Below are 56449 nucleotides of genomic sequence, written 5' to 3' on the forward strand. Positions count from 1 at the left end.
TTTTTTTTTATACCCCTGGTTTCTGCCCTCCCCCCCGGTCGTCCGGTGGTCTGCACAACACCCGTGCGGGGTCCCCCCCGCACATCCGTGGGCCGCGCCCCGCTTCCGGTTGTTCGCGAGCAGGTCGCGCCGCGGAACGACCGAGGCGGCACGGCGCCCTCGCCCACCGCCCCGCCTCAGATCTTGCGGAGCAGCACCGAGTTGACCTTGTGGTTCGCGCCCTTCTTGAGCACGAGCGTCGCCCGGGAGCGCGTGGGCAGCACGTTCTCGAGCAGGTTCGGCTCGTTGATCGCCCGCCAGACCTCGGTCGCGGTCCGGACCGCGTCCTCGCGCGACAGCGAGGCGAAGCGGTGGAAGAACGAGTCCGGGCTCGAGAACGCCTCCTCCTGCAGGGCGAGGAACCGGTCGACGTACCAGGACTCGATGTCCTTGGTCTTCGCGTCGACGTAGATCGTGAAGTCGAACAGGTCGGACAGCGCGAGCCGCCCGTGCACCGGCGGCGCGAGCACGTTGAGGCCCTCGACGATGAGGACGTCCGGCTGCCGCACGACGATCTCGGCGTCGGGGACGATGTCGTAGACGAGGTGCGAGTAGAACGGCGCACGCACCTCGGCCGCCCCGCTCTTCACCTGGCTGACGAACCGCAGCAGCGCACGACGGTCGTACGACTCCGGGAAGCCCTTGCGGTCCATGATCCCGCGGCGCTCGAGCTCGGCGTTCGGGTACAGGAAGCCGTCGGTCGTCACGAGTTCGACCCGCGGGGTGTCCGGCCAGCGCTTCGTGAGCTCGCGGAGCAGGCGCGCGACGGTCGACTTGCCGACCGCCACCGATCCGGCGACACCGATCACGAAGGGCGTCCGGCCGGCCCGCTCACCGAGGAAGCGGCTCGTCTCGGCGTGCAGGTCCCTGGCGCCGGCCGCGTACAGCGTCAGCAGGCGGGAGAGCGGCAGGTAGACCTCCTGGACCTCCTGCATGTCGAGCCGGTCGCCGAGGCCGCGCAGCTGCACGATCTCGGTCTCGGTGAGCGACAGGTGCTCCTTCGGTGCGAGCTGGGACCACTCGTCGCGCGGGATCTCCACGAACGGGGTCGGGTGCGCGACGGTGGCTTCCGTGATCGGCATGGGCACGAGCGTACAGACGGGAGGCGCGGCGGACGTGCGTGGACCGGCTGCGGTGATCCGCGCCTCCCGTCCGGTGCCCGGTGCGTGTCCGCAGGACGCGACCCGTCGTGCGGACGGTGACCGTCAGGCCGGCAGGGCCGCCTCGATGGCGGCGACGACCTCGGGGGCGTCCGGCTTCGTGGTCGGACGGAAGCGCGTGACGGAGCCGTCAGGGGCGACGAGGAACTTCTCGAAGTTCCAGCTCACCCGGCCGGCCTTGCCGGAGGCGTCGGGCGTCTCCTTGAGCGCCTGGTAGAGCGGGTGGGCGCCCCTGCCGTTCACCTTCACCTTCTCGGACATCGGGAAGGTCACGCCCCAGGTGGTGGAGCAGTACTCGTCGATCGCCTCCGACGAGCCGAGTTCCTGCAGGAACTGGTTGCTCGGGAAACCGAGGACCGTGAAGCCGCGGTCGCCGTACGTCTGCTGCAGGGCCTCGAGCTGCTCGTACTGCGGCGCGAGTCCGCAGCGCGAGGCGACGTTCACGACGAGGACGGCCCGGTCCGAGAACTGCGCGAAGGTGGTGTGCTCCCCGTGCAGCGTGGTGATCTCGATGTCGTCGAAGCGTCCCATGTCCCGAACGGTATCCCCACTCCTGCGGACTTGCAGGGTTGATCTCCAGCCAGACCGTAGGATCGTGCGCATGTGTGGAATCGTGGGCTACGTCGGCAGCAAGAGCAGCCAGGAGGTCCTCCTCGGTGGTCTCCGTCGTCTCGAGTACCGCGGCTACGACTCGGCGGGCATCGCCGTCGTCGACCGGCCGGGTGACCTCGTCTCGGCGAAGAAGGCCGGCAAGCTGCAGGCCCTGGTCGAGGAGCTCGAGTCGCACCCGATCGCCGACGGTGCCACCGGCATCGGACACACCCGCTGGGCGACCCACGGCGGCCCGACCGACGGCAACGCCCACCCGCACCTGGCGGACGGCGGCAAGCTCGCGCTCATCCACAACGGCATCATCGAGAACTTCTCCGAGCTGAAGCAGGAGCTCGTCGCCGAGGGCGTCGAGTTCACCAGCGAGACCGACTCCGAGGTCGCCGCGCACCTCGTCGGTCGTGCGTTCCGCGAGACCGGGGACCTGACCGCCGCCATGCAGCAGGTCGTGCGGCGGCTCGAGGGTGCCTTCACGCTCCTCGTCGTGCACGCCGACCAGCCGGGCGTCGTCGTCGGTGCGCGCCGCAACTCGCCGCTCGTCGTGGGCCTCGGTGACGGCGAGAACTTCATGGGCTCCGACGTCGCGGCCTTCGTCGCCTACACGCAGCGCGCCCTCGCGATCGGCCAGGACGAGATCGCGACGATCCGTCCCGACGGCGTCGAGGTCGTGCACTTCGACGGCTCGCCGGCGACCCCCGAGGAGTTCGAGGTCAGCTGGGACGCCTCCGCCGCGGACAAGGGCGGCTGGAGCTCCTTCATGGCCAAGGAGATCAGCGAGGAGCCCGAGGCCGTCGCCAAGACGATCCTCGGTCGCGTGCACGACGGTGCCGTGACGCTGACCGACCTCGACCCGATCGCCGATCGGCTGCAGCAGGTCGACCGTGTCATCGTGATCGCGTGCGGCACGGCGGCGTACGCCGGCATCCTCGGCAAGTACGCCATCGAGCAGTGGGCACGCGTCCCCGTCGAGGTCGAGCTCGCCCACGAGTTCCGCTACCGCGACCCGGTGCTGAGCGACCGCACCCTCGTCGTCTCGATCAGCCAGTCGGGCGAGACCATGGACACGCTCATGGCCGTCAAGTACGCCCGCGAGCAGGGTGCGCAGGTGCTCTCGATCTGCAACACGCAGGGCGCCACCATCCCGCGCGAGTCCGACGCGGTGATCTACACGCACGCCGGCCCCGAGGTCGCCGTCGCGTCGACCAAGGCCTTCATCGCCCAGGGCGTCGCGCTGTACCTGCTCGGGCTGCACCTGGCCACGCTCAAGGGCACGCTCACGGCCGAGCAGATCGCCGAGCAGGTCAGCGAGCTCGAGGGCCTCGCACCGAAGCTCCAGCAGACCATCGACGACGCGTCCGGTGTCGCCGAGCTGGCGAAGTGGATGGCGGACACCCGGAGCGTGCTGTTCCTCGGCCGCCACGTCGGGTACCCGATCGCGCTCGAGGGGGCCCTCAAGCTCAAGGAGCTCGCGTACATCCACGCAGAGGGCTTCGCCGCCGGCGAGCTCAAGCACGGCCCGATCGCACTCATCGAGCCGGGGCAGATCGTCTTCGTGATCGTGCCGTCGCCGCGCGACCCGCGCTCGCTGCACCCGAAGGTCGTCTCGAACATCCAGGAGATCCGCGCCCGCGGCGCCCGGGTGATCGCCATCGCCGAAGAAGGAGACGCCGCCGTGCTGCCCTTCGCCGACGAGGTCCTGCGCATCCCGCTCGCCACGCCGCTGTTCGAGCCGCTGCTGGCCGTCGCGCCGCTGCACATGTTCGGCATGGAGCTCGCCGCCGCCAAGGGGCTCGACGTCGACCAGCCGCGCAACCTGGCGAAGTCGGTCACCGTCGAGTAGGCCCGCGTCGTGATCATCGGCATCGGGGTCGACGTCGTCGACACGGAGCGGTTCCGGGGTGTGCTCGAACGCACCCCGGCGCTCCGGACGCGGCTGTTCACCCCGGCCGAGCAGCTGCGCGACGGGGAGCCCCGACCGGTGTCGTCGCTCGCGGCCCGGTTCGCGGCGAAGGAAGCACTCATCAAGGCGTTCGGGTCCAGTGCCGGGCTCAGCTGGCAGGACCTCGAGGTCGTGTCGGACGACCAGCGGAACCCGTCGCTCACGCTGCACGAGGGCGCTCGTCGGGTGGCGGCGGACCGGGGTGTGACGGACGTCCACCTGTCGCTGTCGCACGACGGCGGGATCGCGACGGCGTTCGTCGTCATCGAAGGAGGGGGCGCATGAGCGCGTTCACGGGGATCACGGTCGACCGCGAGGCCCTCATCGCGAACTACGCCACGGTGTCCGAGCAGGTGGCGCCGGCGGGTGTCATCGCGGTCGTCAAGGCGAACGCGTACGGGCACGGTGCGGTCGACGCCGCACGGGCGTTCGTCGACGCCGGTGCCGAGTGGCTCGGGGTCGCCGACGTCGAGGAGGGCATCGCGCTCCGCCGCGCCGGCATCGACGAGGGCGTCCGGATCCTGGCGTGGCTGCACGCCCCGGACGAGGACTTCCGCCGCGCCGCGCAGTACGACGTCACCCCGGCGGTGTCGAGCGTGTCCCAGCTCGCGGCCGCGGCCGACTCCGAGGTGCCCGCGGTGCACGTCTGCGTCGACACCGGGCTGAGCCGGAACGGCGCGGTCGAGTCCGAGTGGGCCGAGCTCTTCGACACCGCCGGGCGGATCGCCCGGGCCGGCGGGCGCACCCGCGTCGAGGGGCTCATGTCGCACCTGTCGAACGCGTCGCGTGCCGACGACCTCGACCAGGACGCCGCACTCCAGCGGGCGCTCGACGGCCTGGCGGCGAACGGCATCGTGCCGGACATCGTGCACCTCGCCGCGAGCGCCGCGGGCATCGCGGTGCCGGAGACGCGCCACGACGCCGCACGGGTCGGGCTCGCGCTCTACGGGCTCAGCCCCTTCGCCGACCGCACCTCGGCCGACCTCGGGCTCCGGCCGGCGATGCGCGTGACCGCCGCGGTGCTGCGGACCGTCCCGGTGGCCGCGGGCGACGGCGTCAGCTACGGCTACACCTGGCGTGCAGCGACGGACACCCGGCTCGCGGTGATCGGCCTCGGGTACGCCGACGGCTTCGACCGCGACCTCGGCAACCGGGTGTCGGTGCGCATCGGTGACCGGGAGTTCCCCGTCGTCGGCCGCGTCGCGATGAACGCCATGCACATCGACATCGGCGACGCCGACGTCCGGGTGGGCGACGAGGTCGTGCTCTGGGGCGACCCGGCGGACGGCGACCCCGCGGTCGAGGACTGGGCGGCGGCGATCGACACCATCAACTACGAGGTGGTCGCCAGGGTCGGCCGCAGCGTGGAACGGAGGACGACGTGAACGCCCCCCTTCGTCGGGCCCGGATCGACCTCGACGCCTACCGGTCGAACCTCGACCTCGTGCGCGAGTGGATGCACCCGGTCGAGGTCATGGCGATCATGAAGGCCGACGCCTACGGGCACGGTCTCGAGCCGATCGCGCTCGCGGCCGTCGACGCCGGCATCCGCTGGATCGGCGTGCTGACCGTGCCGGCCGCGCTGCGCCTCCGGGCGATCGGCGTCGGCGAGGACGTGCACCTGTTCACCTGGCAGCACGACCCGGCGCTCGACTTCCGCGACGCCGTCGACTCGGCGATCGACCTCGGCGTCTCGAACGTCGCCGAGCTGCAGCGGGTCGTCGACGCCGTCGACCAGCGCCCGGCACGGGTCCACCTCGGCGTCGACTCCGGCCTGCACCGCGACGGCGCGACCGCGGACGCCTGGCCGGAGCTGGTGGCACTCGCGGTCGACGCGCAGCGCGCCGGCCGGATCGAGGTCGTCGCGGCGTACACGCACCTCGCGGAGTCGTCGGACGACGACGACAGCGCCGCGGTCGCCGTGTTCGACCGGGCCGTCGAGACCGCGGAGGACCTCGGGCTCGACCTGCCGATGGAGCACGTCGCGGCCTCGCTCGCCGGGCTCGAGCGGAAGGAGTTCCGCAAGGACATGGTGCGGATGGGCGCGAACCTGCTCGGCATCCCGGGTGCCGAGGGCGTGTCCGCCGCCGACCTCGGGCTCGAGCCGGTGATGACGCTCACGGCCTCGGTCGCGAAGACGAAGCGGGTCCCGGTCGACACCGGCGTCTCCTACGACTACACGTACCGCACCACGTCGGAGACCACCCTGGCGCTCGTGCCCGTGGGCTACGCGGACGGGGTGCCGCGTCGTGCGCAGGGCCGCGTCGAGGTGACGATCGGCGGGAAGCGGTACCCGGTCGCCGGTCGCGTCGCGATGGACCAGTTCCTGGTCGACGTCGGCGACGACGAGGTCCGCGTCGGCGACGAGGTCGTGCTGTTCGGCACGGGGGAGCACGGCGAGATGACCGTCCTCGAGTGGGGCGAGGCGCTCGGCACCATCGGGGAAGAGGTGACCTGCCGGATCGGGGCCCGCGTCCCGCGCGAGGTCGTCGGGCACCAGGTCGAGGGCCGGGTCGGCGACTACCTGCGGGAGCAGCCGTGACGGACGCCCGGGTGCTGCTCGACACGACGGTGTCGACGACCGACGAGATGGGTGTGCTCGGTGCGCGGCTCGCACGTGTCCTGCGTGCCGGCGACCTCGTCGTGCTGACCGGGCCGCTCGGTGCGGGCAAGACGACGCTCACGCGTGGCCTCGGGGCCGCGCTCGGCGCGCGGGGGCAGGTGTCGAGCCCCACCTTCGTCCTCGCCCGGACCCACCCGACGACGACCGGCCCGGACCTGGTCCACGTCGACGCCTACCGGTTGAGCGACCCCGTGGAGCTCGACGACCTCGACCTCGACTGGGACGCCTCGGTCGTGGTGGTCGAGTGGGGCCGGGGCTTCGTCGACGGCATCGCGGACAGCATCCTCGACGTGGAGATCGTCCGTGCGACGGGAGCGGACGCGCCCGACGGCGACGCCGACGACCTCGACCCCGACGACGTTCCCGACGAGCCCCGACGGGTGATCGTCACCGCGACCGGGCCGCGCTGGGCGGACGTCACGCTCTGACGGATCGCCGGGTCAGCCCGACCGCACCGAGGTGGTCGGGTCGATGAAGAAGTCGGCGTAGGCCGGGTCGTCGACCGGCAACCACCCGAGTCGGGCGTGCACGAGCGCGTCGACGTCCGCGGGCGGCAGCAGGCCCCGACGGCGCCACTGCTCGGGATCGCGGTGCGCTGCCGTGCGCGGTGTCCAGGGCATCGGTGACCTCCCTCGTGCTGGTGGAACATCACCGGACACTACGCCACCGTCCGCCGTCCCGATCGCGCCTACGATGGACGCGTGCTCCTCGCCATCGACACGTCCGCCGGCACCTCGGTCGCCGTCGTCGACCCGGCCAGCGGTCGTGTGCTCGCCGAGCGCAGCACCGACGACTCCCGCCGGCACGCCGAGGTGATCGGCCCGTTCCTCGCCGAGGTGCTCGCCGAGGCCGACGTCACCGGTGCCGACGTCACCGGGGTGGTCGCCGGCACGGGCCCCGGCCCCTTCACCGGCCTGCGCGTCGGGATCGCCGCCGCGCGCACCTTCGCCGCCGCCCGCGGCGTCCCCCTCCTCCCGCTCGTCAGCCACGACGCGATCGCGGCCGACCTGCAGCGGCACCCCGTCGTCGTCCTGACGGACGCGCGCCGCCGCGAGGTCTACTGGAGCGCCCACGACGAGACCGGCACGCGGGTCGCCGGTCCCGGACTCGCGAAGCCGGCGGACCTGGACGAGGCGATCCGCGCCTCCCGTCCGGAGGCCGTCGACTGGCCCCGCGAGACCGTCACGACCGTCCCGGCCGGGAGGCTCGGGTCGCTGGCAGCAGACCGGCTCGCCTCCGGCGCGCCCTTCGCCGACGACACCCCCCTCTACCTGCGTGACCCCGACGTCACCGTGCCGGGGGCCCCGAAGCGGGTCGTCCGGTGACCGGACTGCCCGCCGGCCTGCGGCTGCGCCGCGCGGTCCCGCAGGACCTCGACGACGTCATGTTCCTCGAGCACACGTCGTTCCCGACGGACGCCTGGACCTCGTCGCAGATGGCGGGGGAGCTGTGGTCCCCGCACGGGTACTACGTCGTGGTCGAGACGACCGAGGACGGCGCCCCGACGGTCGTCGGCTACGCCGGGCTGTCCTCGCTCGCGGGCAACCCCGTCGCCGACGTGCAGACCATCGCGGTCGCTGCCGAGCAGCGGGGCCGGGGCATCGGGAAGGTGCTCTTCACGGAGCTCCTCGACGAGGCCCGACGGCGTGAGGTGCACGAGGTGTTCCTCGAGGTGCGCGCCGACAACCCCGTGGCGCAGGCGATGTACACCGCTGCCGGGTTCGAGCGCATCGCCGTGCGGCCCCGCTACTACCAGCCCGACGGTGTCGACGCGTGGGTGATGCGGGCGGAGCTCCCCGTCACCCCCGGTGCGTCCACCGGTGTCGGACCGATCGGACAGGAGACCCTCGGTGAGCGCGACTGAACCCCTGGTGCTCGGCATCGAGACGAGCTGTGACGAGACCGGCGTGGGCATCGTCCGCGGGACCACCCTGCTCGCCAACGTCATCGCGTCGAGCATGGACGAGCACGCCCGCTACGGCGGCGTCGTGCCCGAGGTGGCCGCACGGGCGCACCTCGAGGCCATGACCCCGACCCTGCACGAGGCCCTCGACCGCGCGGGTGTCACGCTCGACGAGCTCGACGCCGTCGCCGTGACCGCCGGCCCGGGGCTCGCCGGTGCCCTGATGGTCGGGGTGGGCGCAGCCAAGGCACTGGCGGTCGCGACGGGCAAGCCGCTGTACGGCGTGAACCACCTGGTCGGGCACGTCGGTGCGGACGTCCTGCGTGCGGACGGCAGCGCGATCGAGCTGCCGACCGTGGCGCTGCTCGTGTCCGGCGGCCACACGTCGCTGCTGCTCGTGCGGGACCTGGTCGGCGACGTCGAACTGCTCGGCGAGACGATCGACGACGCGGCCGGCGAGGCGTTCGACAAGGTCGCACGCCTGCTCGGACTGCCCTACCCGGGCGGGCCGCAGATCGACCGGGCGGCAGCGGAGGGCGACCCGACCGCGATCCGGTTCCCGCGCGGCCTGACGCTGCCGAAGGACATGGCGCAGCACCGGTACGACTTCTCGTTCTCCGGGCTGAAGACCGCCGTCGCGCGGTGGGTCGAGAAGTGCCGGGACGAGGGCCGCGAGGTCCCCGTCGCCGACGTCGCGGCGTCGTTCCGCGAGGCCGTCGTCGACGTGCTCCTCACGAAGGCGCTCGCCGCGTGCCGGGACACCGGTGTCGACCGCCTGCTGCTCGGGGGTGGGGTCGTCGCGAACGCACGGTTGCGCGCCGTCGCCGAGGAACGCTGCGCTGCCGCCGGGGTCGCGCTGCGGATCCCACCGTTCGACCTCTGCACCGACAACGGGGCCATGATCGCCGCGGTCGGTGCGCGCCTGGTGGCAGAGGGGCACGCGCCGAGCGACCTCGGCATCGCGGCGGACTCCACGCTGCCGGTGACGACCGTCCAGGTCTGAGTCGCGCGGCCGGGTGGCGCACGCCGACGCCTGAACCGGCTCCCGGCCCGTGTGGGAGGATGCTCAGCAGGCACCGACCGACCGGGTGCCGGGAGGGGTGGACGGTGTCCGATCAGAACCAGTGGCCGAAGCCGGGCGAGTCGAGCGGGGGAGACGACGGCCGGCAGCAGCAGGACGGGCAGTCGGGCAGCCAGCAGCCCGCGAACCCCTCCGCGCAGCCGTCGCAGGGCACCCCGTACGGCCAGGGCCAGCAGGCGTCGGGCGCCCCGTACGGTCAGGGCCAGCAGCCGTCGGGCAACCCGTACGCGCAGCAGTCCCAGCAGGGCAACCCGCACGCGGCCTCGGGGCCCCAGCACAACCCGTACGCACCGCAGTCGCAGCAGGGCAACCCCTACGCGCAGCAGTCCCAGCAGGGCAACCCGTACGCGCAGCAGTCGCAGCAGGGCAACCCGTACGCGCAGCAGTCGCACCAGGGCAACCCGTACGCGGCCTCGAGCCCCCAGCAGAACCCCTACGCGCCGCAGCAGGGCGGGAACCCCTACGCGTCGCCGTACGCCACGAGCGGGTACCAGCCGTACGCCCAGCGCCCGAAGACGAACACCCTGGCGATCCTGTCGATCGTGTTCGCGTTCGCCGGGGTCGTCATCTGGCCGATCGTGATCCTCACGAGCCCCGCCGGCGCGATCATGGGGCACATCGCCCTCGGGAAGATCAAGCAGACGGGTGAGGGTGGCCGTGGACTGGCCCTCGCCGGGGTCATCGGCGGGTGGGTGCTGACCGGGCTCTACGTGCTCTTCGCGGTGATCTTCATCATCGCGATCGCGTCGAGCCACTCGTCCTCCGACCCGTACGGCTACGACTCGGGCGCCTTCATCCGCTGACCCGCGCCGCGCTGCACGGCTCCGTTCCGCGAGATCGACAGACCCCCGCCGATGTTCGGCGGGGGTCTGTCGCTGCCGCGGACGTGAACACGACAGCGACAGCGACAGCGACAGCGAGAGCGCCTCGCGCCGACCGCCCGCGCAGCCTCGTGCCCCGCTACCGCCCCGCTACCGCCCCGCGGCCGAGCCGGCCACGTCGGTGAGGCGCTCGCACAGGAGCGCGGTGTGCCGTCCCTCCAGACGGGTGAGCACGAGCGTCACCGACCGCCGCCCCCGCAGCCGCAACCGCTTCCGGAACTGCGCCGGGTCGACGTCGACGCCGCGCTTCTTGATCTCGACGGTGCCGACGTCCTCCGCCGCCAGGCGTGCCGACAGCTGCTTCACGTCGAGGGGCATCGTGTCCAGCACCCGGAACCCCTGCGCGAACGGCGTCGTCACGGCACGGTCCGACGTGACGTACGCGATGCCCTCGGAGAGCATCCGGCCTCCGATGGACCGCGCCAGGTCACCGATCAACCGCCCACGGATGACGGCGCCGTCCGGCTCGTACAGGTAGGCGCCGACGGGACCGACCTCGACGTCCTCGGCGTCCGCCGGGCCGGTGAGCTCGGCGATGCCGTGACCGCCGATGACGGTGGCCGCGCGCCGGACACCGTCACGGGCGAGGGGCCCGGACCACAGAACGAGCTCGACGACCTCGCGGTCGACGGACACCCACTGCGCCTCGAGCGTGTCCGGGATCAGGTCGCGGTCGATGCCCGGGCCGAGCTTCACGCCCGTCGGGGTCGTCGTCGCGGCGGCGAACACGGTGTCGAGCGACGGCGACCAGTCGTCCGGGTCGGCCAGGCGCCTCGTGTTCGCGTGCCCGGCCGTGCGTCGCGCGGGGTCCATCCAGACGCCGTCGACCCGGGACAGGTCGAAGGCGGCCGCGTCGCCGAGCTCGACCCGGGCGTTCGGCCAGAGCGCGAGGTTGTGCGTCGCGACCGCCGCGGTCACCTCGTCGCGGTCGACGGCGGTGACGTCGAGGTCGAGCGCGGCCATCGCCATGGCGTCGCCACCGATCCCGCAGCCGAGGTCCGCGACCCGGGTCAGACCGGCGGCGGCGAAGCGACCGGCGTGCTGCGCGGCGACCTGCAGTCGGGTGGCCTGTTCGAGGCCGGCCTCGGTGAAGAGCATCCGCGCGGCGAAGTCCCCGAACTTCGCGCGGGCCTTCTGGCGGAGCTTCGCCTGGGTCAGCACGGCTGCCACGAGCCCCGGGTCGTGTCCCTCGCCACGGAGCCGGGAGACCACCCGGACGATCTCGCCCCCGTCCGAGACGCCGGGGGTACGGTCGAGCAGGGCCATCCCCTCGGGGGTCAGCAGCTGGGCGAGGTCGGCGGCTTCCACCCGTCGATCCTCCCAGGTCGCCGGGGAGGCCCGACACGTGCTGGCACTCGGATTGACCGAGTGCCAGACTGTCCCTAGAGTTGTGGTTGGCACTCTCCTGTGCGTAGTGCCAACCGGTTCCCATCTGTACCGAGTCAGTACCGAGAAAGAAGAGGTCACCGTGGCCGTCACCATCAAGCCGCTCGAGGATCGCATCGTCATCCGCCAGGTCGAGGCGGAGCAGACCACCGCTTCCGGTCTCGTCATCCCGGACACCGCGAAGGAGAAGCCCCAGGAGGGCGAGGTCGTCGCCGTGGGTCCGGGTCGCATCGACGACAACGGCAACCGCGTGCCGCTCGACGTCGCCGTCGGCGACAAGGTCATCTACTCGAAGTACGGCGGCACCGAGGTCAAGTACTCCGGCGAGGACCTGCTCGTCCTCTCGGCGCGCGACGTCCTCGCGGTCATCGAGCACTGAGACCAGCAGCTCTCGTCACGAACGCCCCGTCCGGCTCGCAGCCGGCGGGGCGTTCGTGCGTCCGGGCGCGTGTCGCTGCGGCGCTCCCGGCCCGTCCCGGTGGTCGGCCTGGAGGCGCGCTGTCCGCCCGCAGCGTCCGCGCCCCTTCCTAGGATGGTTCCGTGAGTGGAGCGACCCCGGCTCGTCCGGCACGCAGCGAGGCATCCGTCGGCGTCGTGCAGGCGATCGTCGCGTACGGACTCTGGGGCCTGATGCCCCTGCTCTTCGCCGCGATGGCCCCCGCCGGCGCGTTCGAGATCGTCGCCTGGCGGATCGTCTTCGGCCTGGTCTTCTGCGCGGTGGCGATCGCCGTCACCCGGTCGTGGCTGCGCACCCGCTCCCTGCTCGCCCAGCGCCGGGTGATGCTCGTGATGGGACTCGCGGCCGTGCTCATCCTGGTGAACTGGACCGTGTACGTCGCCGCGACGACGACGGGCCACACGGTCGAGGCGGCGCTCGGGTACTTCATCAACCCGCTCGTCACGATCGCCCTCGGCGTGGTCGTGCTCCGCGAGCGCCTGCGTGCGGCGCAGTGGGTGGCCGTCGGCATCAGCGTCGTCGCGGTCGTCGTCATCGCGGTCGGCTACGGGCAGGTGCCGTGGATCTCGCTCGCGCTGGCGTTCTCGTTCGGGTGCTACGGCCTGGTGAAGAAGCGGGTCGGGGGCACCGTCGACGCGCTGAGTGGCCTGACGATCGAGACCGTCTGGCTGGTCCCGATCGCCGTGGGGGCGCTCGTCGTGCTCGGCGTCACGGGTCTCGGCGGCGGGGTGACGTTCACGAGCGAGGGGTGGCCGCACGTCCTCGTCACGGTGCTCACCGGGCCCGCGACCGCGGTGCCGCTGCTGCTCTTCGCGTCGTCCGCCCGGCGGGTGTCCCTGTCGACGCTCGGCCTGACGCAGTACCTCGCGCCGGTGATGCAGCTCCTGGTCGGCGTGGTCGTGCAGCACGAGGCGATGCCGCCCGCGCGGTGGATCGGCTTCGGGATCGTCTGGGTCGCGCTCGTGGTCCTGACGGTCGACAGCTTCGTGGCGGCCCGGGCCGCGCGGCGGCGGACGCTCGCCCCTGCGGCGGCCGAGCCGGCCTGACGGGCGCGAGCCGCGCCTCCCGTCCGCCCCCCGGTGCCCGCGCGCGGTTCGGAGCGCTGTGCCGAGGCTCGGCCATGCGGACAGTTCCGCAGGCCCGCGCCCGCGGAACTGTCCGCGGACGCGAGTCTCGCGGGGACGACGTCGGCCCCGGACCTGCATGAGGTCCGGGGCCGACGTCGCGTGCTGCGTGTTACTTCGAGACCGAGCCCTGGATGGCGGTCTGGTACACGGGCTTGTTGTCGCCGTCGAACTTGTAGATGCCGATGTAGGCGCTCGACGGGTCGTTCTTGCTGTCGAACGGACCGATGCCGGACGGGCCGGTGTACTGGATGTCCTCACCCTTGTCGAGCAGGTCCTTGCACGCCTTGAACGTCTCGCACTTCGTGCCGCCGTCCGCACCGGACACCGCGGCCATGTTGGCCTGGATGGTGCCCGAGTCGGTGCCCTTGCCCTTCACCGCGGCCAGCGCAGCGAGGGTCGTGGCGTCGTAGGACTCGGCAGCGTACGAGTAGTCAGCCAGCTCCTTGCCCGAGGACTGCTTGTAGAAGTCCGACAGGCGCTGCTTCAGCTCGTCCTTCGGGCTGGCGCCGGGGATGGTGCCCTGCGCGCCCTCGAGGGTGCCCGGGTCGAAGTCCTTCGAGTAGTCCGCGGTGTTGCCGTCGGACATGTAGATCTTCGACATGTCGGCGTTCTGCGACTTGAGCTCCGGGATGATCGACTTCGTCTCGTCGAAGGCGAGCACCACGATGGCGTCCGGCTTCGCGGCGAGCGCAGCGGTGACCTCGGACGAGAACGTCGTCTGTCCGGGCGGGAACTCCTGACCCTTGCCCTTGCCGCCGTAGACGACCTGGCCGCCCGAGTCCTCGATCGCCTGCTGCACGGTGTCGCGGAGACCCGTGCCGTAGGTGTCGTTGAAGACCAGGAACGCGACCTTGGCGTTGCCGTCACCCGTGACGAGCTGGCCGAGGGCCGAGCCCTGCACCGAGTCCGGCGGCGCGGTCCGGTAGTAGTGCGACGAGTACCCGGACAGGTCGGTCGCGGTGTTCGCCGGCGAGATCTGCACGATGCAGTTGCTCGTCAGCTGGTCGATGACGTTGAGCGTGACGCTCGACGACTCGGCGCCGATGACGACCGGCACCTTGGCGTTGACGAGCTTCGTCGCGGCCGAGCTCGACACGGTCATGTCGTTGCTGTCGCCCGAGTCGGTCGCGGGGTCGATGCTGACGTCCTTGTCGAGCACGCCTCCGGCCGAGTTGATGTCCTCGACCGCGAGGCCGACGCCGGACTCGGCGGGCGGGTTGAGGTACGACAGGGTGCCCGTCAGCGGGAGGATCGTGCCGATCTTCAGCGCGTCGGTACCGGGGGTGTCGGGGGCCTTGCAGCTCGCCGCCGGGTCCTTCTTCGCACCGCCGGCGGAGGCGGAGGAAGTGGTCTCGGCGCTGCCGCTGGTGGAACACGCGGCGAGGAGGAGCGCTGCCGCTCCCGCCACTGCCAGTGCCGTGGTGGCACGGGTGGTTCTGGTCATCCGTGGAGCCCTTTCTCTGCGCGGAGGCCCAACCGCATCGGGTCGAGCGCGGTCTCCTCCACGTGGGTTGCCGAGAAAACTAGGGCCGAAGTGTTTCGCGTGTGTGTCCGAGATCATCACCTGGACGTTTCGTTACACACCCGTGACGAAACTGAGGAGGTGCACGGGAACCCCTGATGAGGAGTCCGTCCGGACGGTCCTCGCGCTCGCCGAGGCCCGTGCGGACCGTTCGGGATCGGCTGGAGCGCTCCCGCGCGGGCTCGTCCGCGTCGTTCTGTGCAGGGGGCGCGGACCCGGGGGAGCACTGCGGCGGTCGCGCCTACGGTCCGGCCCATGAGCGACGCAGCTTCCACCACCACCTTCCGTCCCACGCGCGCGATCGTCACCGGCGCCGAGTCCGGCATCGGCAAGGCCACCGCGGTGGCGCTCGCTGCCGCCGGCATGGACGTCGGCATCACCTACCTGTCCGAGCCCGAGCGCGCCGAGGAGACCGCCGCCGAGGTCCGACAGGCCGGACGGCAGGCCTTCGTCGAGCAGATCGACGTGACGCAGCTCGACCAGGCGGGCGCCGTGATCGACCGCCTCGTGGCGCAGCTCGGCGGCGTGGACGTGATCGTCGCCGATGCGGGCACGGGCGACAACGCGCCGTTCCTGGACATCACGCTCGAGCAGTGGCGGCACACCGTCGCCACCGACCTCGACGGGGCGTTCGTCACGATCCAGGCAGCAGCGCGGCACATGGTCCGACAGGGCACCGGCGGGCGGATCATCGGCATCACGAGCGTCCACGAGCACCAGCCCCGGTACGGGTCGAGCGCGTACGACGCAGCGAAGCACGGGCTCGGTGGGCTCCTGAAGACGATCGCGATCGAGCTCGCTCCGTCCGGGATCACGGCCAACGCCGTCGCGCCGGGCGAGATCGCGACCCGGATGACCGGTGCCGAGGACGAGGACCCGCACACGATCTCCCGGCCGGGGGTCCCGCTCGGCCGGCCGGGCAACGCGTGGGAGATCGCGGCCGCGGTGACGTTCCTGGCGTCGCCGGCATCGTCGTACATCACGGGGGTGTCCCTGCCCGTCGACGGCGGCATGCTCCAGATGGGCCCCCACGGCGGCAGCCACATCACCTCCGACGACTGGCGGAGCGCGTAGGCGGCGGGGGCGGCTCCCCGTCGCGGCCCGGGACGCCGTCGTTGGCTCGAGACGCCCTGAACACGCTGAAACGCCCTGAACACGCTGAGACGCCCGCGAATCCGACGGTGTCTCGGCAGTTCGGCGGCGTCTCGGGTGGACACCGGCGTCTCGAGGAGCCACAACGCCCTCCAGACGGTGGCGTCTCGGCGACGGAGCGCCGAGGGACTCGATCACCGCGACCGCTCGGCCCAGCCGCGCCCGAGCGGGAGGCCCGCCGCGAGCAGCACGGGCGCCAGGAGCCCCGGGTCGAGCGCTTCGCGCATGCCCCACCGTGCGAAGCCCCTCACCTCGGGTAGCCGTCGCAGTGCGTCCTCGCGGCGCTTCTCCGTCCACAAGGCCTCACGGTCGTCGTACTTGACCCGGCCGTCGAACTCGCCGACGACGCCGGCGTCAGGCCACCAGAAGTCCACCCGGAAGCGTCCGGCGTCGGTGTCGAACTCCCGCTGCAGTACCGCTGGAGCGACTCGGAGTTCCCGCATCGCCACCCTGCTGACCGATTCGCCCGGGGACTCGGCGGCGCCGTCCGCGAACTCGAGCGCCGTCCGGGCCACACGCGAACCACGTGTCCCCGCACGGGCCGCGAGAGCACGCTCGAGGTCCGGGAGCGACGCGGCCCCGTCGTGCAGCACGTGGTCGAGCACGAGGACCGCGTGTGCCAGGGGTGCGACGTGCACGATGTCGACCACCGTCCGGAGCAGGCACGTCACCGGGACCCCGGCTGCATCGGCGACGTCGCCCTCCGACAGGTCACCGGTGTGCCGCACGACGCCTCGGCCGACGTGCGTCTTCCGGAGCGCAGGGTCGATCACGTGCAGGCGCCAGTCCCAGCGCCCGAGTTCGGGGAAGCCCCACAGCGCCCCGGCGGACCGGTGCGAGACGACCGCTGGACGGTGCAGCGCCGCGGCCCGGGTGCGCACCACGAGTCGCCGGCGTCCACGTTCGTCCAGACCGTCCCACGCCTCGCGCTCGACCGCCGCGCCGTGGAACAGGCGCACCGGGTCGCGGAGGTCCGCCGGACGACCGGCGAGGACGGGAGACGGCGTGACTGACATGCGCGGCAGTCTCGCGTGACCACGTGGCGGAAGAGCGGCGACAGCGTGCGTTGTGGAGGGCCTCCCGGCCGTCACCCTCGGTGCAGGAGCGAGCGAGACGCCACCGTCAACGTGAAACGCCCCCGGATCGCCGAGACGCCGCCGGATTCGGCGGCGTCTCGACGCAACGGGTGCGTCTCGCGCAGAAGCGCGGGAGGGGAGGAGTCCGGGGTCAGCCGCGGTAGTTCGGGGCCTCGACGACCATCTTGATGTCGTGCGGGTGGGACTCCTTGAGCCCGGCCGCGGTGATGCGGATGAACTTGCCGCGGGCCTTGAGCTCCGGCACCGTGCGGCCACCGACGTAGAACATCGACTGCCGCAGTCCGCCGACGAGCTGGTAGACGGCGTTCGCCACCGAGCCGCGGTAGGGGACCTGGCCCTCGATGCCCTCGGGGATGAGCTTCTCGTCCGAGGGGACGTCGGCCTGGAAGTAGCGGTCCTTCGAGTACGAGGTCTTCTCGCCGCGGGTCTGCAGTGCGCCGAGGGAGCCCATCCCGCGGTACGCCTTGTACTGCTTGCCGCCGACGAAGACGAGCTCGCCCGGGCTCTCGTCGGTGCCCGCGAGGAGCGACCCGAGCATGACGGTGTCAGCACCGGCGACCAGGGCCTTCGCGATGTCGCCCGAGTACTGCAGACCGCCGTCGGCGATGACCGGCACGCCGGCCTCACGCGCGGCGAGCGACGCCTCGTACACGGCGGTGACCTGCGGGACGCCGACGCCGGCGACCACGCGGGTGGTGCAGATCGAGCCCGGCCCGACGCCGACCTTGACGGCGTCCACGCCGGCGTCGATGAGCGCCTGCGCGCCCTGTCGGGTCGCCACGTTGCCACCGATGACGTCGATGCCGGCGAACGACGGGGCGGCCTTCAGGCGGCGGACCATGTCGAGCACGCCCTCGCTCTCGCCGTTGGCGGTGTCGACGACGAGCACGTCCACGCCCGCGTCGCGCAGGGCCTCGGCGCGCTGCCAGGCGTCGCCGAAGAAGCCGATCGCGGCGCCGACGCGCAGGCGGCCCTCGTCGTCCTTCGTGGCGTCCGGGTACTTCTCGCTCTTGTCGAAGTCCTTGACGGTGATGAGGCCGCGGAGCTTGCCGTCGGCGTCGACGAGCGGGAGCTTCTCGATCTTGTGCTGCGCGAAGATCGCGACCGCGTCCTCGGGGTCGATGCCCTCGGGCGCGGTGATGAGGGGCGCCTTGGTCATGACGTCGCGGACGAGGGTGGTCGCCGTCTCGAACGGTGCGACGAAGCGCATGTCACGGTTCGTGATGATGCCGACGAGGGTGCCGTCCGACTCGACGACCGGCAGCCCGGAGACGCGGAACTGCCCGCAGACGGCGTCGACCTCGGCCACGGTCGCGTCCGGGGTCGTCGTCACGGGGTTGGTGATCATGCCGGACTCGGACCGCTTGACCTTGTCGACGTACGCGGCCTGGTCCGCGATGGACATGTTGCGGTGGAGGATGCCGATGCCGCCCTGACGGGCCATCGCGATCGCCATGCGCGCCTCGGTCACGGTGTCCATCGCAGCCGACAGCAGCGGGACGTGCACGTCGATGCGCTTCGTGAGCCGGGACGTCGTGGACGCCTCGCTCGGGATGACGTCGGTGTGCCCGGGCAGGAGCATGACGTCGTCGTACGTGAGTCCGATGAATCCGAACGGATCCGGCTGGTCCATGGTTCCCCTTCGTGGGCGAGGTGAAGTGGTGGCACCGGGGCGCGTCGTCGGGTTCCCGATGGGCCATGGTAACGCGCGGGACACTCCCGCCATTCCGTCGTCCCCCGACCGTCCGGGCACGGCGGGCGCCGCGCGCGGGCCGACAGCGGTCCGACGACCCGTTCCTGAGAGTCCTGTACCGGCTGGACGGGCGGATTTCCGCGGATCGACGGGGTCTCGGTCACGAATGCAGCACGATTTGTGCAGGAGACGTGCTGGAAACACGGGGGACACAAAAAATCCCTATGGTCCTCGACTATCCGAACGAGAGGCTCATCCGTGGGTTCCATCACTCCGCCGGGGTCAGCGCTCATGCGCCGATTCCGCCGTGGGGCACCAGGTCGCAACCGCCTGGTCCTCGCCGCAGTACTCTTCCTCGCTTTCCTCGCCACCTTCGCGGTCGACTGGGCAGTGTCGCCCGCAGCCGACGCGGCGACGAGCAGTCCCTCCGCCAGCAGCAGCCCGAGCACCGGCGCACCGGCGAGCTCCGGCCCCTGCACGGTCAGCCCCACGAACGGCTGCATCCGGGGCACCATCCTCGACTCCGAGCGGAAGCCCGCGACCGGGGTCGACGTCGACGTCGCCGGGGCCGGCGGGTTCGCGCAGACCGCGACCACCGACGACGCCGGGCGCTGGTCGGTGTCCGTGACCACGGCGGGGCAGTACACCGTCAGCGTCGACCAGGACTCGCTGCCGAAGGGGCAGTACCTGACGAACGCCGCCGACGCCGAGCGCAAGGTGAACGCCACGCTCAACGCCAACGTCGGCCAGATCTTCCAGCTGTCCGACCAGCAGGGCGCCACCACCAGCGACGACACGAGCAGCGTCAGCGCCGCACGCGCCTGGCAGCAGCTCGCGTCGGGCATCCGGCTCGGGCTCCTCATCGCCCTCGCGTCGGTCGGCCTGTCGCTCATCTACGGCACCACCGGCCTGTCGAGCTTCTCGCACGGTGAGCAGGTGACCCTCGGCGGTCTCCTCGCCTACGTCTTCGCGAACCAGCTCGGCTGGAACATCTGGGTGACCGGCATCGTCGTCACGCTGCTCTGTGCGGCGACCGGGTACCTGCAGGACGCCGCGATCTGGAGGCCACTGCGCCGCCGTCGGATCAGCCTCACCCAGCTCATGATCGTCACGATCGGTCTGTCGATCGCCGCGCAGTACGCCTTCCAGTACTTCTTCGGCGCCTCGACCGTCCGCATCCAGCAGGGCAACCCCGAGACGGTGACCTTCGCCGGTCTCACGCTGACCGTGCAGTCCTACGTCGCGATGGGCATCGCGCTCGTCGTCCTCGTCGGCACCGGCCTGTTCCTGGCCAAGACCCGCTTCGGCCGTGCCACCCGCGCCGTGTCGGACAACCCGGCGCTCGCCGCGGCGTCCGGCATCGACGTCGACCGCGTCATCCGCTTCGTGTGGACGCTCGCCGCCGGCCTCGCGGGCCTGTCCGGCGTGATGCTCGGCCTGGTGCTCAACGGCGTGAACTGGCAGACCGGCCTCCAGCTGCTGCTGCTCATGTTCGCGTCCGTCACGCTCGGCGGTCTCGGCACCGCGTACGGCGCCCTCGTCGGCTCGATGATCATCGGCATCGTCGTCGAGCTCACGAACCTCGTGCTGCCGGGTGACTTCAAGTACGCCACGGCCCTCGTGATCCTCATCCTCATCCTGCTGTTCCGGCCGCAGGGCATCTTCGGTCGCGCCGAGCGCATCGGCTAAGGGAGCACCGACATGGACTACATCGTGAACCTGCTGTCCTCGCTGACGCAGGAGGCCCTCGCCCCCACCACGGCGGCGTTCGCCCTGGCCGCGATCGGCCTCAACGTGCACTTCGGTCTGACCGGACTGATCAACATGGGCCAGGCGGCGTTCCTGCTGCTCGGCGCCTACGGCTTCGCGATCTCGATCACGAACGGCCTGCCCTTCGTCATGGCGGTGCTCGTCGCCCTGGCGGTCGCGATCGTGTTCGCGGTCATCCTCGGCATCCCGACCCTGCGGTTGCGCGGCGACTACCTGGCGATCGTGACGATCTCCGGCGCCGAGATCATCCGCATGGTCGGACGCTCCAGCCTGCTGACGAACACCACCGGCGGCTCGAACGGCATCGCCGGGTCGAGCTACCGCGACCCGTTCAACGCCCTCAGCCCGCTGCCCGACGGCACCACGAGCATCCTGTGGTTCACGTACTCGAACAACGGCGTCAACGGTTGGTGGATCCGCATCGCGGCCTGGGGCCTCGTGGCGCTCTTCACCCTCGTGCTCTTCCTGCTCATGCGCAGCCCGTGGGGTCGCGTCGTGAAGGCCATCCGCGAGGACGAGGACGCCGTGCGGTCCCTCGGCAAGAACGTCTACTCGTACAAGATGCAGGCGCTCGTGTTCGGCGGCGCGCTCGGTGCGCTCGCCGGGGTGATCTACGTGCTGCCGAGTTCCGTGCAGCCGGACGCGATGGGCCGTTCCATGACGTTCTTCATCTGGACCGCGCTGATCCTCGGCGGTGCCGCGACCGTGTTCGGTCCGGTGCTCGGGGCGATCCTGTTCTTCGTCGTGCGGCTCTTCGTCCGCACCCTCGCCGGGGACTTCATCCCCGACTCGATCATGAACGCGCAGCAGGCGGAGCAGTTCTCCTACGTGCTCGTCGGCGTCGCGCTCATGCTCCTCATCGTGTTCCGGCCACAGGGACTCCTGGGCAACAAGAAGGAGCTGTCGTTCAGTGTCTGAGACCTACACCCACACGAAGTCCGACCCGATCCTGACGGTCGACGGCGTCACCCGGCACTTCGGCGGCATGACCGCGGTCGACGTCGACCACCTCGAGGTGCAGCGCGGCACCATCACCGCCCTGATCGGCCCGAACGGCGCCGGCAAGACGACGTTCTTCAACCTGCTGACCGGCTTCGACAAGCCGAGCCCCGGCGCGACGACCCGCTTCAACGGCGACACGCTGCAGAAGACGAGCGCGACGCACATCGCCAACAAGGGCATGGTCCGCACGTTCCAGCTCACGAAGGCGCTGAGCCGCCTCACCGTGATGCAGAACATGCTGCTCGGCGCCCGCGACCAGCCGGGCGAGAACTTCTTCGTCGGCCTCGTCCCGGCGCTGTGGCGGAAGCGCGAGCGCGAGATCACCGCCAAGGCCGAGGACCTGCTCGCCCGCTTCAAGCTCCTCGAGAAGCAGGACGACTACGCAGGTTCCCTGTCGGGCGGGCAGCGGAAGCTCCTCGAGATGGCCCGCGCACTGATGTCCGACCCGACGATGATCATGCTCGACGAGCCGATGGCGGGCGTGAACCCCGCGCTCACCCAGTCGCTGCTCGGACACATCCAGTCGCTGCGCGACGACGGCATGACCGTGCTCTTCGTGGAGCACGACATGCACATGGTCCGGCACATCTCCGACTGGGTGGTCGTGATGGCCGAGGGCAAGGTCGTCGCCGAGGGCCCGGCCGACACGGTGATGGACGACCGCGCCGTCATCGACGCGTACCTCGGAGCGCACCACGACACCGACCTGGGCGACGACTCGCTCCTCACCGAGGAGACCTACGAGGAGCTGGCCGACGAGGTGGCCGAAGAGGAAGCAGCGGACGACCACCCGAAGGCGGACGACCGCAAGCAGGACGAGCAGGAGGCGACCCGATGACCGACGCAACGAACGCAGCTGACGCGGGCCGCGCCTCCAGTCCGACGACGGGTGCGACGAGCGCGACGAGCGCAACCGCGACGATCGACCGCGGCGAGCCCGTCCTGACCGCGAAGAACCTCGTCGCGGGGTACCTGCCGGGCGTGAACATCCTCAACGGCTGCGACCTCGACTGCTACCCGGGCGAGCTCATCGGCATCATCGGTCCGAACGGTGCCGGCAAGTCGACGCTCCTCAAGGCACTGTTCGGCCTGGTGTCGATCCGCGAGGGCTCGGTCTCCCTGCAGGGCGAGGACATCACGAACCTCAAGGCGAACAAGCTCGTCCAGGCCGGCGTCGGCTTCGTCCCGCAGACGAACAACGTGTTCCCCTCGCTCTCGATCGAGGAGAACCTGCAGATGGGCCTGTACCTGCGCCCGAAGAAGTTCGCCGAGCGGCTCGAGGTCATCTACGACCTGTTCCCGGTCCTCGGCCAGCGGCGGACCCAGCGGGCGGGCTCGCTGTCGGGTGGTGAGCGGCAGTCGGTCGCGATGGCCCGCGCGCTGATGATGGACCCGAAGGTGCTGCTGCTCGACGAGCCCTCCGCGGGCCTGTCGCCGGTGCGCCAGGACGAGACGTTCATCCGCACGCGCCGGATCAACAAGGCCGGGGTGTCGATCATCATGGTCGAGCAGAACGCGCGACGCTGTCTGCAGATCTGCGATCGTGGGTACGTGCTCGACCAGGGGAGGAACGCGTACTCGGGCACCGGGCGTGAGCTCGCCGACGACCCGAAGGTCATCGAGCTCTACCTGGGGACGCTCGCCAAGGACGTCGACTCCGCTCGCTGAGCGGGGTCGACCCGCGGGTACTGCTGTGGGGGTGGTACCCGCACCCCGACGGGGCCGCGCAGGCTGCTGATGCGCCGCGCGGCCCCGTCCTCATGCCCGGGCGTCGTCAGGCTCGGGGTGGCGTCGCGGTCGCGGTCGCGGTCGCGGTCGTGGCGTTCGTGGCGCCGAGGCGCCGGCGTGTCAGCGAGACGCCGTGGTCACACCGAGACACCGCCGGATCCGAGTGCGTCTCGCGTCGACCGGGGCGTCTCGCGTCGACCGAGGCGTCTCGCGTCTCGCGTCTCGCGTCGACGCCGGCGTCTCGCCGCCGCCACCTGCGTCCGGCTCGGCCGGGAGGCGCGACCCACCCCCGCCCCGCCGGCCCGGCCCGCGCACGCCGGCTCCCCGTCCGTCGGCTAGCGTGACGCACGTGCGGACCCCCGGCCCCCTCGTGCTCGACGCCCTCGTCTGGGTCGTCTTCGCCGTGCTCTTCGTGGGCGCCGCACTGCTGGTCAAGGTCGCCGCCGCCCTGCTCGCGGTCCTCGTCGTGCTCGCGCTCCTGCTCGGCCTGGTCCTCCGGGCCCTGCGGAAGCGACGGACACGACCGCGACGCTGAGCAGCACCAGCACCAGCACCCGCACCAGCCCCAGCACCCGCACCAGCCCCAGCACCGTGCCCCCACCGGTACGGCGTCGCCCTGCACCGTCCACCCGTCCCACTCCGGGACCCCGCCCGCTAGGCTTGCCCGGTGACTGAAGTCGAGATCGGTGCAGGCAAGCGCGGCCGTCGGGCGTACGCGTTCGACGACATCGCGGTGGTCCCCTCGCGGCGCACCCGCGACCCGCACGACGTGAGCGTGCAGTGGTCGATCGACGCGTTCACCTTCGCGTCGCCGATCCTCTCGGCGCCGATGGACTCGGTGTCCTCGCCGGCGACGGTCATCCAGATGGGCGAGCTCGGGATCCTGGGCGTGCTCGACCTCGAGGGCCTGTGGACCCGGTACGAGGACCCGACGCCGTACTACGAGGAGATCAAGACCCTCACGGACGGCAACGTCACGAAGCGCATGCAGGAGATCTACTCCGAGCCGGTCAAGGCCGAGCTGATCACCGCGCGCCTGGCCGAGATCCGTGCCGCCGGGGTGCCGGTCGCCGGTTCGCTCAGCCCGCAGCGCACGCAGGAGTTCTCGCAGACGGTCGTCGACGCCGGTGTCGACCTGTTCGTCATCCGCGGCACGACGGTCTCGGCGGAGCACGTCTCCCAGAACCAGGAGCCGCTCAACCTCAAGAAGTTCATCTACGAGCTCGACGTGCCGGTCATCGTGGGCGGTGCCTCGACGTACACGTCGGCGCTGCACCTCATGCGCACCGGTGCCGCGGGCGTGCTCGTCGGCTTCGGCGGCGGGGCGGCCTCGACGACCCGCGCCGCCCTCGGCATCCACGCGCCGATGGCGACCGCGGTGGCTGACGTCGCCGGTGCCCGACGCGACTACATGGACGAGTCCGGCGGCCGCTACGTGCACGTCATCGCGGACGGCGGGCTCGACACCGCCGGCGACATCGTCAAGGCGATCGCCGTCGGCGCCGACGCCGTCATGCTCGGCACCGCACTGGCCCGCGCGACCGAGGCCCCGGGTGGTGGCTTCCACTGGGGTGCCGAGGCACACCACGCCGAGCTGCCCCGCGGTCGTCGGGTCGAGGTCGGGCAGATCGCCCCGCTCGAGAACGTGCTGAACGGGCCGACGCCGTCGTGGGACGGCCGCGCGAACCTGGTCGGTGCGCTGCGTCGGTCGATGGCCACCACCGGATACTCCGACGTCAAGGAGTTCCAGCGAGTAGAAGTGGTCGTGGCGCCGTACCACCAGCAGTGACGGTGGCACCCGTGCTCCCGCACGGGTGACGCCTCGGCGCTCCCGTGCGCGGAGGCCGGCTCCGTGCGCGCAACCCGCACGGAGGCGACGATGGCCAAGCCAGCCAGCAGCACCACGCAGACCAGCACGGACGCGACGAGCGCAGGTGCCGAGAGCACCGTCGAGGACGCCCGGCGTGCCACGGCACCGAGCGCGAGCGTCGGCTTCGACCCGGCGGCCAAGCTCGGTCCGGAGGAGCGCGCCGCCGCGATCGAGGCGATGAAGACCCGGGAGCTCGACGTCCTGGTGGTCGGCGGCGGCATCGTCGGCGGTGGCAGCGCGCTCGACGCCGTCACCCGCGGCCTGAGCGTCGGCATCGTCGAGGCCCGCGACTGGGGCTCGGGGACGTCGAGCCGCTCGTCGAAGCTCGTGCACGGCGGCATCCGCTACCTCGAGCAGCTGAACTTCGCGCTCGTGCGCGAGGCCCTGATCGAACGCGGCCTGCTGCTGCAGCGCATCGCCCCGCACCTGGTGAAGCCCGTGCGGTTCCTCTACCCGCTCAACCACCGCGTGTGGGAGCGCTTCTACATCGGCATCGGCATGGCGATGTACGACGTGTTCAGCTGGTCCGGCGGTCGTCCGCCCGGGGTCCCGCACCACCGGCACCTCAGTCGCAAGCAGGTCCTCAAGAACATGCCGGGCCTGAAGAAGGACGCCTTCGTCGGCGGCATGACCTACTACGACGCCCAGGTCGACGACGCCCGCTACGTCGCGTCGCTCGTGCGCACCGCAGCGTCGTACGGCGCGCACGCGGCGAGCCGGGTCCGCATCGAGGGGTTCGTCAAGGTCGGGGAGCGGGTGGTCGGGGCGCACGCGCACGACATCCAGACGGGCGAGAAGTTCGACATCCGGGCGAAGCAGGTCGTGAACGCGACGGGCGTCTGGACCGACGACACCCAGGCGATGGTCGGCACCCGCGGGCAGTTCAAGGTGCGGGCGTCGAAGGGCGTGCACCTCGTGATCCCGCGCGACCGCTTCCAGTCGAACACCGGCATGATCCTCCGCACCGAGAAGAGCGTGCTGTTCGTCATCCCGTGGGGCCGGCACTGGCTCGTCGGCACGACGGACACCGACTGGAACCTCGACAAGGCCCACCCGGCGGCGACCGCGGCGGACATCGACTACATCCTCGAGCACGTGAACAAGGTCCTCGCGGTGCCGCTCACCCGCGAGGACGTCGAGGGCGTCTACGCCGGCCTCCGACCGCTGCTCGCGGGCGAGTCGGACCAGACGTCGCAGCTCAGCCGTGAGCACGTCGTCGCGCACACCGCTCCGGGCCTGGTCGTGGTCGCGGGCGGCAAGTGGACGACCTACCGCGTGATGGGCAAGGACGCCATCGACGAGGCGGTCGCGGCGATGGACGGCAAGATCCCGGCGTCGACGACCGAGGACATCCCGCTGGTCGGTGCCGAGGGCTACCCGGCGGCCTGGAACCGTCGCGGGCGCACCGCTCGGCAGTTCGGCGTGCACAAGGTCCGGATCGAGCACCTGCTCAACCGGTACGGAACCCAGGCCACCGAGGTGCTGCAGCTCGTCGAGCAGGACCCGTCGCTCGCTGAGCCGCTGCCGCAGGCGGACGACTACATCGGTGCCGAGGTCGTCTACGCGGCCTCGCACGAGGGCGCCCTGCACCTGGAGGACGTCCTCGCTCGCCGCACCCGCATCTCGATCGAGGCGTGGGACCGCGGAGAAGAGGCGGCCCCGGTCGCCGCGAAGCTCATGGCCGGCGTGCTCGGGTGGGACCAGGAGACGACCGAGCACGAGGTGTCGAACTACCTGAAGCGCGTCGCCGCCGAGCGCGAGTCGCAGCTGCAGCCCGACGACGAGTCGGCCGACCGGGTGCGCCTCGAGGCGCCGGACATCGCGTTCGGCTTCGACGAGGACGACGTGGTGGTCGGCGGTGGCCGGTCGAGCGGTGCCGACGGCGCGAAGGCGACGGACGAGCAGGTCGAGGGCGAGAAGACGAGCGAACCGCGGTAGGTCACCGGACGGGAGGCGCGTGGCGGCCCCGCCACGCGCCTCCCGTCCGTCGCCTCGCCGCGTCCCTCCCGCGAAACGCAACCTCGGCGGTTCCGCGCAGCGCTACTCCGCTGCGAGCTGTCGCCGACGTTGCGTGTTGTGGGTGCGGGTCCGGACGGCGGTGCCGACGAGCACGGCCGGGATCGCGATGAGCGCCGCCGTGCTCGTCAGGTACAGCACGCCGGACCAGATCGTGTGCGCGGCGCCGTCGGTCGGCCACGAGTCGGCGACGTCCATGCCGAGCCAGAAGCCCGACTGGAACGTCGCGAGGGCGCCCGCAGCGAGGACGCCGAGGTGCAGCACCGCGATCGTCGTCGCCGGCAGCCGCGACGCGAGTCCGACGACCGCTGCGGTGAGCGCCAGTCCCACGCCGATGCCCGCGACGACGAGCACGCCGACGACGTCCTGCGCCACGTCGTTGCCCACGTCCACCCGCGCGTAGATCTGCTCGAGCGAGCGCCCCGGTACCGCGCCGAGCGGATCCAGCACGAGTGCGTTCACGGCCAGCAGCGCCGCGTAGGCCGCGACGACCACCACCCCGACGACGGCGACGACGATGCGGGTACGGCCCCCGGTGTTCCCCATGCGGCGAGGCTAGCGACGGGCCGGACCGGCACGCGTCCACCGACCGGATGACCCGTGGAATGGGCCGCCGCACCCGGTGGTTATCATCGGGGTACTCACCAAGGGAGCCATCATGGTCGACGTCCATCGCGTCAAACTCCCCGGAGTCGGCGTGCTGCACAGCTTCTACACCGACGACGGTGGCAAGTGCGGTGTCATCACGCACCGGTCGGGGCACTCCGACCTCATCTCGTTCGCCGACGTCTCCGACGGCGCGGACAAGTCGGAGAAGGTCTCGCTCCGCCTGAGCGAGGACGAGGCGCACACCCTCGCCGAACTGCTCGGCGGTACCCGGATCACCGAGGGCCTCGACAAGCTCGACGAGATCCCCGGCCTGTCGATCGACTGGTTCAGCGTCGACTACGAGGACGCCATCGCCGGCAAGCCCCTCGGCGACCTGCACGACTCGGGCTTCATCGGCCTGACCGTCGTCGCCGTGGTCCGCGGCGACAGCGCCAACCCCGCTCCCTCGCCGGACTTCGTCGTGTTCCCCGGTGACACCATCGTCGTCGCCGGCGCTCCCGAGAAGGTCGCCAAGGCGTTCTCCTTCTACCGCAGCGGACAGCTGGCGGCGGCTGCCGCCGAGGCGCCGCCCGGGAGCTGACCCGTGCACCTCGGCGGCGAACTGCTCACCATCGGTGTGCTCTTCGTCATCGCCTACGTGCTCGGGCGCCTGGGCAAGACGATCGGTCTGCCCGCCATCCCGATCTACATGGTGGTCGGGCTCATCGCGAGCCCGCACACCCCGTGGATCGGCCTCAACGTCGAGTCGCACACGATCGAGCTCATCGCGACCTTCGGGCTCATCCTCCTGCTCTTCAACCTCGGGCTGGAGTTCGACCAGGAGGAGTTCTACGGCAACGCCGGGAAGCTCCTGGTCTCCGGCGGCACGTACGTCGCCATCAACATGGGCGTCGGGTTCGCCTTCGGGTTCTCGCTCGGCTGGGGCACGCGAGAGGCCCTGATCATCGCGGGCATGACGGCCACGTCGTCGAGTGCGATCGTCACGAAGCTGCTCATCGAGCTGCGGCGCCTGGCGAACGACGAGACCCCGATGATCCTGGGCGTCACCGTCATCGAGGACGTCTTCATCGCCATCTACCTGGCGATCGTCTCCGTGGTGCTCTCCGGCGACACGAACCTCTGGGCCGTGGTCGGCAAGCTCGCGCTCGCGTTCGGCTTCCTCATCGTCATGTTCACGCTCGCCCGGTTCGCCGGCAAGTGGGTGTCGAAGATCTTCGCCACCCGCGACGACGAGCTGTTCACGGTGCTGTTCTTCGGGCTGGCGGTGATGTTCGGCGGCATCGGTGACCTGCTCGGCGTGACCGACGCCATCGGTGCGTTCGTGATCGGCCTGCTCTGCGGTGCGACCCGGTACCGGGACCGCATCGAGCAGCTGGCGCTCCCGATGCGCGACGTGTTCGCGGCGTTCTTCTTCGTGAACTTCGGCCTCGGACTCGACCTGTCGACCTTCGGCGAGGTGCTCTGGCCCGTCCTCGGCGCGATCGGCATGACCATCGTGCTGAACGCCGTCGCCGGGCAGCTCGTCGCCCGCATGAACGGCTTCAACGTCCAGCAGGGGATCAACACCGCGGTGATCCTGGTCAACCGTGGCGAGTTCGCGCTGATCCTCGCGACGCTCTCGGCTGCCGCCGGCCTGGAGGCGCGGATCACCGCCTTCGCGGGCCTCTACGTCCTCGTGATGGCCGTCCTGGGTCCGCTGCTCGCCGTCAACTCGGACCGGATCGGCCGCCTCGTGGTGCGTCCCGCCCGGGTGGCGCGGCTGCGCCAGCGCCTGCGCGACCGGCTCGGCCGCGGTACGGGCCGTTCGGGTCCGGACGGCGCGACGGGTGCTGCCGGCGCTGCCGGCGCTGCCGGTGTCGGGATCCCGGCCGGACCGGCCCTCGACGAGGCGATCGACACCGCCGCCGAGGCCGGCGTCGCCGACCAGGACGCGGCGGCCGCCGCGCGTCGTGCCGAGCGGGACCGCCAGTTCGCCGAGGAGTTCGCCCTCGTGGAGGCTGCGGGCAGGGAAGAGCGCGAGAATGGGTCACCGGAGCCGACGACGAGCGAACCCGTGACGTCGCCGGTGGACATCCCTGCCGAGCGCCCGAAGCGCCCGGTCCGCCAGCGCGATCCGGAGTACTGATACAGATGTGGGCCGTAGCCCGACGACCGAGGTGGATCGCACTGCTCCTGCTGGCGCTCGTGCTCGCCGGGACCTTCGCGGGCCTCGGCAAGTGGCAGCTCGAGCGGAGCATCGCGAACGGCAAGCCCCTGCCGGCGACGACCGAGACCCGCAAGGCCCTCGACGACGTCACCGAGCCCGGCCGTGCGGCGTCGGAGTCCATCGCCGGGCAGCGCATCTCCGTCACGGGCACGTTCGTCGCGGGTGACACGACGATCCTGACCGGGCGGTCCGGCGGCGGCACCTACCAGGCCATCGGACACCTCGTCGACACGGAGACCGGTGCGAGCCTGCCGGTCGTCATCGGCTGGTCCGACCAGCGGCGACAGGCCGAGGCGGGGGGCGAGCGCCTCACCGACGGCCAGGAGCTCACGGTGCAGGGGCGCTACTACCCAGCAGAGTCCCCGGACCAGGACGCCTACAGCAAGGGTGAGTACTCGGCCGTGGCCCCGGCCCGGTTCGTGAACACCTGGAAGGCCTTCGATGACCGGATGTACATCGGGTACGTCGTCGCCGACGGCACCACCGCGAAGGCCGCCGACCTCGGCACCATCGCCGACCGTGCTCCGACGCGCGAGGTCCGCTTCGACTGGCTCAACCTCTTCTACGCGATCGAGTGGGTCGTGTTCGCCGGGTTCGCCGTGTTCCTCTGGTACCGGTTCGTGAAGGACGCCTGGGAGCGCGAGCAGGAGGACGCCCGCGAGGCCGCGGCCGCGGACACCGACGCCGCCGGGAGCCCGGGGGAGCCCGCCGAGCCCGCCCGGTCGCACCGGTAGGATCGACCCCATGGCCCTGACCGTCCGCACGCGTGACATCCCGAAGATCCCGGGCGCGGTGAAGTGGTACCGCGTCTCCGCGTACATCACCGGCGTGCTGCTGCTCGCGCTCGTGATCGAGGTCGTCATCAAGTACACGCCGCTGCAGCTCGAGATGCAGCTCGGCAACGGCCCGTTCTTCGTGCCGAACGGCACCGCGGGCGAAGCACCCGGCACGTTCAACCTGTCGATCGCGATCCTCATCGCGCACGGCTGGCTCTACGTGCTGTACCTGTTCACGGACTTCCGCCTGTGGAGCATCATGCGCTGGAGGCCGTCGCGCTTCCTGCTCATCGCCCTCGGCGGCATCATCCCGTTCATGTCCTTCGTGGTGGAGCACCGCATGCAGCAGAAGGCCATGGACACCTACCACGAGCTGACCGCTGCCCAGCAGCGTGAGAAGGAGGCCGCTCGGTGAGCGAGACCGAACAGCGCCCCGTCCTGGTCGTCGACTTCGGCGCGCAGTACGCCCAGCTGATCGCACGGCGCGTGCGTGAGGCGAACGTCTACAGCGAGATCGTCCCGCACTCGATCACGGCGGACGAGGTCCGCGAGAAGGACCCGGCGGCCATCGTGCTCTCCGGTGGTCCGTCGTCCGTGTACGAGGACGGTGCGCCGTCCCTCGACGGTGAGATCCTCGACCTCGGCGTGCCCGTGCTCGGCATCTGCTACGGCTTCCAGGCCATGGCGAAGTCGCTCGGCGGTGAGGTCGCGCACACCGGCCTCCGCGAGTACGGCGCCACCGACGTGACCGTGTCGGGCACCGACAGCGTGCTGCTCGGTGACCAGCCCGAGTCCCAGGTCACGTGGATGTCGCACGGCGACTCCGTGGCGAAGGCGCCGGAGGGCTTCGCGGTCCTCGCGTCGAGCGCCTCGACCCCGGTCGCCGCGTTCGCCTCCGACGAGCGCAAGCTCTACGGCGTGCAGTGGCACCCCGAGGTGAAGCACTCCGCGTACGGCCAGGCCGTGCTCGAGAACTTCCTGCACCGCGCCGCAGGCCTCCCCGGTGACTGGAACTCCGCGAACGTCATCGAGGAGCAGGTCGAGCGGATCCGCGCGCAGGTGGGCTCGGCACGCGTCATCGCCGGGCTCTCGGGCGGTGTCGACTCCGCCGTCGCCGCGGCCCTGGTGCACAGGGCCGTCGGTGACCAGCTCACCTGCGTCTTCGTCGACCACGGGCTCCTGCGCGCCGACGAGCGCAAGCAGGTGGAGGAGGACTACGTCGCCTCGACCGGTGTCCGCCTGGTCACGGTCGACGCCGAGCAGCAGTTCCTCGACGCCCTCGCCGGCGTCAGCGACCCCGAGCAGAAGCGCAAGATCATCGGGCGCGAGTTCATCCGCACGTTCGAGGCGGCGGCCGAGGCCCTCGTGCTCGAGGCGCGCGGCGACGATGATGCCGGAGAGGTCAAGTTCCTCGTCCAGGGCACGCTCTACCCCGACGTGGTCGAGTCCGGCGGCGGATCCGGCACCGCGAACATCAAGTCGCACCACAACGTCGGCGGCCTGCCCGAGGACATGACGTTCGAGCTCGTCGAGCCGCTGCGCACCCTGTTCAAGGACGAGGTGCGAGCCGTCGGCCGCGAGCTCGGGCTGCCCGAGGTCATCGTCGGCCGCCAGCCGTTCCCCGGCCCCGGGCTCGGCATCCGCATCGTCGGCGAGGTCACGAAGGACCGCCTCGAGCTGCTCCGGGCCGCGGACAAGATCGCGCGCGAGGAGCTCACCGCGGCCGGCCTCGACGAGGAGATCTGGCAGTGCCCGGTCGTCCTGCTCGCTGACGTCCGCTCCGTGGGCGTCCAGGGTGACGGTCGTACCTACGGCCACCCGATCGTGCTCCGTCCGGTCTCGTCGGAGGACGCCATGACCGCCGACTGGACGCGCCTGCCGTACGACACCCTGGCGAAGATCTCGAACCGCATCACGAACGAGGTTCCCGACGTGAACCGCGTCGTGCTCGACGTCACGTCGAAGCCGCCGGGGACGATCGAGTGGGAGTGACCACTCCCTGACGCCCCGAGGGCCCGGTACGCACTGCGTGCCGGGCCCTCGCCGCGTCTCCGTGCCGCTCTCAGCCCGTCCGGGTCGCCCGGTTGGTCCGCCCCGGTCGCACGACGTGCCGCCAGCGGACGTGCCGGTCGCACGACATGCCGCTCGTGCGAGAGGTGAGCGGCATGTCGTGCGACGAGAACATGTCGGGGCGGGCGCCGACCTCCCGACACACGACGAAGGGCCCCGGCGTGTGCCGGGGCCCTTCGTGTCGATCAGGTGCGAGCTACTCGCGGTTGCTCGCCAGGATCGCGAGGATGCGCAGGATCTCGATGTACAGCCACACGAGGGTGACGATGAGACCGAACGCCGCGGTCCAGGCGTAGATGCGGGGAGCGCCGCGCTGGACGCCGGTCTTGATCTGGTCGAAGTCGAGCACCAGCGAGTACGCCGCCATGAGCACCACGAAGATACCGATGATGACGCCCAGCGGGATGCCGAAGATCTCGAAGCTCCGGAGACCGAACGCGGAGTTCGTCACGCCGGTCCACATGAGCACGAGGTTCACGAGCGAGAAGACCAGGTAGCCGACCATCGCGACGAGGAAGAACCGGGTCGCCTTCGGCGTCGCGCGCACCTTGCCGGACGTGAAGAGCAGCAGCGTGACCGCGAAGACACCGAGGGTGCCGAACACGGCCTGCGTGACGATGCCGTCGAACCGGCTGTTGAACATCGCCGAGATGCCGCCGACGAACAGGCCCTCGAAGAACGCGTACGCCAGGACGAGCCCCGGCGACGGCTTCTTCTTGAACGTGTTGACGAGCGCGAGCACGAACCCGACGATCGCGCCGACGATCCAGACGATCGGCGGCAGGTTCCAGCCGGCGACGGCACCGACGAGGAGCACGCCGAACGCGAGCAGCGTCTTGACGATGGTGTCTTCGTACGACATGCGGTCGGTGTCGACCGGGCTCGCCGTCGGGCGGTCGTACATGTACTGCAGCTGCTCGGGCGTCATGCCGCCCTGCTGCGGGTACTGTCCCTGCTGTGGGGTGCGTCCCCAGCCCGCCTGCTGCTGACCAGCGCCGGCGCCCCAGGCGCCACGGCCCTGGTCGTTGAAGGCGGGGGACTGGTCGAAACCGGGCTTGAAGGCCATGGTGTCCTCTTCCTCGGAGATTTACGTCCTCTCAGCCTAGGGGCGCCCCGTCGCGGAAGGCTGAGGATTCGCGGCGAGCGGAAGCGGGACCCGGTGGTCCCGACACCGGGAGCCTACGGTCGCGGTCTGCGTGGCTGCCCCGAGCTCGTCGTGAGCTGGCCGACCGCCGGACGGGCGCCTGCGGGGCGGCGTCGGGCCGCGCCTCCCGGCCGGTCGGTGCCCGCACGCCGTCGGTCGGCGACCGCCGGAGCCGACCGGACCTGCGGGTACAGCCACGAGACCAGCGCGACCGAGACGACCATGAGCAGCAGCCAGGCGACGACCTTCGTCGGCGCGACCGGCTGCCACGCTCCCGCCTGCGCCGGGTAGGACCAGGCGCCGGCCCAGGTCGCGACGTTCTCGGCCAGCCAGATGAACAGCGCGACGAGGGCCATCGCGAGCAGGACCGGCATCCGCAGCGTCGCGCGGTGCACGCGGACGTGCATCGTGGTGCGTGCGAACAGGGCCACGACCAGGGCGAGCAGCACGTACCGCGCGTCCCACACGAAGTGGTGCCCGAAGAAGTTCGCGTAGATGCCCGCCGCGACGAGCACGAGCGACCACTGCCGCGGGTACCGGTCGAAGCGCAGGTCGAACAGCCGCACGACCCGGACCATGTACGACCCGACCGCGCCGTACATGAACCCGGAGAAGAGCGGCACGCCCGCCACCACGAGCCAGCCGTCGCCCGCGTACTCCCACGAGCCGACGTGGGTCTTGAAGACCTCCATCACCGTGCCGACCACGTGGAAGACCATCACCACCCGGAGCTCCCGGACCGTCTCGAGGCCGAACACGAGCATCGCGACCTGGATCGCCGCCGCGGACATCGTGAGGACGTCGTTCCGGGCCCCGGGCGGCACGGTCAGGTGCACCACGACCATCGTCGCGAGGAGCAGCACCCCGAACGTGCACGCCCACGCCTGCTTCGCGCCGAACACCAGGAACTCGGTCAGGGCGAGACGGCCCGGGCGGTGCGGCTGGTGCCCGGCGTCGAGCAGGCGGCGGGCCGCGCGGTCGATGCGGGCCTCGACGGCGGTGGAGAGGTGTCGGACGGTCACGGAGCGACCCTCCGCGGGCGGCCTGGGAACGAGGGGCGACGGCTGAACGGATGTGTCCACAGGCACACCGTGAGGACACCTGCGGGCAGGGTCGAGCGGCTACGGTTCGGCGCATGACCCGTGTGATCGCCCACCGTGGTGCCTCCGGCCACCGACCGGAGCACTCCCGGAGTGCCTACGAACTGGCCGTCGGCCTCGGTGCCGACGCGATCGAGCCGGACCTCGTGCCGACGAAGGACGGCGTGCTCGTGCTGCGGCACGAGAACGAGGTGTCCGGCACGACGGACGTCGCCGACCACCCCGAGTTCGCACACCTGCGCACGACGAAGACCGTCGACGGCCAGAGCGTGACGGGCTGGTTCACCGAGGACTTCACGTGGGACGAGCTGCGGACGCTCCGGGTCCGGGAGCGCCTTCCCCAGCTGCGTCCGGCGTCCGCCGCGCACGACGGGGAGGACGGCGTCCTGCGGCTCGAGGACCTGCTCGGCATCCTCGACGCGGCGCCCCGACCGGTCGGGCTCGTCGCCGAGGTCAAGCACGCGCACTTCTTCGAGCAGGCCGGCTTCCCGATGGCGCAGCTGCTCGACGACACGCTCGGGGACGCCGGGTGGCGCGGCGACGACCGGCTGACGATCGAGTCGTTCGAGAAGACGGTGCTCCGTCAGCTCGGCGCACGGGGGACGGGTGGTCGGCTCGTGTACCTCCAGGAGGCCCGTGGCAGTGCCGCGGACGAGGTCGCCGCCCACGGATCGGCGGCTCCCTCGTGGGCGTCGGAGCGCACGGACGCCGCGCTGGCCGGGTTCGCCGCGGAGTTCCACGGCATCAGCGTCGACGTGAAGACCCTGATGGCGGGGGTCGACAGCGTCGCCGTCGACGACCCGCGCCCGGTCCGGAGCGTCATCGTCGAGCGCGCGCACGCTGCGGGGCTCGCCGTCTACACGTGGACGCTCCGGCCGGAGAACCGGTTCCTGCCGGCGCCACTGCGGCGCGGGGGCGACGTGGCAGCGCACGGCGACTGGGAGCGGTGGTTCACCTCGGTCGTGCGGACCGGGGTGGACGGGGTGTTCGCGGACCACCCGGACCTGGCGGTGCGGGCGCGGTCACTCGTCGACAGCGCCACCGACTGATCCGTCAGCTCCCCGCGTCCACACGCCGCGGAGTCGTCGTCGCCGCACCGCCGCGGTCGCGCGGGCGGTCCGCCAGGTGGCGATCGCAGCAGCGGCCGCAGCCGAGACCGAGATGAGCAGGCGGAAGGCCGGGAGGGGTGCCCACGCGTGCGACCAGTACGTCTCGAGCACCCAGACGCAGAGCGCCGCCAGGCCGCCGGCGAGCAGTGCGTGCGCGACGACGTGCACGCCGCGGCGGGCGGAGATCCGGGCGAGCGCCCACCCGAGTGCGTACGTGCAGGGGAGCGCCACGGCCCCGCCCCCGATCGTCACGAGCCCCGCGACGACGGCGAGGAGGACGATCGTGAGGGCGAGAGCGGGCGGGCCCTCGGGGCTCCCGATGCCGCCGTCGGCGAGGAAGGACCAGCCGGCCCCGACCGTGATCGTCACCGGCGTCGTGAAGAACGACATCCAGACCCAGCTCCGCTCGACGAGCTCGACGGCGTCACCTGCGGTCCACGTCCTCATGCCCGACAGCCTGTCCGCCGTCGGACCCGATCCCGGTCCTGGTGCGTCGCAGTGTGTCCCGCGGCCCACGGACCGCAGCCGCTGCGCCTGTCGGAGGGCGCGCCTAGACTGACCCGGTCATGACGATCGTGCTCGACCCCTTCGACCAGTCCCCCGAGCCGGGCGCGGGCAACCGCCCCGGCGGGTACGACGACCCCTTCACGGCGGGTCTCAACCCCCAGCAGAAGGAAGCCGTCGAGTACCGCGGCGAGTCCCTGCTCATCGTGGCCGGTGCCGGATCGGGCAAGACGAGCGTGCTCACCCGCCGCATCGCCCTGCTGCTGGCGAACCGCGAGGCCTGGCCGTCGCAGATCCTCGCCATCACGTTCACGAACAAGGCCGCCGCCGAGATGCGCGAGCGCGTGCAGGCCCTGGTCGGGCAGGCCGCCGAGGGCATGTGGATCTCGACGTTCCACTCGGCGTGCGTGCGGATCCTCCGGCGCGAGGCCGAGCGCTTCGGGTTCCCGCAGTCGTTCACGATCTACGACTCCGCGGACTCCCGTGCACTCCTCAAGCGGATCATCAAGGAGCTCGAGGCGGACTCCCTCGGGCTGACCGTCGGCGCCGCGGCGTCGAAGATCTCGAAGCTCAAGAACGAGCTGCAGGACGTCGACACCTACGCCCGGAACATCAACGTGAACGACCCGCAGGAGGTCATGTTCACGGAGGTGTTCCGGCGCTACACGAACGAGCTCCGTCGGGCGAACGCCTTCGACTTCGACGACCTGATCGGGCAGACCGTCTTCCTGTTCCGCGCGTTCCCCGAGGTCGCCGCGCTCTACCAGCGCCGCTTCCGGTTCGTCCTGGTCGACGAGTACCAGGACACCAACCACGCGCAGTACGCCCTGATCCGCGAGCTCACCCGCCCGGTGCCCGTCGAGCAGGTCGACAAGCTCGAGGACACCGGACAGCACGTCGCCCGGATGCGCGAGGCCGACGGGTCGATCGCCCCGGCATCGCTCACCGTCGTCGGTGACTCGGACCAGTCGATCTACGCCTTCCGCGGCGCGGACATCCGGAACATCGTCGAGTTCGAGCGGGACTTCCCGAACTCGAAGGTGATCCTGCTCGAGCAGAACTACCGGTCGACGCAGACGATCCTCGACGCTGCGAACGCCGTCATCGCGAACAACTTCGACCGCCAGGCGAAGAACCTGTTCACCGACGTCGGGGCCGGCGACAAGATCGTCGGCTTCACCGGGTACACCGGCCACGACGAAGCGCAGTTCGTCGCCGACGAGATCCAGCGCCTGCACGACGAGGGCACGTCGTACCGGGACATGGCCGTGTTCTACCGGACCAACTCGCAGACGCGTGCGCTCGAGGAGATCTTCATCCGCTCGGCGATCCCGTACCGGGTGCTCGGCGGCACGAAGTTCTACGAGCGTGCCGAGATCAAGGACGCCATGGCGTACCTGATCACCGTCGCCAACCCGGCTGATCCGCTGTCGCTCCGGCGCATCCTCAACGTGCCCAAGCGCGGCATCGGTGCCGTGACGGAGACGGCACTGCAGCGCTACGCCGACGAGCACGAGACCTCGATGCGCGACGCCCTGCGGCACGCCGACGAGCTCGGGTTCGGGCCGAAGGTGCGGACCGCGATCACGTCGTTCGCAGCGCTGCTCGACGACGTCGCTTCGCGCGCCGCGACCCAGCCGGTGGTCGACACGCTCACGCAGCTGCTCGACGGCTCCGGGCTGCTCGAGAACCTGCGGAAGTCGCCCGACGCGCAGGACGCGGCGCGTGCGGACAACATCGACGAGCTCGTGGCGGTGACGCGGGAGTTCCAGAAGAACAACCCCGAGGGCACCCTGTCCGACTTCCTGACCGAGGTCTCCCTGGTCGCAGCGGCCGACGAGCTCGACGACTCGTCCGGCACCGTGTCGCTCATGACGCTGCACACGGCGAAGGGCCTGGAGTACGACGCGGTGTTCCTCACCGGCGTCGAGGAGGACCTGCTGCCGCACCGGATGTCCGCGAACGAGCCGGGCGGCCCCGCCGAGGAACGCCGGCTCTTCTACGTCGGCATCACCCGAGCGAAGAAGTCGCTCTTCCTGTCGCTGGCGATGACCCGCGCGCAGTTCGGCGACGTCAACGTGGCGATGCCGTCCCGCTTCCTGCAGGAGATCCCCGAGGGACTGATCGAGTGGAAGCAGTCGCCCGGCATGGCGAACAGCCGTGGGGGGACCGAACCGCGCGCGCTGAACGCCCGTCGCGGTGGCGGTCCGGGTGGCTTCGGCGGTGCCGGCGGGGGCGGCGGTGGCTACCGCGGCGGTGGCGGCTTCGGCGGCGGTTCCTACGACCGTGCGGCCGCGGCGGCGAAGACCCGTCCGAAGACCGAGTGGGCGAACCGGGTGTCCGGGCAGGTCCGGGACAACGGTGACATGGAACTCGTCGCCGGAGACCGCATCAAGCACGTCGACTTCGGCGAGGGCACGGTGTCCGCGGTGACCGGGCAGGGCGCGAAGCGCATCGCCGAGATCGCCTTCGACGCCGCGGGTCGCAAGAAGTTGCTCATCAAGATCGCGCCGATCGAGAAGCTCTGACGGCAGCGGGCGCGGTGGTGCCGGTCGACCCGGGCGGGTCGACCGGCACCCGGTCAGCTCAGCGATCCACGGGGGACCACTTCCCGTCCATCTCCGAGCGCTCCTCGTCGGTCATGGGTCGGACGTCCTCCGTGCCGTCGGCGTTGCGCGAGACCGCGATGCCGCCCGCTCCGGGGTCCTGTGCGGCGGCAGCCGGGGCGCTCGTCGTGCTCGCAGCGGGGTCGGTCGGTGTCGCGGGCGCGGCGTTCGCGACGGACGTCCCGCCGACGAGGGCTGCGCCCAGCGCGCAGGTGGCGACGGCGGTGGCGAGCAGGTGCTTCGAGGTGGTCATGGTTCCTCCTGGGATCGGGGAGCGGCGGCTGGTCCGGCGCTCCTGAGTCCAGGGAACAGCATGTGATGTTCCAGATTTCGCACTCGCAGGTGATCTCTGGACGATGACCACCCGGCGCTCAGCCCGCGTGCTGATCGAGCCGCGCCGCGGTCGAGGGCGGGAGGTCAGCGCACCATCCGGACCGCATCGAGCCCGTGCGGGCCGATCGGTTCGTGCTTGACGGTGCCGTCCCGCTCGAAGCCGTTCCGGCGGTAGAAGGCCTCGGCGCGCGCGTTGCCGTCGGCGACCCAGAGGAACGCGGGCGCGGTGCCGATCGCGGCGTCGAGCAACGCCTGTCCGACGCCCGCTCCGTGCTGCGCGGCGAGGACGTCGATGCCCTCGAGCTCGCGGTCCCGCGGGGCCTCGCCGCGACCGGGCCCCGCGGACGCCCAGCCGACGATCGCGTCGCCGACGGTGGCGACGAGCACGTCGACACCGGGCTCGGCGATGATCCCGCGCCATCGTGCCGCGCGGGCATCGACGTCGAGGGCCGCGAGGAACTCCGCCGGCAGGAGGTGGGCGTAGGCCTCGCGCCACGCCTGCACGTGCACGGCGGCGATCGCGTCGGCGTCTCGCACGTCGGCCGGTCGGACGGTGAGCGCGTGCGTGGTCCCCATCCGACGACGGTACCGCTGGCCCTGCCGTCGGCGTCGAGCCACGTTCCCGACGTCGAACCAGCACCGGCGGCTGGTTCGATGTCGGAGTCCTGGTTCGACGTGCCGCTGCACAACGCGGAGCACGTCGCGCCGTGGGGTTCCGTGGCGCGAGGTGCTCACGGTTGTGCGGGGCGCCGCCGGCCCCGCCGCGCCAGCCGCGCCCGCGGCCGACCGCGCCGACCTCGCAGCGCTACGGCTGCAGCCGCGCCACGTCCCAGCCGTCACCGGCGCGGACGTACTGCAGCCGCCGGTGCATCCGGTCGCGGCTGCCCTGCCAGAACTCCACCACGTCGGGCTCGAGCCGCCACGCCACCCAGCCCTCCGGGCGCGGCACGTCGTCGTCGCTCTCGTCGAGCAGCACGTTCGCGTCGTCGATCAGGTCCTGCAGCGTGCGCGGTTCGAGCACGTCCGACTGGTCGGCGATCGCGGTGGCGGCGCGTGACTTCGGCGAGCGGTCGGCGAACAGCGCGTCGGACTCCTCGTCGGACAGCTGCACGGCCCGGCCCTCGAAGCGCAGCTGCTGCATGCTCTCGCGCCAGTACACCTGCAGCGCCGCGTGCGGGTTGTCCGCCAGCTGCCGTCCCTTCGGGCTCAGCGTCGAGGTGCCGAACACCAGCCCGCGGTCGTCGAGCCGCTTCACGTCGACGGTGCGGGCGGACACCCGCCCGTCGGTGCCGGCGGTCGCGAGGGTCATCGACATCGGCTCGGACACCTCGCGCTCCGCGGCGCCGTCGAGCCAGGCTCGGGCGGCGTCGAACGGGGACGCGGGAGGCGCGTCGAACTCGGGCAGGTGCAGGGAGTCGTCACCGGAGAGCGAACTGGACATGCCCCCACCCAACCGTGCTCAGTCGGTCCACGTCCAGGTCGCCGGGGGACGACCGCCCCGGCCGGTGGACGTCGGGGAGGCATCGGTCCGGACGAGCGCGGGGTTCGTCCGGAGTGCACGGTTGAGGTTGCCGGCATCCGGGGCGGTCCCGTGGAGCGCCGCGTGGAGTACTGCCGCCGCACTCGTCGGGAAGACGTCACCGAGCAGGGCGCGTGTCATCGGGACGTCCCGCCAGAGCCGGGTGCGCACCTGGTCGAGGGCGGCCCGCACGATCGTGTCGTGGTCGAACGGGAGGCCCGGATCGCCCCCGTCGGTCGACCTCCACACCACGGGCCCGCCGTCCACCGCCGGTGCCACGACCGCCGCGAACGCGATGCTGATCGCGGTCTCCCGCGGGTCGCGGGACGGGCCGTCGAACGCACCGACCTGTGCGAGGTGCCGCACCGCCCCGGTGCCGATGGCGGCCTTGGTGCGCAGGGCGCGCCGTGCACCGTCGGCGAGGCGTTCCGCAGCGTCCAGGAGCACGCCGGGCAGCGCCTCCCGGCCGGCGTACGGGTCGTACGCCCGGCGCGCGGTGGCGACCCGCAGACCCTCCGTCACCGTGAACGACACCGGGACGACGTCGATCGCGATGAGCGGCTGGTCGCGGGTCGCCGTGTGGGCGTCGGTCACACCGACGCCCAGCGGGCCGCGCGGGCGGCGCGTTCGGTGCGGAGCGTCTCGCGCACGTCGGCGAACGACTGGTGCACCCGGAAGCGGCCGTCGACCCAGACGGGCTGGAGCAGGCTGGTCGCCTCGTCCTCGGCGGTGGCCTCGTCGGTCTGGCGGATCTCGCCGGTGTCGTCGCGGTGCAGGGCGATGCGGCCCTTCGCGCTCTTCTTGCCGCTGCCGGTCTTCGGGTCCTTCTGGATGTCGACCGGCTGCCCGTCGACGAGGGCCCACGTGGCCTTCACGGCGCTGCCGAGGTTGTCGCGCGTCATGTACTGGTACGTGTACGACCCGATGCCGAGCACGACGTTGTCGCTCGCGTAGCCCTTCGCGGCGAGGCGCTCGTAGATGCGACGGGCACGGTCGAGCGTGATGCTGTCGCCGTAGATGACGCCGATGTGCTGGTCGAGCACCTTGAAGCCCCGCTCGTTGACGGTGTGCCCGAACAGCTCGTCGAGGAGCTCGACGACGCCCTTCTCCTCGTGGCTGCGCGACGGGTCGGTCAGCGCTGCCTGGTCGACGCCGTGCACGGTGCCGGTGACGATGTCGACCGGGTCGCCGGAGTCCGGGCGGATGACGAGCTTGCCGTCGCGGGCCGTGATGCGGTCCTCGAGCTGCGGGAGCGTCTCGGTGATCACCTTGAACAGGTCGAAGCCGTCGCTCACCGCCGAGACGATGCCGGTCGGGTACACGTCGAGGATCTGCGCGAACGTCTCGAGCTCGCCGTCGGCGCCGCGGACGCACATCACGCTGTGCTCGGTGGCGGGGACGCTGGCCGCCACCCAGCCGTTGTCGCCCGGGTAGTAGCGGTCGATGAAGTCGAGCGACGGCATCGAGTCGGTGCCGAGGAACGACAGCAGGTGTCCGGCACCGCCCGCGGCGGCGGACTCGATGCTCGTCTGCCCGCGGAACGAGAAGTCGTGGGCGGCGAAGTCGATGCTCGCCGGGTCGGCGCCGGTGCGCTCGGCCCACTCCTCCATGAGGTCCCGGTACTCGAGCGCCTTCGTCGCGACGGTCGAGGGGTGCCAGATCGACGCCGACAGGGCGGTCTCGATGTAGTTCGGCAGCCAGAAGAAGTCGTCGAGGGTGTTCTCGACCGTCAGCGTCGCGACGCCGATCGGGGCGAGGGTGCCCTCGGGGAGCGCCCGGATCTCGAGCGGGAGGTACCCGAGGCGGTGCAGGGCGCGGACGTGGTCGACACCGATGTGGTTCGGGCCGAAGTAGCCCTGCAGTGCCTGCTCGAACAACCGCGCGACCTCGTCCTCGTCGGCGGCGAAGAACGGCGCCCACGCCTCGACCAGGTACCGCTGCACGAACGCCTGCAGCCCGAAGACCACCGCGTGGGTCGACTCGGGCATGTGCGCGTTCGAGCGGTTCGTCCAGTTGATCAGGATCCGGGTCGTGCCCTCGGGGTAGACCTGCCGGTGCGAGTGCTTGTACCCGTCGACCGCCAGCAGCGGGGCGATCGGACTCGCGGTGGTGGTGCGGGGCTCGAGGCCCGTCGTGGTCGTCATCGGATCTCCTTCGTGAGGTACGGGCTGAGCGGGACGGTGCGGAGGCCCGGGACGTCCTGCTGTGCGGGGTAGCTGTCGGTGGTGACGATCTCGCCGAAGTGCTCGGCGAGCTGCGGGGCCCGTCCGGAGAAGACGCCGTGCGAGACCCAGAGGCCCAGGCGCTCCGCCGGCAGGCCGGTCGAGCCGGCGAGGCCCGCGAAGGTGCCGCCGCCGTCGCAGATGTCGTCGACGACGAGCAGCCGACCGGTCTCGGGGAGCGGCTCGCACGAGAACCCGTCGAGCTTGCCGGTGTCCGGGTTGCGGTGCTTCTCGGCGCGGAACAGGGGGAGACCGGCTGCCTCGGCGACGAGCGCCGCCCGGGCGACCGCGCCCTTGTCCGGGGCGATGATGCCGCTGTAGTCGGACCCGGCGAGGACGGCGTCGTGCACGACCCGCTCGCTCGGCACCACGGTGAGGCGCTCGACCAGCCCGACGATCACGGGCGAGTGGGGGTCGAAGGCGATCACCTGGTCGATGGCGAAGCCGTTCAGGACGTCCGCGTAGACCTTCGCGCCGAAGGGGAGTCCGCGGTCCTGCCGCGCTCCGGGCAGGTACGGGACGAGCGCCACCGAGCGTGCCCCGCGCTGTCGGACCGCGTCCGCCCACATGCCGAGCATGACCAGGTCGTCGCCGCCGGTGCCGCGCAGGGTCGCGATCTCGGTGGTCGCCCCCGCGTCGGCGTCGTCCCGGACCTTGACGTGTGCCTCGCCCGCGGGGAACCGCATCGTGGAGAACGTCGGTGTCGTCGGTGTGCCCTGGGCGTCCCAGGTGCTGAGTTCGACTGCCATGCTCCGACCGTACCACCGTTCTTGTCGACATGACAAGAACTTGTCGGGATCAGTGGGCGTACCGCGCGGCGATCCGGTGCATGGCCCGCAGCAGCAGCGGCCCCGGGAGTCGGAGCGCCCACCCCGGCACGAGGCTCCGCACGCACCGGACGAGCGCGACGGTCCGCCGGAAGCGCCGCTGCTCGCGCGGCCCCCACGCGAAGCCGTACGCGGTCCGCAGGGCGTCCGGCAGCATGCCGACGGTGACGATGCGGACGAGCGGCATCGCGGTGCGGACCCACAGCGGTGCGAAGCGGGGGTGCAGGAGGTCGCGCACGATCCCGCGCGCGTCGTCGGTGACGTGCAGGGAGGGCAGGGTCGCACCCCAGTACACGTCGAAGGAGGCCACCGAGGCGAACCAACCGTCGGCGGGCACGCGCAGGGACGTCGCGATCGGGGCGTAGGCCGCCAGGACACGCTCGGCGTCGTCGGGCGACAGGGGGTCGCCGAACAGCTCGTGTGCCCGTCGTGCGGAGTCGAACAGGGTCGCCGCCACCCACCGCTGCCGGTCGACGTCGTCGGCGCCCTCGACCGGTCGGTGCGCCCGGTCGACGAACGCGGTCGCCACGGCAGCGTCGGTCTCGGTCCCGATCACGACGGCGTACACGAACATCAGGGTGTGGGCCAGCCGCTGCTGCGGTCGGCGGGCGAAGTCGGAGTGCCGTCGGACCCCGGCTGCGACGACCGGGTCCGCGATCTGCAGCAGGATGGCGCGGCCACCGGCCGCGACGGGTGTGCTGTCCGCCAGCCACCGACGCAGGTCGCGGTCGGCGACGTGACCGTGTGCCGGACGGGAGGCCCGTGGTCCGCCCGTCGCACCGCGTCCGTCCGCCGTTCGGTCGCCGTGGCCGGCGGGGCGGGGGTGGGACGAGCCTCCCGGCCGTCGCGTCACGGGCGTGTCCCGGATCGCCGTGCCCGCCGCAGCGCTGCGGTGTCGAGGAACAGGGCTGCGGCCAGGGCCACTGCGCCGCCGATCAGTGCGCCGACCAGCCACGCGACGCTCACGAGTGTGCCGCCCGCAGCCGCCAGCAGTGTCACGACCAGCCAGATGGCCGGCAGGGGCCACCGGTGCGCCGTCGCGCCGGTGACCAGGGCGAGCACGACACCCGCGACGAGCAGCGGAAGCCAGGCGACCCCGCCGCTCCGGGCACCCGAGTGCGCCGCCGCGGCGACGAGCAGCAGGGACGCCAGCGAGAGGAGCCGGGCCAGCGCGGGCGTCGCACGGACACGGTCGCGGACGCCACGGAGCACGGCCCGATCGTACTGGGCCGTGCTCCGTGGGGGTCGTGCGGGTGTCGTGCTCAGAGCGGCTTCGTGCCGAGGTCGCCGCCGAGGTCCGGACGCTCGGTGTCGTCGTCGTGCTCCCACAGGTCGGGCGAGCCCTCGCGCGGAGCGCCACCGGTGGGGCCGTCGTCGGTTCCGTCGCCCGGCTGGGGCTCGACGGTCTCGCCGGCGACGGCGTCGTTCGTGACGGTCTCGAGGGACTCCTCGGACTCGTCGACCTCGTACGGACCCACGTGCTCGCGGTCCAGGTCGTCGGTGCGGCGCTCCTGGGCGTCGAAGTCGTCGACGGGGCTGATGCCGGGGTCGCTCATGGTGCAGTCCTTCCGTGGGAGGGTCGGGCTCCGGAGCGGGTCGCCGGGGCCGTCGGGCCTTCCTGTGTACGCCGTCCGCCTGACCGGTCGTCCGGTCTGTGGTCGTCCGGTCTGCGCACCCCTCGTCCGGTTTCGCGTCCCGTTCACCTCGGCGTCACCTGCGGTCCATGATCGCGGGTCACACTCGCCGTGCTCGGGGGAGTGGAGCGCGGTCGCCGACGGGTGGTCGAGCGACCGCGCCTTCCCCACCCCGGCTCCGACGCCGGCGCGTCAGACGCGTTCGAGCAGGTGCCGTTCCTCGACGTCGGCCAGCCCGAGGGTCTTGTAGCCGACGGACTCGAAGAACACCGTCAACCGGTCGTCCTCCGTGCTCATCACCGTCCCTCGACCCCACTGCGCGTGCTCGACGGGCGACTCCGGGGGCCAGGCGTCGTCGTTCGCACCGTCGGCACCGTGGGCGTCCGCGTCCTGGGCGGTCCCGGCCGTGCACGTGTCGCAGTTGCCGCACGGCTCGGCGAGCTCGTCACCGAAGTACCCGAGCAGGAACTGCCGGCGGCAGCCCGAGGTCTCGGCGAACCGGCGCATCATCGCGATGCGCGACTCCTCGATCTCCTCGCGCTCCTTCGCCTGCGCCTTCGCCAGCCCCGCTGCCGCCTCGGCGTCGCGGGGGCCGTCCGGTCGACGGGTGAGACCGTCCTCACCGTCGTCGAGCGCGCCCGCGTCGACGAGAGCGTTGGCGGCGCGGCCCGCGGTGCGAGCGGCGAGCCCGGAGCGTTCGGCGAGCTCGGAACGGGCCACCGAGCCCTCGGCGGGGACGGCGTCGAACACGGCACGGAGGGTGGCCGGGCGCGGCGACCCGGACGCGAAGAAGCGTCGGAGGCCGAGGTCCTCGGCGCGGTAGTGCATCGTGGCGAGGCCGACGTCGCCGTCGCGGCCGGCACGGCCCACCTCCTGGTAGTAGGCGTCGACCGACTCGGGGACGTCGGCGTGCACGACGAAGCGCACGTCCGGCTTGTCGATCCCCATGCCGAACGCGCTGGTGGCGACGACGACGTCGAGCTCGCCGTCGAGGAACTCGTGGTGGACCCGCTCGCGGTCCCGCACGCGGAGGCCCGCGTGGTACGCCTTCGCCCGGCGACCGCTCTCCACGAGTTCGTCCGCGTACACCAGGGTCTCGGCGCGGGTGGCGACGTAGACGATGCCGACCCCCTCGAGTCCGACGACCTGCTCCACGACCGCCTCGCGCTTCGACTCGTCGTCGGCGTGCCGGGCGACCTCGAAGCGCAGGTTCGGCCGGTCGAAGCCGGTGGCGACGACCAGCGGGTCCCGCATGCCGAGCCGCTCGACGATCTCGGCGCGGACGGGCGTCGACCCGGTCGCGGTCATCGCGAGCACCGGCGGGCGCCCGAGGCGCTCCACGACCTCGCCGAGCACCAGGTAGTCCGGGCGGAAGTCGTGCCCCCAGCTCGACACGCAGTGCGCCTCGTCGACGGTGACGAGCGCGACGCCGGCGTCCCGCAGCCGCTCGACGACCTCGTCCTTCGCCAGTTGCTCGGGGGCCAGGAACACGTACCGGGCCTCGCCGGACGCCACGGCGTCCCACGCGTCCTCGAGCTGCCGGCTGCCCCTGGTGGCGTTGATCGTGACGGCTCGGGGCGCGTCCGGGTGGTCCTCGATGCCGACGACCTGGTCCTCCTGCAGGGCCACGAGGGGCGAGACGACGACGACCGGGCCGTCCAGGGCGAGCGCGGCGACCTGGTAGATCGCGGACTTCCCCGAGCCGGTGGGCATGAGCGCCAGGGCGTCGCGACCGTCGAGGACGGCGTCGACGACCTGTTCCTGCTCGGGGTGGAGGTCCCAGCCGAAGACGTCGGCGGCGCGGGTACGGAGTTCCTTCTGCACCCGTCGACCGTGCCCCGTGCCGCCTGGCCGGCCACCCGGTGACTGCGTCCCCCGGCCACCCGGGGCCGCGAGGGACGAGACGGGGGTGGAGCGTGCCTCCCGGCCGGCGTTCCGCGGTGCCGACGCATCCCGCGGCCGAGCGGGCGCGACCGGTGTCCGGACGGACGTGCTCTCCGTCCATGTGGCGGCGCTAGGGTGGTCGCGGCCGTTGTCTCGACATCGAGCGACCCTCGACGTTGAGTGCGCGACCCGATGACCGATGCCGATCGCACGAACCGTGCGGGAAGAAGAACAGCGTGGATCTTTTCGAGTACCAGGCCAGGGACCTCTTCGAGTCCTACGGCGTCCCTGTGCTGCAGGGCATCACCGCCGACACCCCGGAAGAGGCGAGGGCGGCCGCCGAGCGGATCGGCGGCGTGGTCGTCGTCAAGGCGCAGGTGAAGGTCGGCGGTCGCGGCAAGGCCGGCGGCGTCAAGGTCGCGAAGACCCCGGACGAGGCGTACGAGCACGCGGAGGCGATCCTCGGCCTCGACATCAAGGGCCACACCGTGCAGCGCGTGATGGTCGCCCAGGGTGCCGACATCGCCGAGGAGTTCTACTTCTCGGTGCTGCTCGACCGGGCGAACCGCTCGTACCTGTCGCTCGTCAGCGTCGAGGGCGGCATGGAGATCGAGCAGCTCGCGGTCGAGAAGCCCGAGGCGCTCGCGCGCGTCGAGGTGAACCCGCTCACGGGCATCAACAAGGAAGCCGCGCTCGACATCGCGCGCCAGGCGAACTTCCCGTCCGAGCTCCAGGACCAGGTCGCGGACGTCTTCGTGAAGCTCTACGACGTGTTCGCCGGCGAGGACGCCACCCTCGTCGAGGTGAACCCGCTGGTCCGCACCGGCGACGGGCAGATCCTCGCCCTCGACGGCAAGGTGTCGCTCGACGACAACGCTGACTTCCGCCACGAGGGTCACGCGCAGCTCGAGGACACCGCGAGCGAGGACCCGCTCGAGGCCAAGGCGAAGCAGCACGGCCTGAACTACGTGAAGCTCGACGGCGAGGTCGGCGTCATCGGCAACGGCGCAGGGCTCGTCATGTCGACGCTCGACGTCGTCGCGTACGCCGGTGAGCGCCACGGTGGCGTGAAGCCCGCGAACTTCCTCGACATCGGCGGTGGCGCCTCGGCCGAGGTCATGGCGAACGGCCTCGACGTCATCCTCGGCGACCCGCAGGTGAAGAGCGTGTTCGTGAACGTCTTCGGTGGCATCACCGCCTGCGACGCCGTGGCGAACGGCATCGTCGCCGCACTCGGCATCCTCGGCGACTCGGCGACCAAGCCGCTCGTCGTGCGCCTGGACGGCAACAACGTGGACGAGGGTCGCCGGATCCTGGCGGAGGCGGCGCACCCGCTCGTCACCGTCGCCGAGACCATGGACGATGCGGCCGAGCAGGCCGCCGAGCTCGCCGCGGCCGCGGCGTAAGGAGCACCAGAGCAATGTCGATCTTCCTCAACAAGGACTCGAAGGTCATCGTCCAGGGCATCACCGGCGGCGAGGGCACGAAGCACACCGCGCTCATGCTCAAGGCCGGCACGCAGGTCGTCGGCGGCGTGAACGCCCGCAAGGCCGGCACCACCGTCTCGCACGGCGACGTCGAGCTCCCCGTGTTCGGCTCGGTGCGTGAAGCCGTCGACACCACCGGTGCCGACGTCTCGATCGTCTTCGTCCCGCCGGCGTTCGCGAAGGACGCGGTCATGGAGGCCATCGACGCCGAGGTCCCGCTCGTCGTCGTCATCACCGAGGGCATCCCCGTGCAGGACTCCGCGGAGTTCTGGGCGCACGCGAAGGCGCTGGGCGGGAAGACCCGGATCATCGGCCCGAACTGCCCCGGCATCATCACCCCGGGGGAGTCGCTCGTCGGCATCACCCCGGCGACGATCACCGGCAAGGGCCCGATCGGTCTCGTGTCGAAGTCCGGCACCCTGACCTACCAGATGATGTACGAGCTGCGTGACCTGGGCTTCTCGACCGCCATCGGCATCGGCGGCGACCCGGTCATCGGCACGACGCACATCGACGCGCTCGCCGCGTTCGAGGCCGACCCGGAGACGACGGCGATCGTCATGATCGGCGAGATCGGCGGCGACGCCGAGGAGCGCGCGGCCGACTACATCAAGGCGCACGTCACGAAGCCGGTCGTCGGCTACGTCGCGGGCTTCACCGCGCCCGAGGGCAAGACCATGGGCCACGCCGGCGCGATCGTCTCCGGTTCCGCCGGGACCGCCGAGGCGAAGAAGCAGGCGCTCGAGGCCGCCGGCGTCAAGGTCGGCAAGACGCCGTCCGAGACGGCCGCGCTGCTGCGCGAGGTGGTCGCCGCCGCGACGGCGTAGCGGTCCGCACGACCCGACGGACGGGAGGCACGGTGCCGGTGGGCACCGTGCCTCCCGTCCTGCTGTGGACGGTCGGCCAGTCTCCACAGGTGCCGCGCGGCTCGCTCGGTGACCGCGGGACGGCACGTACCCTGACCACGATGAACCGCCTGGGAACCGCACTGCTGGCCGCCGTCGAGGCGATCGTGACGGTCGGCGTCGGCGTCGGGATCGCCCTCGTGCCGCTGACGCTGCTCTGGGGCTTCGAGTACGGGCTGCAGATCGACTGGGACGTCTTCTGGAAGGCCGCGGGCAGCGTCTGGCTCGTCGGACACGGCGTGGACGTCACGTTCCACCTCGGGACGGCCACGGCCGGCGCGTCCGGCATCGTGGGTGCGGGCGACCCCATCCACGTGACGCTCGCGGCCCTCGGCTTCGCGGTCGTCACGGCCTGGCTCGGAGGTCGGGCCGGTCGGCGGTTCGCCGAGACGGAGCACCGCACGACGGGTCTGCTCGTCGGGACCGCGGGCGTGGCCCTGCTCGGACTCGCCATCGCGTTCTCGTCCACCTCCGCCGCGACCGACCCGGTCGTCTGGCAGGCGATCGTGTTCCCGGCGCTCTGGTTCGCCGTCCCCGCACTCGTGACCGCCGAGGTCTGCCGCATCCGCCGCGGGCTGCCGGCGGACCCGCTGACCGCCCGGTTGCTCGACCAGGTCGGCCGGGTGCCCGTGCTGTGGCGCACCACCGCCGGCTTCGCCCTCCGAGCTGGCACCGCGGTGACCGCCGTCGTGGTCGCGGCCGCCGGGGTGGTCGTCGCCCTCCTGCTCGTCACCTCGTTCGCCGAGGTCATCGCCCTGTACGAGCGTTCGCATGCCGGGGTCATCGGCGGCATCGCGCTCACCGTCGGCCAGCTCGCGTTCCTGCCCGACCTGGTCGGGTGGGCCGTCGCGTGGCTCGTCGGTCCCGGGTTCGCCATCGGCACCGGGTCGAACGTCTCGCCGATCGGCACGGTCCTCGGCCCCATCCCCGGGATCCCGGTCTTCGGCGCCCTGCCCGCCTCCGGCCACACCTTCGGCCTGCTCGGGGTGCTCGTGCCCGTCGTCGCCGGGTTCGTCGTGGCCGGACTGATGCGCCCCGGGCTCGTGCGCGCGCTCGGCTCGTCGGACAGCCCGCTCCGCCGAGCGCTCGCCGGAGCGGCCACCGGTGTCGTGGCGGGCGTGCTGACCGGGGTGGCCACGGCGCTCACGTCGGGGTCCCTCGGCCCGGGCCGACTCACCCAGGCCGGGCCGGACGGCCTGCTCGTCGGCGTGTTCGCGGCCCTCGAGGTCGGCGTGCCGGCGGCGGTGGCGCTCGCCGTGGGGAGCGACCTCGTGCGGCTGCCCGAGCGCTCCCGAGGCCGCGAGCGCTGGATCGAGGCCGACGAGGACGCTGCCGACGACGCCCGCGCCGGCTCGCTCGTCGCCGCACTCGACGAGGCCGGTGCCGGGCGCGCCTCCGCGTCCCACCGGTTCACCGTCGAGGAGGCCCACGACTCGTCGACCCGTGCTGCCGTGCCGTCGTCGGGTGCTGCCGCGGCCGCATCGGACGACCACCCGACGGAGCCGATCGCCGACACCGACACCGACACCGACGCAGCGCACGACGGCGGGCGCGAGCCCGTCGCGTCGCAGAAGCCCGAGCCCGAGCACGAGCACGAGCACGAGCCCGTCGTCGCCCGTCGCACACCCGTCGCGGAACCGGACGACGTGCCGCTGCCGGACTGGGCGCGGACCGACGCGGTCGCCGCCGAGCGGGTCGCTCCCGCGCCGGCCGCCCCCGCCCGCAGCGGCATCAGCGGACTGCGGGACCGGCTCCGTGGCGCCGCCGACGACGTCCGCGCGCGTGCCGGCGACCTGCGCGACCGTGCCGGCGTCCTCCGCGGCCGCGTGGGCGGGACCGGCGCGGGCGGCACGAGGGACGACGGACCGCGACCGGCTGACGAGACGCTCCCGCACGCGCCCGGCACCGAGCAGCAGCCCGCCTTCCCGTGGAGCACCGAGGAGTTCGTCGCCGGCCGTGACGACGCCGACGAGCCCACCCCGGCGACGAGCGCACCGGCAGCGCCCGCGTCCGGTGGCACCCGCTGGGACCAGACCGACCAGATCGCCGAGGACGAGCTGCCCTGGTGGCGCCGTCCGAAGCACGACGCCTAGCGCTCCTCGGCCGCGCGCCGTCGGACCGGTCAGCGCTGCGCCGCGGGCCGCACGACGATCTCGTTGACGTCCACGTCGGGGCGCTCGGCCACGGCGTACTCCACGGCGCGGGCGATGGCGTCGGCGGAGACGGAGTCGGCGCGGTAGGCATCCATCGCGGCGGCGGCCGTCGCGTCGGTGATCGTAGAGGCCAGCTCCGACTCGGTCACGCCCGGTGAGATCGTCGTCACCCGGATTCCTCGGGGCGACTCCAGGCGGAGGCCCTCGGTGATCGCCCGTGCCGCGTACTTCGTGCCGCAGTAGACGGCCGCTGTCGGCGTGACGCTGTGGGCACCGATCGACGCCATCGTCACGAAGTGGCCGGCGCCCTGCGCGAGCATCGTCGGGAGGGTCGCCGCGATGCTGTGCAGGAGCCCGCGCACGTTGACGTCGATCATCTGGTCCCACTGCTCGACGAGCCCGGAGGACAGGGGCGAGAGCGGCATCACGCCGGCGTTCGCGACCACCACGTCGATGCGCCCGAACCGTGCGGTGGCCGCGTCGGCGAACGCTTGTGTGGAGGCGAGGTCGGTGACGTCCGTCGGTACCGCCAGGGCCTGGCCGCCCGCGCCCTCGATCTCCGTCACGAGGGATTCGAGACGGTCGACCCGGCGAGCCCCCAGGACGACGGGGTGACCGGCCGAGGCGAGCCGGAGCGCGGTCGCCCTGCCGATACCGCTGGAGGCACCTGTGACGAGCACGATCTTCCGGCGTCGCAGCACCATGCCGCCGTGGTGCAGGACGTCGTCGCGGAAGTCGCCGTCCGCGGTGAAGCCGGTGTCGTCCCGGTACTCGACGTGGGCTCCGGCGACCTCGTAGCCGCCGGTGTACGCGGCCTCGCGGTCACCGCGGGCCTCGACGTACCGGCCTCCGGTGCGGAGCTCGTGACGGACGCGGCCGTCCTCCGTGACCCAGAGGCCGAGGTAGGGGTGGGGGGTGGTGGGAGTGTCGTCGTTCACGGAGCCAGCGTCCGTCTCGTGTGCAGGGCTTCCCGTGCCGGGTCGTTCCGGGGTGTGCCACGACCAGGGAGGCGGTCGCCGTCGGAACTACCCTGTCAGCGTGCCGTCGTCCTCTGCCGACCTTGCCCTGGGCGCGTACCTGCGGGCGATCCGCGGTCGTCTCTCCCCGGAGGCGCTCGGCCTGCCCTCCGGCGGGCTCCGCCGCGTGGCCGGCCTCCGGCGAGAGGAGGTGGCGGTGCTGGGTGGCCTCAGCGTCGACTACTACACGCGCCTCGAACAGGGGCGCGAGATCAGCCCCGGGTCGGCGGTGCTCGACGGCATCGCCGACGGGCTCGAGCTGGAGGGCGACGAGCGCGACCACCTCTTCACCCTCGCCGGGCTCGTCCCGCCGCCGCGGCGGTCCCGCGCACCCGGCTCGGTCTCACCGGCTCTCGGTCAGCTCCTCGACTCGTGGTCCGCGCACCCGGCGTTCGTGATCGACCCGGCCCACGACGTCCTCGCAGCGAATGCCCTCGCCCGCGGCGTCCACGCACCGTTCGCCCGGTTCGACAACCTCGTCCGGATGACCTTCACCGATCCGGTTGCTCGCGACTTCCACGTGGACTGGTCGAGGACCGCGGACTCGACCGTCGCCAGTCTGCGCGCCGCGACCGCCGAGCACGGAGCCGACCCCGGCCTCCTGGCGGTCGTGGCGGAGGTGCGCGGACGCAGCGACGAGTTCGAGGAACGCTGGAGTGCGCAGCGGGTGCAGCGGAAGGCCGTGACGACCAAGCGGTTCGTGCACGGGGAGGTCGGTGGGCTGGAGTTCGACGCGCACACCTTCGCCGTGCAGGGGTCGCCGGGGCTGCAGCTGGTCGTCTACGGCTGCGCCCCGGGGTCCGCGACAGCGCAGGCGCTCCCGCTGCTGGCGATCGGCGGGGCGGTCGTCCGCCGCTAGGCTGGTCACCGTGCTCGAACTGGTCGTCCTGATCTCCGGTACCGGCTCGAACCTCCGAGCCCTGCTCGAGGCGACGACCGACGCCGAGTACCCCGCCCGCGTGGTCGCGATCGGGGCGGACCGCGATGCCGAGGGCCTGGCGCTGGGCGAGGAGTTCGGGGTCCCGACCTTCTCGGTGCCGTTCTCCCGCTTCGCCTCGCGCGACGAGTGGGGCGCCGAGCTCGCCGCCCAGATCCGGCCGTGGTCGCCGGACCTCCTCGTGCTCTCCGGCCTGATGCGCCTGCTCCCGCACGCCGTCGTGTCCGAGTTCGCCCCCGCGATCATCAACACCCACCCCGCGTACCTGCCCGAGTTCCCCGGCGCACACGGGGTCCGTGACGCCCTGGCCGCCGGCGTCGAGCAGACCGGCGCCAGCGTGATCCAGGTCGACGACGGCGTGGACACCGGCCCGATCCTGGCGCAGGAGCGGATCCCGGTGCTGCCGGACGACTCCGAGTCGACGCTGCACGACCGCATCAAGCCGGTCGAGCGCCGCCTGCTCATCCAGACCATCCTCGACATCGCCAACGGCACCACCGACCTGAAGGGCACCCCGAGCGCATGAGCGTGCACGCCGCCGACCCCAGCCTCTACCGCCACCGCGACGTCGTCCCCGTGCGGCGCGCGCTCATCTCGGTGAGCGACAAGTCCGGCCTGCTCGAGCTCGCCGGCGCCCTGGCCGACGCGGGCGTGGAGCTCGTCTCGACGGGCAGCACGGCGCAGACGATCCGCGACGCCGGGTACGCCGTCACCGACGTGTCGAGCGTGACCGGGTTCCCGGAGTCGCTGGACGGCCGCGTCAAGACCCTGCACCCTGCCGTGCACGCGGGGCTCCTCGCCGACCTGCGCCTCGAGTCGCACGAGCAGCAGCTCGCCGAGCTCGGCATCGCGGCGTTCGAGCTCGTCGTCGTCAACCTGTACCCCTTCGTCGAGACCGTCGCCTCGGGTGCCGAGGCCGCGACCGTGGTGGAGAACGTCGACATCGGCGGACCGGCGATGGTCCGCGCCTCGGCGAAGAACCACCCGAACGTCGCGATCGTCGTGTCGCCGTCGTCCTACGCCGAGGTCGTCGAGGCCGTCCGCGCCGGGGGCACCACGCTCGAACTCCGGAAGCGCCTCGCCGCCCAGGCCTTCGCCCACACGGCGTCCTACGACGCCGCCGTCGCGTCGTACTTCGCGACCGACGTCGTCGGGCAGGACGCGGCACACGTCGCCGCCCAGGCCGCCGCTCCCACGGTGACAGGCGACCTCGAGACGCCCGGCTCGTTCGACGAGACGCTCCGGCTCGAGGCCGGGCTGACCGCGACGCTCCGCTACGGCGAGAACGCGCACCAGGCCGCCGCGCTCTACACGACCTCCGGCGGAGCGGGCATCGCCCAGGCGACGCAGCTGCACGGCAAGGAGATGTCGTACAACAACTACGTCGACGCCGACGCCGCCGTCCGGGCCGCGTACGACTTCGACACCCCCGCCGTCGCGATCATCAAGCACGCCAACCCGTGCGGCATCGCCACCGCCCCGGCCGACGCGGTCGACCCGATCGCCTCGGCGCACGCCGCCGCGCACGCCTGCGACCCGCTGTCGGCCTTCGGCGGGGTCATCGCCGCGAACCGCCCGGTCACGAAGCAGATGGCCGAGACCGTGCGCGACATCTTCACCGAGGTCGTCGTGGCCCCGGCCTTCGACCCCGAGGCGCTCGAGATCCTCTCGCAGAAGAAGAACATCCGGCTCCTCACGCTGCCGTCGGACTTCGCGCTCGCGACCCGTGAGGTCAAGCAGGTCTCCGGCGGCTTCCTCGTGCAGGACGCCGACCGCTTCACCGCGTTCGACCAGTCCACCTGGACGCTGGTGTCCGGCGAGCCCGCCGACGCCGCGACCCTCGCCGACCTGGCGTTCGCGTGGAAGGCCAGCCGCGCCGTGAAGTCGAACGCCATCCTGCTCGCCGACCAGGGCGCGAGCGTCGGCGTCGGTATGGGTCAGGTCAACCGGGTGGACTCCTGCCACCTCGCGGTGGACCGCGCCGGGGAGCGTGCCCGTGGCAGCGTCGCGGCGTCGGACGCGTTCTTCCCGTTCGCCGACGGCCTGCAGGTCCTGCTCGACGCCGGTGTCCGTGCCGTCGCGCAGCCGGGCGGCAGCGTCCGTGACGACGAGGTCATCGCGGCGGCGCAGGCGGCCGGCGTGACCATGTACTTCACCGGCGAGCGTCACTTCTTCCACTGAGTCACCGAACACCGAACACCGGTCGCCGGACACCGTTACGCGCTCGGATCGACGGCGTCCAACAACGCCGAGACCATTGCGCAACACCTGCGACTGTGAATAGTCTGTAAGGCTCCGCACCGCACCGGACGATCGCAACCGGATCGGCCGTGCCCGCGGACACAACGGTGAC

The 56449-nt window shown here is 71.8% G+C and carries 54 protein-coding genes; 32 read left to right on the top strand and 22 right to left on the bottom strand.

The window, feature by feature from the left end:
* Positions 1 to 176: 176 nt before the first annotated feature.
* Together coaA and ACH0A8_RS06875 are read right to left on the bottom strand one after the other, a co-directional pair.
* Entirely contained in the window at positions 177 to 1121 is a 945-nt protein-coding gene (coaA, locus tag ACH0A8_RS06870) for a type I pantothenate kinase (protein ID WP_066656980.1), read from the bottom strand.
* Between the two features lie 123 nt (positions 1122 to 1244).
* Entirely contained in the window at positions 1245 to 1730 is a 486-nt protein-coding gene (locus ACH0A8_RS06875) for a glutathione peroxidase (RefSeq protein ID WP_066656978.1), read from the bottom strand.
* A 70-nt stretch (positions 1731 to 1800) separates the two neighbouring features.
* On the opposite strand from ACH0A8_RS06875, the gene glmS reads away from it, so the two are divergent.
* From glmS to tsaE, 5 genes are read left to right on the top strand one after another with little or no spacing between them, the layout of a single operon-like run.
* The gene (gene glmS / locus ACH0A8_RS06880; RefSeq protein WP_406906865.1) at positions 1801 to 3648 is read left to right on the top strand and encodes a glutamine--fructose-6-phosphate transaminase (isomerizing); all 1848 of its coding nucleotides are present in this window, start codon (positions 1801 to 1803) and stop codon (positions 3646 to 3648) included.
* 9 nt (positions 3649 to 3657) lie between these two features.
* Positions 3658 to 4032 (top strand): holo-ACP synthase, encoded by a 375-nt coding sequence (locus ACH0A8_RS06885; RefSeq protein WP_209685290.1) that lies wholly within the window; start codon positions 3658 to 3660, stop codon positions 4030 to 4032.
* Positions 4029 to 5132, top strand: a complete 1104-nt coding sequence (alr, locus tag ACH0A8_RS06890; RefSeq protein WP_271826367.1) for an alanine racemase — start codon at positions 4029 to 4031, stop codon at positions 5130 to 5132. The genes ACH0A8_RS06885 and alr (ACH0A8_RS06890) overlap by 4 nt, the downstream gene beginning before the upstream one ends.
* Positions 5129 to 6289 (top strand): alanine racemase, encoded by a 1161-nt coding sequence (alr, locus tag ACH0A8_RS06895; protein ID WP_066656967.1) that lies wholly within the window; start codon positions 5129 to 5131, stop codon positions 6287 to 6289. Before alr (ACH0A8_RS06890) ends, alr (ACH0A8_RS06895) begins: the two co-directional genes overlap by 4 nt.
* Entirely contained in the window at positions 6286 to 6798 is a 513-nt protein-coding gene (tsaE, locus tag ACH0A8_RS06900) for a tRNA (adenosine(37)-N6)-threonylcarbamoyltransferase complex ATPase subunit type 1 TsaE (RefSeq protein ID WP_066656963.1), read from the top strand. The genes alr (ACH0A8_RS06895) and tsaE overlap by 4 nt, the downstream gene beginning before the upstream one ends.
* 12 nt (positions 6799 to 6810) lie before the next feature.
* On the opposite strand, the gene ACH0A8_RS06905 is transcribed toward tsaE, so the two are convergent.
* Positions 6811 to 6990: a hypothetical protein gene (locus ACH0A8_RS06905; protein WP_066656960.1), complete on the bottom strand. Its 180-nt coding sequence runs from the start codon at positions 6988 to 6990 to the stop codon at positions 6811 to 6813.
* A gap of 81 nt (positions 6991 to 7071) precedes the next feature.
* Here ACH0A8_RS06905 and tsaB point away from each other — a divergent pair, with 81 nt between their 5' ends.
* The 4 genes from tsaB to ACH0A8_RS06925 all read left to right on the top strand — a co-directional run bounded on the left by tsaB (position 7072) and on the right by ACH0A8_RS06925 (position 10157).
* Complete coding sequence (tsaB, locus tag ACH0A8_RS06910) at positions 7072 to 7695, top strand: tRNA (adenosine(37)-N6)-threonylcarbamoyltransferase complex dimerization subunit type 1 TsaB (RefSeq protein WP_066656957.1); 624 nt, start codon at positions 7072 to 7074, stop codon at positions 7693 to 7695.
* Positions 7692 to 8234 (top strand): ribosomal protein S18-alanine N-acetyltransferase, encoded by a 543-nt coding sequence (gene rimI, locus ACH0A8_RS06915; RefSeq protein WP_235426394.1) that lies wholly within the window; start codon positions 7692 to 7694, stop codon positions 8232 to 8234. The genes tsaB and rimI overlap by 4 nt, the downstream gene beginning before the upstream one ends.
* On the top strand, positions 8221 to 9276 hold the full coding sequence (gene tsaD / locus ACH0A8_RS06920) for a tRNA (adenosine(37)-N6)-threonylcarbamoyltransferase complex transferase subunit TsaD (protein WP_200884118.1): 1056 nt from the start codon (positions 8221 to 8223) through the stop codon (positions 9274 to 9276). Before rimI ends, tsaD begins: the two co-directional genes overlap by 14 nt.
* Positions 9277 to 9380: 104 nt before the next feature.
* Positions 9381 to 10157 carry a DUF4190 domain-containing protein gene (locus tag ACH0A8_RS06925; protein WP_066656948.1) on the top strand — a complete coding sequence of 259 codons (777 nt, stop codon included), beginning with the start codon at positions 9381 to 9383 and terminating at the stop codon, positions 10155 to 10157.
* Between the two features lie 168 nt (positions 10158 to 10325).
* On the opposite strand, the gene ACH0A8_RS06930 is transcribed toward ACH0A8_RS06925, so the two are convergent.
* Positions 10326 to 11543: a THUMP-like domain-containing protein gene (locus ACH0A8_RS06930; protein WP_066656946.1), complete on the bottom strand. Its 1218-nt coding sequence runs from the start codon at positions 11541 to 11543 to the stop codon at positions 10326 to 10328.
* A 160-nt stretch (positions 11544 to 11703) separates the two neighbouring features.
* Between ACH0A8_RS06930 and groES the strand changes: the two genes are divergently transcribed.
* Complete coding sequence (groES, locus tag ACH0A8_RS06935; RefSeq protein ID WP_056121496.1) at positions 11704 to 12000, top strand: co-chaperone GroES; 297 nt, start codon at positions 11704 to 11706, stop codon at positions 11998 to 12000.
* A gap of 161 nt (positions 12001 to 12161) precedes the next feature.
* Positions 12162 to 13124 (top strand): EamA family transporter RarD, encoded by a 963-nt coding sequence (rarD, locus tag ACH0A8_RS06940; protein WP_406906866.1) that lies wholly within the window; start codon positions 12162 to 12164, stop codon positions 13122 to 13124.
* 190 nt (positions 13125 to 13314) lie between these two features.
* Here rarD and ACH0A8_RS06945 read toward each other — a convergent pair whose 3' ends face one another.
* Entirely contained in the window at positions 13315 to 14649 is a 1335-nt protein-coding gene (locus ACH0A8_RS06945; RefSeq protein WP_066656937.1) for an ABC transporter substrate-binding protein, read from the bottom strand.
* Between the two features lie 333 nt (positions 14650 to 14982).
* Between ACH0A8_RS06945 and ACH0A8_RS06950 the strand changes: the two genes are divergently transcribed.
* Positions 14983 to 15801, top strand: a complete 819-nt coding sequence (locus ACH0A8_RS06950) for an SDR family oxidoreductase (protein WP_406906867.1) — start codon at positions 14983 to 14985, stop codon at positions 15799 to 15801.
* Positions 15802 to 16013: 212 nt separating this feature from the next.
* Here ACH0A8_RS06950 and ACH0A8_RS06955 read toward each other — a convergent pair whose 3' ends face one another.
* Together ACH0A8_RS06955 and guaB are read right to left on the bottom strand one after the other, a co-directional pair.
* Positions 16014 to 16895: a hypothetical protein gene (locus ACH0A8_RS06955; RefSeq protein ID WP_406906868.1), complete on the bottom strand. Its 882-nt coding sequence runs from the start codon at positions 16893 to 16895 to the stop codon at positions 16014 to 16016.
* A gap of 211 nt (positions 16896 to 17106) precedes the next feature.
* Positions 17107 to 18609, bottom strand: coding sequence for an IMP dehydrogenase (gene guaB, locus ACH0A8_RS06960; protein WP_406906869.1), 1503 nt, complete (start codon positions 18607 to 18609; stop codon positions 17107 to 17109).
* Positions 18610 to 18927: 318 nt separating this feature from the next.
* Here guaB and ACH0A8_RS06965 point away from each other — a divergent pair, with 318 nt between their 5' ends.
* The 7 genes from ACH0A8_RS06965 to ACH0A8_RS06995 all read left to right on the top strand — a co-directional run bounded on the left by ACH0A8_RS06965 (position 18928) and on the right by ACH0A8_RS06995 (position 26977).
* Positions 18928 to 20358, top strand: coding sequence for a branched-chain amino acid ABC transporter permease (locus ACH0A8_RS06965; protein ID WP_251155212.1), 1431 nt, complete (start codon positions 18928 to 18930; stop codon positions 20356 to 20358).
* A 12-nt stretch (positions 20359 to 20370) separates the two neighbouring features.
* Positions 20371 to 21357, top strand: coding sequence for a branched-chain amino acid ABC transporter permease (locus ACH0A8_RS06970; RefSeq protein ID WP_406906870.1), 987 nt, complete (start codon positions 20371 to 20373; stop codon positions 21355 to 21357).
* Complete coding sequence (locus ACH0A8_RS06975) at positions 21350 to 22279, top strand: ABC transporter ATP-binding protein (RefSeq protein ID WP_066656931.1); 930 nt, start codon at positions 21350 to 21352, stop codon at positions 22277 to 22279. Before ACH0A8_RS06970 ends, ACH0A8_RS06975 begins: the two co-directional genes overlap by 8 nt.
* Positions 22276 to 23109, top strand: a complete 834-nt coding sequence (locus ACH0A8_RS06980; RefSeq protein WP_245172344.1) for an ABC transporter ATP-binding protein — start codon at positions 22276 to 22278, stop codon at positions 23107 to 23109. The genes ACH0A8_RS06975 and ACH0A8_RS06980 overlap by 4 nt, the downstream gene beginning before the upstream one ends.
* Positions 23110 to 23518: 409 nt before the next feature.
* The gene (locus tag ACH0A8_RS06985; protein WP_144411388.1) at positions 23519 to 23704 is read left to right on the top strand and encodes a hypothetical protein; all 186 of its coding nucleotides are present in this window, start codon (positions 23519 to 23521) and stop codon (positions 23702 to 23704) included.
* Between the two features lie 132 nt (positions 23705 to 23836).
* On the top strand, positions 23837 to 24958 hold the full coding sequence (locus ACH0A8_RS06990; protein WP_066656924.1) for a GuaB3 family IMP dehydrogenase-related protein: 1122 nt from the start codon (positions 23837 to 23839) through the stop codon (positions 24956 to 24958).
* Between the two features lie 258 nt (positions 24959 to 25216).
* Positions 25217 to 26977 carry a glycerol-3-phosphate dehydrogenase/oxidase gene (locus ACH0A8_RS06995; RefSeq protein WP_271826405.1) on the top strand — a complete coding sequence of 587 codons (1761 nt, stop codon included), beginning with the start codon at positions 25217 to 25219 and terminating at the stop codon, positions 26975 to 26977.
* Between the two features lie 102 nt (positions 26978 to 27079).
* Here ACH0A8_RS06995 and ACH0A8_RS07000 read toward each other — a convergent pair whose 3' ends face one another.
* Complete coding sequence (locus ACH0A8_RS07000; protein WP_406906871.1) at positions 27080 to 27601, bottom strand: hypothetical protein; 522 nt, start codon at positions 27599 to 27601, stop codon at positions 27080 to 27082.
* 112 nt (positions 27602 to 27713) lie between these two features.
* Between ACH0A8_RS07000 and ACH0A8_RS07005 the strand changes: the two genes are divergently transcribed.
* From ACH0A8_RS07005 to guaA, 5 genes are read left to right on the top strand one after another with little or no spacing between them, the layout of a single operon-like run.
* The gene (locus ACH0A8_RS07005; RefSeq protein ID WP_058728934.1) at positions 27714 to 28244 is read left to right on the top strand and encodes a cation:proton antiporter regulatory subunit; all 531 of its coding nucleotides are present in this window, start codon (positions 27714 to 27716) and stop codon (positions 28242 to 28244) included.
* 3 nt (positions 28245 to 28247) lie between these two features.
* Positions 28248 to 29789: a cation:proton antiporter gene (locus ACH0A8_RS07010; RefSeq protein ID WP_066656918.1), complete on the top strand. Its 1542-nt coding sequence runs from the start codon at positions 28248 to 28250 to the stop codon at positions 29787 to 29789.
* Between the two features lie 5 nt (positions 29790 to 29794).
* Positions 29795 to 30604, top strand: a complete 810-nt coding sequence (locus ACH0A8_RS07015; RefSeq protein WP_251155215.1) for an SURF1 family cytochrome oxidase biogenesis protein — start codon at positions 29795 to 29797, stop codon at positions 30602 to 30604.
* 10 nt (positions 30605 to 30614) lie between these two features.
* On the top strand, positions 30615 to 31061 hold the full coding sequence (locus tag ACH0A8_RS07020; RefSeq protein WP_066656914.1) for a DUF3817 domain-containing protein: 447 nt from the start codon (positions 30615 to 30617) through the stop codon (positions 31059 to 31061).
* Entirely contained in the window at positions 31058 to 32638 is a 1581-nt protein-coding gene (guaA, locus tag ACH0A8_RS07025) for a glutamine-hydrolyzing GMP synthase (protein ID WP_066656912.1), read from the top strand. Before ACH0A8_RS07020 ends, guaA begins: the two co-directional genes overlap by 4 nt.
* Positions 32639 to 32912: 274 nt before the next feature.
* Here the strand turns inward: guaA and ACH0A8_RS07030 are convergent, their stop codons facing one another.
* Together ACH0A8_RS07030 and ACH0A8_RS07035 are read right to left on the bottom strand one after the other, a co-directional pair.
* Complete coding sequence (locus ACH0A8_RS07030; RefSeq protein ID WP_066656910.1) at positions 32913 to 33782, bottom strand: Bax inhibitor-1/YccA family protein; 870 nt, start codon at positions 33780 to 33782, stop codon at positions 32913 to 32915.
* Positions 33783 to 33895: 113 nt separating this feature from the next.
* Entirely contained in the window at positions 33896 to 34882 is a 987-nt protein-coding gene (locus ACH0A8_RS07035) for a DUF817 domain-containing protein (protein WP_406906872.1), read from the bottom strand.
* A 113-nt stretch (positions 34883 to 34995) separates the two neighbouring features.
* Between ACH0A8_RS07035 and ACH0A8_RS07040 the strand changes: the two genes are divergently transcribed.
* Positions 34996 to 36009: a glycerophosphodiester phosphodiesterase family protein gene (locus tag ACH0A8_RS07040; RefSeq protein WP_066656908.1), complete on the top strand. Its 1014-nt coding sequence runs from the start codon at positions 34996 to 34998 to the stop codon at positions 36007 to 36009.
* Here the strand turns inward: ACH0A8_RS07040 and ACH0A8_RS07045 are convergent.
* Entirely contained in the window at positions 35983 to 36516 is a 534-nt protein-coding gene (locus tag ACH0A8_RS07045; protein ID WP_066656906.1) for a hypothetical protein, read from the bottom strand. The genes ACH0A8_RS07040 and ACH0A8_RS07045 overlap by 27 nt on opposite strands.
* Before the next feature lie 119 nt (positions 36517 to 36635).
* Here ACH0A8_RS07045 and ACH0A8_RS07050 point away from each other — a divergent pair, with 119 nt between their 5' ends.
* On the top strand, positions 36636 to 39101 hold the full coding sequence (locus ACH0A8_RS07050; protein ID WP_066656896.1) for an ATP-dependent helicase: 2466 nt from the start codon (positions 36636 to 36638) through the stop codon (positions 39099 to 39101).
* Between the two features lie 58 nt (positions 39102 to 39159).
* Here the strand turns inward: ACH0A8_RS07050 and ACH0A8_RS07055 are convergent, their stop codons facing one another.
* From ACH0A8_RS07055 to ACH0A8_RS07100, 10 genes are all read right to left on the bottom strand, one after another.
* Positions 39160 to 39432 (bottom strand): hypothetical protein, encoded by a 273-nt coding sequence (locus tag ACH0A8_RS07055; RefSeq protein ID WP_251160922.1) that lies wholly within the window; start codon positions 39430 to 39432, stop codon positions 39160 to 39162.
* A gap of 164 nt (positions 39433 to 39596) precedes the next feature.
* Positions 39597 to 40088, bottom strand: coding sequence for a GNAT family N-acetyltransferase (locus ACH0A8_RS07060; RefSeq protein WP_251160923.1), 492 nt, complete (start codon positions 40086 to 40088; stop codon positions 39597 to 39599).
* A gap of 229 nt (positions 40089 to 40317) precedes the next feature.
* Positions 40318 to 40953, bottom strand: a complete 636-nt coding sequence (locus ACH0A8_RS07065) for a pyridoxal 5'-phosphate synthase (protein WP_406906873.1) — start codon at positions 40951 to 40953, stop codon at positions 40318 to 40320.
* Between the two features lie 18 nt (positions 40954 to 40971).
* Entirely contained in the window at positions 40972 to 41625 is a 654-nt protein-coding gene (locus ACH0A8_RS07070; protein WP_406906874.1) for a hypothetical protein, read from the bottom strand.
* Positions 41622 to 43175 carry a nicotinate phosphoribosyltransferase gene (locus ACH0A8_RS07075; RefSeq protein ID WP_271826380.1) on the bottom strand — a complete coding sequence of 518 codons (1554 nt, stop codon included), beginning with the start codon at positions 43173 to 43175 and terminating at the stop codon, positions 41622 to 41624. The genes ACH0A8_RS07070 and ACH0A8_RS07075 overlap by 4 nt, the downstream gene beginning before the upstream one ends.
* On the bottom strand, positions 43172 to 44002 hold the full coding sequence (locus ACH0A8_RS07080; RefSeq protein ID WP_066656877.1) for a hypothetical protein: 831 nt from the start codon (positions 44000 to 44002) through the stop codon (positions 43172 to 43174). The genes ACH0A8_RS07075 and ACH0A8_RS07080 overlap by 4 nt, the downstream gene beginning before the upstream one ends.
* A 49-nt stretch (positions 44003 to 44051) precedes the next feature.
* The gene (locus ACH0A8_RS07085) at positions 44052 to 44933 is read right to left on the bottom strand and encodes an oxygenase MpaB family protein (protein WP_271826381.1); all 882 of its coding nucleotides are present in this window, start codon (positions 44931 to 44933) and stop codon (positions 44052 to 44054) included.
* Positions 44930 to 45292, bottom strand: a complete 363-nt coding sequence (locus ACH0A8_RS07090; protein ID WP_209685331.1) for a hypothetical protein — start codon at positions 45290 to 45292, stop codon at positions 44930 to 44932. The genes ACH0A8_RS07085 and ACH0A8_RS07090 overlap by 4 nt, the downstream gene beginning before the upstream one ends.
* Before the next feature lie 50 nt (positions 45293 to 45342).
* On the bottom strand, positions 45343 to 45636 hold the full coding sequence (locus tag ACH0A8_RS07095; protein WP_066656863.1) for a hypothetical protein: 294 nt from the start codon (positions 45634 to 45636) through the stop codon (positions 45343 to 45345).
* A gap of 270 nt (positions 45637 to 45906) precedes the next feature.
* The gene (locus ACH0A8_RS07100) at positions 45907 to 47538 is read right to left on the bottom strand and encodes a RecQ family ATP-dependent DNA helicase (protein ID WP_251155222.1); all 1632 of its coding nucleotides are present in this window, start codon (positions 47536 to 47538) and stop codon (positions 45907 to 45909) included.
* Positions 47539 to 47834: 296 nt separating this feature from the next.
* Between ACH0A8_RS07100 and sucC the strand changes: the two genes are divergently transcribed.
* From sucC to ACH0A8_RS07115, 3 genes are all read left to right on the top strand, one after another.
* Positions 47835 to 49004, top strand: coding sequence for an ADP-forming succinate--CoA ligase subunit beta (gene sucC, locus ACH0A8_RS07105; protein ID WP_066656857.1), 1170 nt, complete (start codon positions 47835 to 47837; stop codon positions 49002 to 49004).
* A 14-nt stretch (positions 49005 to 49018) separates the two neighbouring features.
* A complete protein-coding gene (sucD, locus tag ACH0A8_RS07110) occupies positions 49019 to 49912 on the top strand; it encodes a succinate--CoA ligase subunit alpha (RefSeq protein WP_271826383.1) in 894 nt (297 codons plus the stop codon).
* A 140-nt stretch (positions 49913 to 50052) separates the two neighbouring features.
* On the top strand, positions 50053 to 52083 hold the full coding sequence (locus tag ACH0A8_RS07115) for a DUF6350 family protein (protein WP_406906875.1): 2031 nt from the start codon (positions 50053 to 50055) through the stop codon (positions 52081 to 52083).
* A gap of 29 nt (positions 52084 to 52112) precedes the next feature.
* On the opposite strand, the gene ACH0A8_RS07120 is transcribed toward ACH0A8_RS07115, so the two are convergent.
* Complete coding sequence (locus ACH0A8_RS07120; protein ID WP_209685335.1) at positions 52113 to 53081, bottom strand: SDR family NAD(P)-dependent oxidoreductase; 969 nt, start codon at positions 53079 to 53081, stop codon at positions 52113 to 52115.
* A 100-nt stretch (positions 53082 to 53181) separates the two neighbouring features.
* Between ACH0A8_RS07120 and ACH0A8_RS07125 the strand changes: the two genes are divergently transcribed.
* From ACH0A8_RS07125 to purH, 3 genes are read left to right on the top strand one after another with little or no spacing between them, the layout of a single operon-like run.
* Complete coding sequence (locus ACH0A8_RS07125; protein ID WP_066656850.1) at positions 53182 to 54018, top strand: helix-turn-helix transcriptional regulator; 837 nt, start codon at positions 53182 to 53184, stop codon at positions 54016 to 54018.
* A 10-nt stretch (positions 54019 to 54028) separates the two neighbouring features.
* The gene (gene purN, locus ACH0A8_RS07130; RefSeq protein WP_251155224.1) at positions 54029 to 54622 is read left to right on the top strand and encodes a phosphoribosylglycinamide formyltransferase; all 594 of its coding nucleotides are present in this window, start codon (positions 54029 to 54031) and stop codon (positions 54620 to 54622) included.
* Positions 54619 to 56277: a bifunctional phosphoribosylaminoimidazolecarboxamide formyltransferase/IMP cyclohydrolase gene (gene purH / locus ACH0A8_RS07135; RefSeq protein WP_311206397.1), complete on the top strand. Its 1659-nt coding sequence runs from the start codon at positions 54619 to 54621 to the stop codon at positions 56275 to 56277. The genes purN and purH overlap by 4 nt, the downstream gene beginning before the upstream one ends.
* Positions 56278 to 56449: the final 172 nt, after the last annotated feature.

This window comes from Curtobacterium sp. 179-B 9B NHS (assembly GCF_045370965.1).
In the GTDB taxonomy this organism is placed as follows: domain Bacteria; phylum Actinomycetota; class Actinomycetes; order Actinomycetales; family Microbacteriaceae; genus Curtobacterium.

Bases quoted from the DNA above. Each gene is read 5' to 3' on its own strand.
- coaA (WP_066656980.1), bottom strand. From the start codon at position 1,121: ATGCCGATCACGGAAGCCACCGTCGCGCACCCGACCCCGTTCGTGGAG.
- ACH0A8_RS06875 (WP_066656978.1), bottom strand. From the start codon at position 1,730: ATGGGACGCTTCGACGACATCGAGATCACCACGCTGCACGGGGAGCAC.
- glmS (WP_406906865.1), top strand. From the start codon at position 1,801: ATGTGTGGAATCGTGGGCTACGTCGGCAGCAAGAGCAGCCAGGAGGTC.
- alr (WP_271826367.1), top strand. From the start codon at position 4,029: ATGAGCGCGTTCACGGGGATCACGGTCGACCGCGAGGCCCTCATCGCG.
- ACH0A8_RS06905 (WP_066656960.1), bottom strand. From the start codon at position 6,990: ATGCCCTGGACACCGCGCACGGCAGCGCACCGCGATCCCGAGCAGTGG.
- ACH0A8_RS06945 (WP_066656937.1), bottom strand. From the start codon at position 14,649: ATGACCAGAACCACCCGTGCCACCACGGCACTGGCAGTGGCGGGAGCG.
- ACH0A8_RS06950 (WP_406906867.1), top strand. From the start codon at position 14,983: ATGAGCGACGCAGCTTCCACCACCACCTTCCGTCCCACGCGCGCGATC.
- ACH0A8_RS06955 (WP_406906868.1), bottom strand. From the start codon at position 16,895: ATGTCAGTCACGCCGTCTCCCGTCCTCGCCGGTCGTCCGGCGGACCTC.
- guaB (WP_406906869.1), bottom strand. From the start codon at position 18,609: ATGGACCAGCCGGATCCGTTCGGATTCATCGGACTCACGTACGACGAC.
- ACH0A8_RS06970 (WP_406906870.1), top strand. From the start codon at position 20,371: ATGGACTACATCGTGAACCTGCTGTCCTCGCTGACGCAGGAGGCCCTC.
- ACH0A8_RS06980 (WP_245172344.1), top strand. From the start codon at position 22,276: ATGACCGACGCAACGAACGCAGCTGACGCGGGCCGCGCCTCCAGTCCG.
- ACH0A8_RS06995 (WP_271826405.1), top strand. From the start codon at position 25,217: ATGAAGACCCGGGAGCTCGACGTCCTGGTGGTCGGCGGCGGCATCGTC.
- ACH0A8_RS07000 (WP_406906871.1), bottom strand. From the start codon at position 27,601: ATGGGGAACACCGGGGGCCGTACCCGCATCGTCGTCGCCGTCGTCGGG.
- ACH0A8_RS07005 (WP_058728934.1), top strand. From the start codon at position 27,714: ATGGTCGACGTCCATCGCGTCAAACTCCCCGGAGTCGGCGTGCTGCAC.
- ACH0A8_RS07015 (WP_251155215.1), top strand. From the start codon at position 29,795: ATGTGGGCCGTAGCCCGACGACCGAGGTGGATCGCACTGCTCCTGCTG.
- ACH0A8_RS07020 (WP_066656914.1), top strand. From the start codon at position 30,615: ATGGCCCTGACCGTCCGCACGCGTGACATCCCGAAGATCCCGGGCGCG.
- ACH0A8_RS07030 (WP_066656910.1), bottom strand. From the start codon at position 33,782: ATGGCCTTCAAGCCCGGTTTCGACCAGTCCCCCGCCTTCAACGACCAG.
- ACH0A8_RS07040 (WP_066656908.1), top strand. From the start codon at position 34,996: ATGACCCGTGTGATCGCCCACCGTGGTGCCTCCGGCCACCGACCGGAG.
- ACH0A8_RS07045 (WP_066656906.1), bottom strand. From the start codon at position 36,516: ATGAGGACGTGGACCGCAGGTGACGCCGTCGAGCTCGTCGAGCGGAGC.
- ACH0A8_RS07050 (WP_066656896.1), top strand. From the start codon at position 36,636: ATGACGATCGTGCTCGACCCCTTCGACCAGTCCCCCGAGCCGGGCGCG.
- ACH0A8_RS07055 (WP_251160922.1), bottom strand. From the start codon at position 39,432: ATGACCACCTCGAAGCACCTGCTCGCCACCGCCGTCGCCACCTGCGCG.
- ACH0A8_RS07060 (WP_251160923.1), bottom strand. From the start codon at position 40,088: ATGGGGACCACGCACGCGCTCACCGTCCGACCGGCCGACGTGCGAGAC.
- ACH0A8_RS07065 (WP_406906873.1), bottom strand. From the start codon at position 40,953: ATGTCCAGTTCGCTCTCCGGTGACGACTCCCTGCACCTGCCCGAGTTC.
- ACH0A8_RS07075 (WP_271826380.1), bottom strand. From the start codon at position 43,175: ATGACGACCACGACGGGCCTCGAGCCCCGCACCACCACCGCGAGTCCG.
- ACH0A8_RS07080 (WP_066656877.1), bottom strand. From the start codon at position 44,002: ATGGCAGTCGAACTCAGCACCTGGGACGCCCAGGGCACACCGACGACA.
- ACH0A8_RS07095 (WP_066656863.1), bottom strand. From the start codon at position 45,636: ATGAGCGACCCCGGCATCAGCCCCGTCGACGACTTCGACGCCCAGGAG.
- sucD (WP_271826383.1), top strand. From the start codon at position 49,019: ATGTCGATCTTCCTCAACAAGGACTCGAAGGTCATCGTCCAGGGCATC.
- ACH0A8_RS07115 (WP_406906875.1), top strand. From the start codon at position 50,053: ATGAACCGCCTGGGAACCGCACTGCTGGCCGCCGTCGAGGCGATCGTG.
- purH (WP_311206397.1), top strand. From the start codon at position 54,619: ATGAGCGTGCACGCCGCCGACCCCAGCCTCTACCGCCACCGCGACGTC.